This is a genomic window from Dyadobacter sandarakinus (assembly GCF_016894445.1).
GTDB classification, from domain to species: domain Bacteria; phylum Bacteroidota; class Bacteroidia; order Cytophagales; family Spirosomataceae; genus Dyadobacter; species Dyadobacter sandarakinus.
The window spans coordinates 1,618,819-1,676,489 of sequence record NZ_CP056775.1 but is presented as its reverse complement, the minus strand read 5'-3'; the positions used below and the strand labels follow the sequence as shown (position 1 = coordinate 1,676,489).

Annotated in this window: 44 protein-coding genes (2 of these 44 only partly in view); 25 read left to right on the top strand and 19 right to left on the bottom strand. The window is 53.4% G+C overall.

All coding sequences use genetic code 11. The features are described 5' to 3' along the window. The 4 genes from HWI92_RS06630 to HWI92_RS06615 form a co-directional block, all read left to right on the top strand. On the top strand, window positions 1-1,540 hold the 3' portion of the coding sequence (locus HWI92_RS06630; RefSeq protein ID WP_204661816.1) for a polymorphic toxin type 15 domain-containing protein. It extends 2,039 nt beyond the left edge of the window; only the last 1,540 of its 3,579 coding nucleotides appear in the window; its start codon lies off the left edge, out of view; its stop codon occupies window positions 1,538-1,540. A 4-nt stretch (window positions 1,541-1,544) separates the two neighbouring features. After that, window positions 1,545-2,135: a GAD-like domain-containing protein gene (locus HWI92_RS06625; RefSeq protein ID WP_204661815.1), complete on the top strand. Its 591-nt coding sequence runs from the start codon at window positions 1,545-1,547 to the stop codon at window positions 2,133-2,135. A gap of 103 nt (window positions 2,136-2,238) precedes the next feature. Next, window positions 2,239-2,907, top strand: coding sequence for a hypothetical protein (locus HWI92_RS06620; RefSeq protein WP_204661814.1), 669 nt, complete (start codon window positions 2,239-2,241; stop codon window positions 2,905-2,907). Window positions 2,908-2,931: 24 nt separating this feature from the next. Beyond that, window positions 2,932-4,419 (top strand): ATP-binding protein, encoded by a 1,488-nt coding sequence (locus HWI92_RS06615; protein WP_204661813.1) that lies wholly within the window; start codon window positions 2,932-2,934, stop codon window positions 4,417-4,419. A gap of 10 nt (window positions 4,420-4,429) precedes the next feature. Here the strand turns inward: HWI92_RS06615 and HWI92_RS06610 are convergent, their stop codons facing one another. The 5 genes from HWI92_RS06610 to HWI92_RS06590 form a co-directional block, all read right to left on the bottom strand. Continuing rightward, entirely contained in the window at window positions 4,430-6,226 is a 1,797-nt protein-coding gene (locus HWI92_RS06610; protein ID WP_204661812.1) for an outer membrane protein assembly factor BamD, read from the bottom strand. After that, entirely contained in the window at window positions 6,217-6,783 is a 567-nt protein-coding gene (locus HWI92_RS06605; RefSeq protein WP_204661811.1) for a hypothetical protein, read from the bottom strand. The genes HWI92_RS06610 and HWI92_RS06605 overlap by 10 nt, the downstream gene beginning before the upstream one ends. A 135-nt stretch (window positions 6,784-6,918) precedes the next feature. After that, the gene (locus HWI92_RS06600; RefSeq protein WP_204661810.1) at window positions 6,919-7,314 is read right to left on the bottom strand and encodes a DUF983 domain-containing protein; all 396 of its coding nucleotides are present in this window, start codon (window positions 7,312-7,314) and stop codon (window positions 6,919-6,921) included. A 134-nt stretch (window positions 7,315-7,448) separates the two neighbouring features. Beyond that, window positions 7,449-8,336 (bottom strand): AraC family transcriptional regulator, encoded by an 888-nt coding sequence (locus HWI92_RS06595; protein WP_229249020.1) that lies wholly within the window; start codon window positions 8,334-8,336, stop codon window positions 7,449-7,451. Window positions 8,337-8,404: 68 nt separating this feature from the next. Beyond that, complete coding sequence (locus tag HWI92_RS06590) at window positions 8,405-11,149, bottom strand: vWA domain-containing protein (protein WP_204661809.1); 2,745 nt, start codon at window positions 11,147-11,149, stop codon at window positions 8,405-8,407. Window positions 11,150-11,460: 311 nt separating this feature from the next. On the opposite strand from HWI92_RS06590, the gene HWI92_RS06585 reads away from it, so the two are divergent. Beyond that, on the top strand, window positions 11,461-12,129 hold the full coding sequence (locus HWI92_RS06585; protein ID WP_229249018.1) for an ImuA family protein: 669 nt from the start codon (window positions 11,461-11,463) through the stop codon (window positions 12,127-12,129). Between the two features lie 13 nt (window positions 12,130-12,142). Here the strand turns inward: HWI92_RS06585 and HWI92_RS06580 are convergent, their stop codons facing one another. The 3 genes from HWI92_RS06580 to HWI92_RS06570 form a co-directional block, all read right to left on the bottom strand. After that, window positions 12,143-14,395 carry a response regulator gene (locus HWI92_RS06580; RefSeq protein ID WP_204661806.1) on the bottom strand — a complete coding sequence of 751 codons (2,253 nt, stop codon included), beginning with the start codon at window positions 14,393-14,395 and terminating at the stop codon, window positions 12,143-12,145. An 18-nt stretch (window positions 14,396-14,413) separates the two neighbouring features. Beyond that, on the bottom strand, window positions 14,414-15,013 hold the full coding sequence (locus tag HWI92_RS06575; RefSeq protein ID WP_204661804.1) for a DUF6436 domain-containing protein: 600 nt from the start codon (window positions 15,011-15,013) through the stop codon (window positions 14,414-14,416). Window positions 15,014-15,324: 311 nt separating this feature from the next. Beyond that, a complete protein-coding gene (locus tag HWI92_RS06570) occupies window positions 15,325-16,197 on the bottom strand; it encodes a CE1 family esterase (protein WP_204661802.1) in 873 nt (290 codons plus the stop codon). 386 nt (window positions 16,198-16,583) lie between these two features. Between HWI92_RS06570 and HWI92_RS06565 the strand changes: the two genes are divergently transcribed. The 3 genes from HWI92_RS06565 to HWI92_RS06555 all read left to right on the top strand — a co-directional run bounded on the left by HWI92_RS06565 (window position 16,584) and on the right by HWI92_RS06555 (window position 22,135). Next, entirely contained in the window at window positions 16,584-18,086 is a 1,503-nt protein-coding gene (locus tag HWI92_RS06565; protein WP_204661800.1) for a Y-family DNA polymerase, read from the top strand. A 14-nt stretch (window positions 18,087-18,100) separates the two neighbouring features. Continuing rightward, window positions 18,101-21,328 (top strand): error-prone DNA polymerase, encoded by a 3,228-nt coding sequence (locus tag HWI92_RS06560; protein WP_204661798.1) that lies wholly within the window; start codon window positions 18,101-18,103, stop codon window positions 21,326-21,328. Window positions 21,329-21,463: 135 nt separating this feature from the next. After that, on the top strand, window positions 21,464-22,135 hold the full coding sequence (locus HWI92_RS06555; protein ID WP_204661796.1) for a response regulator transcription factor: 672 nt from the start codon (window positions 21,464-21,466) through the stop codon (window positions 22,133-22,135). A gap of 83 nt (window positions 22,136-22,218) precedes the next feature. Here HWI92_RS06555 and HWI92_RS06550 read toward each other — a convergent pair whose 3' ends face one another. From HWI92_RS06550 to nirB, 5 genes are all read right to left on the bottom strand, one after another. Next, complete coding sequence (locus HWI92_RS06550; RefSeq protein ID WP_510186002.1) at window positions 22,219-25,431, bottom strand: TonB-dependent receptor; 3,213 nt, start codon at window positions 25,429-25,431, stop codon at window positions 22,219-22,221. Window positions 25,432-25,541: 110 nt separating this feature from the next. Further along, window positions 25,542-26,198, bottom strand: coding sequence for a response regulator (locus HWI92_RS06545; RefSeq protein WP_204661794.1), 657 nt, complete (start codon window positions 26,196-26,198; stop codon window positions 25,542-25,544). A 12-nt stretch (window positions 26,199-26,210) separates the two neighbouring features. Continuing rightward, window positions 26,211-27,641, bottom strand: coding sequence for a histidine kinase (locus HWI92_RS06540; protein ID WP_204661792.1), 1,431 nt, complete (start codon window positions 27,639-27,641; stop codon window positions 26,211-26,213). Between the two features lie 5 nt (window positions 27,642-27,646). Then, a complete protein-coding gene (gene nirD / locus HWI92_RS06535) occupies window positions 27,647-27,988 on the bottom strand; it encodes a nitrite reductase small subunit NirD (RefSeq protein WP_229249015.1) in 342 nt (113 codons plus the stop codon). 49 nt (window positions 27,989-28,037) lie between these two features. Next, window positions 28,038-30,554 carry a nitrite reductase large subunit NirB gene (gene nirB / locus HWI92_RS06530; RefSeq protein ID WP_204661790.1) on the bottom strand — a complete coding sequence of 839 codons (2,517 nt, stop codon included), beginning with the start codon at window positions 30,552-30,554 and terminating at the stop codon, window positions 28,038-28,040. Between the two features lie 277 nt (window positions 30,555-30,831). Between nirB and cobA the strand changes: the two genes are divergently transcribed. The 9 genes from cobA to HWI92_RS06485 all read left to right on the top strand — a co-directional run bounded on the left by cobA (window position 30,832) and on the right by HWI92_RS06485 (window position 45,944). Further along, window positions 30,832-31,587, top strand: a complete 756-nt coding sequence (cobA, locus tag HWI92_RS06525; RefSeq protein WP_204661788.1) for a uroporphyrinogen-III C-methyltransferase — start codon at window positions 30,832-30,834, stop codon at window positions 31,585-31,587. A 21-nt stretch (window positions 31,588-31,608) separates the two neighbouring features. Continuing rightward, window positions 31,609-32,961, top strand: coding sequence for an alginate export family protein (locus tag HWI92_RS06520; RefSeq protein WP_204661786.1), 1,353 nt, complete (start codon window positions 31,609-31,611; stop codon window positions 32,959-32,961). Window positions 32,962-32,988: 27 nt separating this feature from the next. Next, window positions 32,989-34,302, top strand: a complete 1,314-nt coding sequence (locus HWI92_RS06515) for a NarK family nitrate/nitrite MFS transporter (protein WP_204661784.1) — start codon at window positions 32,989-32,991, stop codon at window positions 34,300-34,302. A gap of 80 nt (window positions 34,303-34,382) precedes the next feature. Beyond that, entirely contained in the window at window positions 34,383-37,907 is a 3,525-nt protein-coding gene (locus tag HWI92_RS06510; RefSeq protein WP_204664332.1) for a nitrate reductase, read from the top strand. A 7-nt stretch (window positions 37,908-37,914) separates the two neighbouring features. Beyond that, entirely contained in the window at window positions 37,915-39,381 is a 1,467-nt protein-coding gene (locus tag HWI92_RS06505; protein ID WP_204661782.1) for a rubredoxin, read from the top strand. Continuing rightward, on the top strand, window positions 39,378-39,866 hold the full coding sequence (locus tag HWI92_RS06500; RefSeq protein ID WP_204661780.1) for a nitrate reductase associated protein: 489 nt from the start codon (window positions 39,378-39,380) through the stop codon (window positions 39,864-39,866). Before HWI92_RS06505 ends, HWI92_RS06500 begins: the two co-directional genes overlap by 4 nt. Before the next feature lie 98 nt (window positions 39,867-39,964). Continuing rightward, window positions 39,965-40,318: a hypothetical protein gene (locus tag HWI92_RS06495; RefSeq protein WP_229249003.1), complete on the top strand. Its 354-nt coding sequence runs from the start codon at window positions 39,965-39,967 to the stop codon at window positions 40,316-40,318. A 103-nt stretch (window positions 40,319-40,421) separates the two neighbouring features. Further along, window positions 40,422-44,780, top strand: a complete 4,359-nt coding sequence (locus HWI92_RS06490; RefSeq protein ID WP_204661775.1) for a CusA/CzcA family heavy metal efflux RND transporter — start codon at window positions 40,422-40,424, stop codon at window positions 44,778-44,780. Between the two features lie 12 nt (window positions 44,781-44,792). Continuing rightward, window positions 44,793-45,944 carry an efflux RND transporter periplasmic adaptor subunit gene (locus HWI92_RS06485; RefSeq protein ID WP_204661773.1) on the top strand — a complete coding sequence of 384 codons (1,152 nt, stop codon included), beginning with the start codon at window positions 44,793-44,795 and terminating at the stop codon, window positions 45,942-45,944. A gap of 12 nt (window positions 45,945-45,956) precedes the next feature. Here the strand turns inward: HWI92_RS06485 and HWI92_RS06480 are convergent, their stop codons facing one another. From HWI92_RS06480 to HWI92_RS06470, 3 genes are all read right to left on the bottom strand, one after another. Beyond that, window positions 45,957-47,021, bottom strand: coding sequence for an endonuclease/exonuclease/phosphatase family protein (locus HWI92_RS06480; protein ID WP_204661771.1), 1,065 nt, complete (start codon window positions 47,019-47,021; stop codon window positions 45,957-45,959). A gap of 95 nt (window positions 47,022-47,116) precedes the next feature. Continuing rightward, window positions 47,117-47,788, bottom strand: coding sequence for a DUF6766 family protein (locus tag HWI92_RS06475; RefSeq protein ID WP_204661769.1), 672 nt, complete (start codon window positions 47,786-47,788; stop codon window positions 47,117-47,119). 95 nt (window positions 47,789-47,883) lie between these two features. Beyond that, a complete protein-coding gene (locus HWI92_RS06470; RefSeq protein ID WP_204661767.1) occupies window positions 47,884-48,426 on the bottom strand; it encodes a RidA family protein in 543 nt (180 codons plus the stop codon). Window positions 48,427-48,528: 102 nt separating this feature from the next. On the opposite strand from HWI92_RS06470, the gene rbsK reads away from it, so the two are divergent. From rbsK to HWI92_RS06455, 3 genes are all read left to right on the top strand, one after another. Further along, window positions 48,529-49,428 carry a ribokinase gene (rbsK, locus tag HWI92_RS06465; protein WP_310589519.1) on the top strand — a complete coding sequence of 300 codons (900 nt, stop codon included), beginning with the start codon at window positions 48,529-48,531 and terminating at the stop codon, window positions 49,426-49,428. A 46-nt stretch (window positions 49,429-49,474) separates the two neighbouring features. Further along, on the top strand, window positions 49,475-50,476 hold the full coding sequence (locus tag HWI92_RS06460; RefSeq protein ID WP_229249001.1) for a nucleoside hydrolase: 1,002 nt from the start codon (window positions 49,475-49,477) through the stop codon (window positions 50,474-50,476). A 96-nt stretch (window positions 50,477-50,572) separates the two neighbouring features. After that, window positions 50,573-50,980 (top strand): hypothetical protein, encoded by a 408-nt coding sequence (locus tag HWI92_RS06455; RefSeq protein ID WP_204661765.1) that lies wholly within the window; start codon window positions 50,573-50,575, stop codon window positions 50,978-50,980. Between the two features lie 51 nt (window positions 50,981-51,031). Here HWI92_RS06455 and HWI92_RS06450 read toward each other — a convergent pair whose 3' ends face one another. Both HWI92_RS06450 and HWI92_RS06445 read right to left on the bottom strand, forming a co-directional pair. Next, window positions 51,032-52,168 (bottom strand): aldo/keto reductase, encoded by a 1,137-nt coding sequence (locus HWI92_RS06450; RefSeq protein WP_204661763.1) that lies wholly within the window; start codon window positions 52,166-52,168, stop codon window positions 51,032-51,034. A 21-nt stretch (window positions 52,169-52,189) separates the two neighbouring features. After that, entirely contained in the window at window positions 52,190-53,137 is a 948-nt protein-coding gene (locus HWI92_RS06445) for an aldo/keto reductase (protein WP_204661761.1), read from the bottom strand. A 228-nt stretch (window positions 53,138-53,365) separates the two neighbouring features. Between HWI92_RS06445 and HWI92_RS06440 the strand changes: the two genes are divergently transcribed. The 5 genes from HWI92_RS06440 to HWI92_RS06420 all read left to right on the top strand — a co-directional run bounded on the left by HWI92_RS06440 (window position 53,366) and on the right by HWI92_RS06420 (window position 57,029). Next, window positions 53,366-53,752, top strand: a complete 387-nt coding sequence (locus HWI92_RS06440; RefSeq protein WP_204661759.1) for a DUF6841 family protein — start codon at window positions 53,366-53,368, stop codon at window positions 53,750-53,752. Between the two features lie 131 nt (window positions 53,753-53,883). Then, window positions 53,884-54,036, top strand: a complete 153-nt coding sequence (locus HWI92_RS06435) for a hypothetical protein (RefSeq protein ID WP_204661757.1) — start codon at window positions 53,884-53,886, stop codon at window positions 54,034-54,036. A 40-nt stretch (window positions 54,037-54,076) separates the two neighbouring features. Beyond that, on the top strand, window positions 54,077-54,613 hold the full coding sequence (locus HWI92_RS06430) for a pyridoxamine 5'-phosphate oxidase family protein (RefSeq protein ID WP_204661755.1): 537 nt from the start codon (window positions 54,077-54,079) through the stop codon (window positions 54,611-54,613). Between the two features lie 152 nt (window positions 54,614-54,765). Continuing rightward, window positions 54,766-56,181, top strand: coding sequence for an aldehyde dehydrogenase family protein (locus HWI92_RS06425; RefSeq protein WP_204661753.1), 1,416 nt, complete (start codon window positions 54,766-54,768; stop codon window positions 56,179-56,181). 41 nt (window positions 56,182-56,222) lie between these two features. Then, window positions 56,223-57,029, top strand: coding sequence for a helix-turn-helix domain-containing protein (locus tag HWI92_RS06420; RefSeq protein ID WP_204661751.1), 807 nt, complete (start codon window positions 56,223-56,225; stop codon window positions 57,027-57,029). Here HWI92_RS06420 and HWI92_RS06415 read toward each other — a convergent pair. Then, on the bottom strand, window positions 57,026-57,671 hold the 3' portion of the coding sequence (locus HWI92_RS06415; RefSeq protein ID WP_229248999.1) for a YhdH/YhfP family quinone oxidoreductase. 344 nt of this gene lie beyond the right edge of the window; the window shows 646 of its 990 coding nt (coding positions 345-990); its start codon lies beyond the right edge, outside the window — the gene reads right to left on this strand; the stop codon is at window positions 57,026-57,028. The two genes, HWI92_RS06420 and HWI92_RS06415, sit on opposite strands and share 4 nt — an antisense overlap.

Sequence of the window (57,671 nt, the reverse complement as noted above, 5' to 3'; positions counted from 1 at the left end):
GGACTGGGAACTGATCAGCATTTTCAAATTTGCAGCCTCCATCCTGGGCCTTACCTGGATCAACATCCGCTCCCGGGCAGTGAAAAAGATCGGTGAGCCGATGGTACGTGCGATGGAAACGACCTTCGACATTTTCATGGTCATCATCAAAGAAGGACTGGGCGGCCTGTGGCGGCTGATCAAAGAGAAGTTTAACAATCTCAAAGCGATGGTGATCGACGCGGTGCTCGATTTCCTTAAAGAAAGGGTGATCATGGCCGGCGTAGCATGGATTATTGGTCTTATGAATCCCGCAGGGGCATTTATCAAAGCGTGCAAGGCCATTTACGACATCATCAAATTCTTTATCGAGCGCGGCAAGCAGATCCTGGAGTTCGTCAACAGCGTACTCGACTCCATCGCCGAAATTGTGGCGGGCAAGATCGCGCCGGCAGCACAGCGGGTAGAGGATTCGCTGGCAAAGGCAATCCCGATTGCGATCGGGTTCCTGGCTTCGCTGCTGGGACTTGGCGGGTTGTCTGAAAAAGTGCTGGCGATTATCAAAAAGGTACAGGATCCCGTGAACCTTGCCATTGACTGGATTCTTGATAAAGCCATTGCATTTGGTAAAAAGCTCGGCGTAGACAAGCTGGAGGCAAAGGCCAAAGAGGGCGTGAACAAGGGTAAGGAATGGGCGAAAGACAAAGTAGCGCAGGGAAAGGAAAAGGTTGCGGCTGCGGCAGGCAAATTCCTCGGCTGGCTGAAAATCAGAAAAGGCTTTACGGATAAAACCGGCGAAAGCCACACCCTTTATTTTGAAGGACATGACGAGCAAGCCGACCTGATGGTCGCTTCGAAACCCAAGCCAGCCAAAAAGCTGCTGAAAGAAATAGGTGCCACCCCGGATGGTAAAAAGGTTTACAATGAAATCCTGACACTCATTAATAAAGTCGGGAGCCTGAAACTGAAAATCACCACCGTGAACGAAAAAGAGGAGAATGACAAGGTGATGAAACAGATCAGCGACCTGGTCGCCTGCATCGGAGCATTGTTTGCTACGGTTTCTATTGCCGGTAAAACCACAGAAATGACCGAAGTGGAAGTAAAGTTTGATGTGATTTATCCCACACTGACCCGCGAATATGCCCGGCAGTTAAAGGAGCAGCAGCTCGCGCTCAATGCCATGCTGATCTCCAAGTGGCTTGTCAACCGCTCGGTGTTTGAAAACAAGGGGCGTATACCCGACTCTACCTTACGACAGCAGGTGAACGATGATTTCAGGAAAAAAGCAGAATTCAGGGCTTCTATGCAAAAGCGCGGCCTGAAAGACGAAAAAGAAATTGACAAGCTCTGGAAATACAGCCAGGCCGCAACCCACAAAATTGACCAGGTAGCCGGTGGTGATCATAATGTGTTTACGGATGTCGGGGTGAGCTCTGTAAACAGCCACATCGGCTCGCAATGGAAATCCAGGGTAGCCCTGATGGTGAAAGCAGTAGGAGAGGTGAATCCGGAAGTATACGGTACCCAGAAAATGAAGGTAAAACTATCAACAAATTAATGCCATGATCACGGAGCTGAAAGCATTTTATGAATACAACCTGCCGGTCGAGCCTTACGCAAAAGTACCCGCGGAAACCATAGACAGGTACCGGTCTGTGCTGCCGGACTATTTTATCACATTGTGGGAAAAAGAAGGTTTACTGACTTTGAAAGACCGGTTTTTCTGGCTGGTCAATCCGGAGGAGTACACCGAGGTGCTCTCCTGGTTTATCCCGAAGGCAGAGCAATACACAGTGTTGCTGCGTACGGCTTTCGGGGGGATGGTTTTTTTTGATAAAACAGCAGAAGGCCATGATGAGCACAGCGGAAAAGAAGCCTATAATTTCATTTGCCCTGTTTACCAAACCATTACACCATTCACAAGCGCTCTGGATGCCGTACTGAACGGCTGGCTCACCACGCCCGAAATTTATGATCCGCTCATGTTCCAGTCGCTGTACACGCTGGCCCGGCAGGAACTGCCTGCACCGGAAGCGGATGAAATTTACGGCTTTGCACCGGCCATTGCGCTCGGAGGGGACCTTTTTCCAAGTCAGGTAAAGGTGTTTAAACTGAGGGAGCATCTTTCGTTTCTGTCTCAGCTGAAAGGGTAGGCAGCTACACCGATTTTTTGCGATGATCAACATGGAAAAGCGCTTTACAGATCCGAGAATTTTTCAGCCAGTACCTAAAAAACCATTTTTTCAGGCTATACCTATGGGACCAAATGCAACGCCGACAGGCAATCCATCTTTTCAGCTCACGCCTCCTGTATTCGGGAGCAGGCTGCCGTCCATAGCCGACCGGCTTACACTCGGTGTGGACCTCCGGCTGAAACTCGGTCCGGACTATGTCCGGGAAATGATTCCGATGTGGCTTGATCCGCATTACTTTTTCACGATGCTGGCGGCGTACCCGCTGCCAGGGCCCGGCCTGGGTTTGCTGCCCATAGCGGCACCCCGGCCGCCGGGCTCACCCGCATTGCCGCCTGCACCACCTGCGCCAAGGGTCAGCCCCGTGGTTTCGGCGCCTGACCAGCCGCGTGCAGGTACTGTGGGCGACCTTCTGAAAGCCGCAGGCGGACTCGAACCCGTCAAATTGCTGAAAGAACAAGCGGAGCGCCGGCTGACGGGCGACTGGAAGAGCCTTGGCACCGGCGGACAGATTTTCCTCGGCAGTTATGCCGGCGCAATGGTCGCGGGAGGCGGTGCAGCGGCTTACATTACGGACCCCGATGCCCGCAAGCTGATCCTGCAAAGCCTGCGTGACAAGCCGATCCCTATTCCTTCCACACCGCTTTCGCTGACGATACTGGCATCCGATGAAGCATTTACGGGCATGATCCTGCGCATTGATCTGGCGAGCGTGCTCGGAGGCAAAAAATAGCGTCTACCCTAACCAACGACAATCATGGCATCAGGTTTTTTCAACTGGCTGAGCGACGCATTCGGCGGGCAAAAAGAAGCAGAGGAAGAGCAGCTGCTGCTGCCCGGGCCGGAGCACCCCGGGCTTGTAGCCCGTCCGCAGGAAGGAACCGAAGGTCGCGAGCCGGTAGCTGCACCCCTGCCTGCTGACCCGGAAAGCAACTATCCCAACCTGCTGCTATCACTGGAATACCTGGGGCAGGTAACAGATTCCCGGCTGGAAGCGCATTTCAGCAATGGTATCTTCACCTTTCCTGATCTGAAATTGTATGCCGACGATTCTCCGCTTTATGCTTTTACCCAGCGTACACAGCTGACGAAGGAAGAGTATGTTATGCTGATGGCCGCCATGGCGCCGCACCTGCAGCCCGGATTTTTTGAAGGAAAAATCAGCCGCCACATTCCGAAAGACGGTGATTTTCTGGAAATGGGCGGGATCAGGGGAGAACATTCGCGCAGCATGATTCCCACGGGCGAAACCGTATTGTTTTTGCTGGCAGGCCCCGATACAGGCTTGCGGCTGCAACTGGCGAAGGTTTTATTTTCCAATGAAAACCCGCTTTTGAAAGAGCATGTGGTAACCCTGGAAGAATCCCGGGACGGCGAGCCGGGCCTGAGTGGCCGACTGACCGTTTCGCGCGATTACCTGGCACTGTTTACGTCCGGTGAAACATGGAGGCCCCGATTCGGGCCCAGCTTTCCGGCCAAGTTTATCACCACTACCATGACCTGGGAAGACCTGGTATTGCCCGAAGGAATCCGTGCCGAGCTCGACCAGATTTACAACTGGCTCCATTTCAATGAAAGATTGCTGGAAGATCCTGCTTTGAAAGCGCGGCTTAAACCGGGCTATCGTGCATTGTTTTACGGTCCGCCGGGTACCGGAAAAACACTGGCGGCTACTTTGCTGGGGCAGCGGCTTGGTAAGGATGTGTACCGCATTGACCTGTCGCTGATCGTTTCCAAATACATTGGTGAAACCGAAAAAAACCTGCAAACGCTCTTCGATGTGGCTGAAAACAGGAACTGGATACTGTTTTTTGACGAAGCCGACGCGCTCTTCGGAAAGCGGATCTCGGTCAGTTCGTCCAATGACCGGTATGCCAATCAGGAGGTGTCGTACCTGCTGCAGCGCATTGAGGATTATAACGGACTGGTGATACTGGCTTCCAATTTCCGCAACAACCTGGACCCTGCATTTACACGCCGGTTTCAATCCATGGTCAGCTTCACTATGCCGGGTGTATCCGAGCGGCGGCTGCTCTGGGAGCAGACGTTCCCCGCAAGCCTGCCTGCGTCAGACGATATTTCTTTTGATGAACTCGCGCGAAACTTTGAGCTCAGCGGCGCAGCCATACTGAACGTGGTTCAGCTGGCGGGCATTCAGGCTTGTGCCACCCGGCAGCCGCTCAGCAAAAGTATGCTTGTGCAGGAGATCAGGAAGGAGTATGCCAAAGAGAGCAAAACCATGTAGCGCACTTTTTTTACCAAAAACGTACACCTACTTTCAGCCCGCCACGCATAAAATTGGCATCCACTTTCCGGTTGACACCACCAAGGGTGGTAGACCCGTTGTCGTACATGCCGCCGATGCCATAGTTGAAGATCAGCTCTGCAAAAAAGCCAAAATGAGGTTTCTGAATCTCCACACCCGGCCCGCCATGAATGGATGATACTACGTTCCGGATCTGGTTCCGGCTGTTGACCTGAAAGGGCAGCGAAAAATTTTCGTATTGGTAGGTCAATGGAATAATGGCCTCCCTACCTACCTTGAAATAGGGGCGGAGCTTATTGGGGTTGGTATTGGTAGGATGTATTTTAATGGTCAATGCAATGCCTGCGCCCCCAAACTTGAAAGACTCCGTAGCGCGGCCGCTCTCATTGAGGGTATAGTAATAGGTATTCAGGTACTCAGCGCTCAGGATCAGGTCAATCGGGTTTTTGTGATCAATAAAAGCAAATTCTCCTCCTGCCTGTGCCACAAGTCCGTAGCTCATTTTTTGCCTTTGATTGTTAAGCCGGTATATCGGCCGGTTGCTTCCAATGCCTGCGGTGAGTGCCGCTTTGAACATCCGGAGCGGCTTGGGCGAGGGCTCGGCAGAGGCTGTTCTGGGAGCTTCGGATGCGGGTTTTTTCTGCTGGGATGCGGCAGTACCAGGTGCCGTATCACGGGTATATACCGCATTGCGGCTGTTTTCGCGATCATTTGCAATGTCTTCAAACTTGCGAGCGGAAGTCAGGTTGCCAGCGCGCCGTGCCTGCCCGGCATAGTCCGTAAACGTCTGTGTTTTCTCAGCTTTGATACAATTCAGCAAACCTGCTTTTACATCTACCGGCAACTCCCGTACAGAGCGCACCATGCTGTCGAGACTGAAATAGGCGCTGCCCACCGTTCCCGAATTGTCAATATTTCCTCTCAGCGTGGCTACCTTGTTCTGAATGCTTTTGTACTGGTTGAGCGTGGAAATGAGCGATTCCGAGTAGTTGAGACGCGCCTGGTTTTGGTTTACATAATTAAGCAGCAGGTCAGTATCGCAGTAGCGCGCGTACGACAGCATCGAGTTTTTTCCTTCAATCTGTGCCGTAATCTCCCGTACCCTGGTTTCCACGGAAGTGAGTACCGGCACCCCCTTGATATTGCGGTAACTTTCCAGGGCTTCCTTTTCGGCTTCGGCGGTAGCAGTTGCGGATTTGAGCTTGCGGTAGCGCCAGCCCCAGTCGCCCAGTGCGCGCGTTATCTGCAATCCTTCCTCATACTGCTCTTTCAGGGTAGCAGAGAAGTCCCCCCCGTATTTTTTCGCCTGATTATAATCGTTGCTGGCGCCCAGCGTGTCGAGTTCACGCAGCTTCTTTAATCCTTTGTACGAAAACTCGGCTGCGAGTATCCTGCGGTCCGGGGTTTTTACGCGGGCAGGATTTGTATTTTCCATCCGGGACAGACATTCTTCGATGCGGTTTTCAAATGCAGCCAGACTTCCTATGCCTTCATAAGTACGATGCTTTTTATATGTATTGACCGCTTCGTAATATTTACCGGCTTTTTGCAGGGCCTGTCCTTGGTTGTACAGGGTCTTCAGTGCCTGTACCTGTTTGAGCCGGGACGAAAAATTGTTGCCGTAGGCGCGGTAGAGGATAATCGCATCATCAAATTTGCCGGCTTCCAGCTTACGTTCCGCTTCTTCCCAAACGGCCCATAGTTCGCCCGAACGCACATTTTTTGTTTGTGCAAAAGCTGCGCAGCATCCCAGCCATGCTGCCATGATATATATTACTACTCGCATACGCTCGGGTCGGTGTGGGTGATAGCGGCTGCGCGCTGGTAATACTCATTGGCAATGTGGTAGAGGTGCGGTGCACTCGCTGATTTGAATGCCTTGCATTTCTCGTCTCCCTGCCGGTTGTAAAAAGCCGCCAGCTCTGGGCCGCTCAGGCCGTTTTCGGAAGCAGCTTCCTGCTTGGCGGTAGCTGCCGGAGCCGCTGAAATGCTGCTGTCTGCGCGCGCTGGCTGGGGGGAAGGTGCCTGAGTTGCGGGAGTTTTTTCAGGAATTACCGTACTTTCCTGCCAGGCCGGAAACCAGTGCTGCATGTCTGACCACTGCGTGGTCGTCAGGCTGGTTCCATGTAATTTGGAGGATACAAGGTCGATCCACTCGGGACTATCACCCAGGTCTTTCTGGTATTCAAGCCATACACCTTTTATTTCACCATAGGAGCCTGCCTCGCTGAGTTTACCCTCAGCAACCTGCAAACTAGTTCTACGGGTGATGGTCCAGATGAAAATTCCAAGGAGTACAAGAAGAGTGGAGAGAAGTGTAAGGTATCGGTACTTTCGGATCATTAAATGCCAATTTGCACGAATGGACTTCGATGGTGATCTACGACGTCAAGTTGCAAACGGATTTCCACAACTGCAATTATCATTTAAATTTATAGCAATTGCCGGAATGATCCTGTATTCCGGCAATAGGCTGTTTTAGTTACCTGCTGAGGCATTTTTGTGTACTTGCTGCGTGTCCGGCGCAATGAAGATGGCCAGCCATGAGCGGCGCGCAAGCCGGTAGAACAACGGGGTAAGCAGGATGAGCACAGGTATGATCGTGACCAGGAAATAATCGAGGTATGGGCGCAGGAATGCCACAAAAACAAAGAAATACAGGAGCATAAACACCACGTAAAATGCATAGCTCATGTACAATGCACCCTGGTAAAATCCGGGTTCGGGCACCAGGCTTTCGCCGCAGCTCGGGCAGTGGCGGTGCATTTTATCAAAGCGCAGGGAATATGCACTTTTGGTGATAAAAAAATCGCCTTCGCCGCAGCGGGGACATTTGTTATTGAGTACGCTGTAAATTCGGTTATGAGCAGACATGGCTGTGAAATTTTAGTGAAAGGCCGGTTTACATGATCAACCGGCACTTCACAAATTTCCATATTTATCGTCCGCCTGAATGATGCTGAAAACGCTTTGAATGGTAAAATTCAATGGTAGCAGTCACATGCCGTTTACTTTACGGCTGCATATTCCAGTCGGAACATTTCGGGTGAAAGCCCCGTATGTTTTTTAAAAAACTTAGAGAAGTAGGAGTTATCCTCAAAGTCGAGCTTATACGCAATCTCGGAAATGCTCAGGTCCAGGTTCACAAGCAGCCGCTTGGCTTCCAGTGCAATGCGGTCACGGATCAGTGCCCCGGCCTGCACCCCCAGATGCTCCTTGCATACTGCATTGAGATGGTTGGGCGTCACATGCAGCAACCCTGCATAGTCGCCGGGACGTTTGAGGCGGTGAAAATGGTCTTCGATCAGGCGGCGGTACTGCGCAATAAGCTGGTTGCCCGCATGCGCACCGGGCTGGCCGGCTTGTACATGGGTTTGCTCAATGGTGATCAGGAGTTGGAGAAGCTGTGCGCGCAGCAGATCGTCGCGGAGGATGGCCTGGGATGAAAAAGTTTGCAGCAATACCTCAAAGACCGGTATTATTTGAGCGGCGAGCCCCGCATCCAGGTTCAGGACACTTTTTTCTGCCCCGGAAAAAAAAGAAAAGCTGCGGATATAATCCGGCCTGAGCAGGAACGAGCTGAAAAAGCTTTCCGAGAAATTGACCACAAATCCGTCTACTTCCCCTTCAAAATTCCAGGAATGGACTTGGCCCGGCGACATAAAGTAAACCTGGTGCACATTCACCGGAAAATGCCTGAAATCAATGGTGTGAAAGCCTGCCCCGCGGGTAAAAAACAGCAGGTGGTAAAAGCTGTGACGATGCGGCAGGGCCAGGTTCTGGTGCTCGTGCAGGTAGGGTGCAAACCGGCTTACCACCACATCTTCCCGCCCTGCAGGTCCCACGTCAGGAATGTCGATCCTCGGTATTTCGGATGTTCTGTTGGGTCGGGCCAAAAGGAATGTATCTGTTGCTGGCCTGAAATATATCAAAATACGGGCTTGTTACCAGCAGCTGGGCCGGTTCATTTTGACAGCATTTTCTTGCTTTGCGCTTCCAGGATCAGTTGCAGGTCGGCACTCGCATCCGTGATGTGGGCGTAGTTACCATTGCCCGCCTTGCTCAGCTTTTTGAGTTTCTGGAAGTCACGCTGGTTTTTCCCGAATGCAAAAACAGAAAGTGAAATGTCCTGCTGTGCCTGGCTTTCAATCATTTGCATCACCTCATCACTCACCGGAAATTCACCGTCGGTAGCCAGGATAATGCGGTTGTTGCCACCGCGGATGTACTGCCTGCCGGCTGTTTTATACGCCAGCTTCAAACCTTCGTCGGCGTCCGTATCGCCGTCGGACTGAAGCCGGTCGATCATGCGGCTGATGTCGGACGCTTTGCTGCCGGAAGTAGGTTTGAGTACCAGCCGCGCCCTTCCGGAATAAATGACGATGGAAATATAATCCTCGGTCCGGAGCAAAGTAAGGAGTGATTTGATGGATCGTTTGAGCAGGGGCAGCTTGGCAGGCGAGTTCATGGACGATGAAACATCCAGCAGCAGTACCATATTGTTGGGTGCAAACCCGTCGAGCGTACGTACAGGTTCCTGGGCAGCAGGATGAAAAACGTAAACGGTGTCCGTACGTACCCGCTCGATGTAAATGGTGTCCCGCTTGTCCCGGCCGGTAGTTACGGCGGGTGCAATGGACTTGTAAGTCTGCGGCGTACTGGTGGGCGGAGTAGCGGAACTTGAAGTCTGGGATTGTTCAGTACCGGCAGGTTTGGCGGCCAAACGCTGGTTTTTGGGATTATTCAGCTGAAAAACAAAAAGGTCCGGCTGATGTACAGCTTTCAGCAGGCCAGTTTTGGAAAGGTCGACAAACTTATTGTATTCGTAAATGAGCTCATTGTTGTAGAAATAAAAAAACGATTCGTACGGATGCGCACCGTAGCTGCCGGCAGGAAGACGCGCGCTCCGTACTTTTTCAGCAAACCTGATGGAGTTTTCAGCCAGGTCCTCGTAAGGAGAATACGGGCACAAACCATTACTGCGGCCATAGCGCTGCAAGCCTTTCATATGAATGTATTCGTCAGCCAGCAGCTTTTTGCCGCCGGCTTCCAGGTCTGCGGTTGCAGGCGGGGTAGCCGTTTTACCCTGCATAAAATCCTTTACGCCGAACAATGCCGTACGGTCATCGTCCAGGACCTGCAGGAGTGCATTTCCGGCAATGGTCCAGGAGCTGCGGGGTGCCATGTTGTTGTACGACGCATGAATGCGGCGGAGGTCATTGTACAGTCTTTCTTTTCTTTCGTCAAAAATCTCGAAAAGCTGGATGTACCTGCCGAGTATGGCATCCGACTTATGGAGCTGGTCTTCCTGATAATGCTTTCCGGAAGTATAGGCGATCAGCTCGGCGGCAAGCCCCTCCATTTCCCGGAGTATATTCATCAGTACCTCAGCCTGGCTGGCAATGGCCGTCCGGTAAGGCTGCTGGATGGACGAGCTCGCACTGATCAGCAGCGTATAATCAGCAGACGGAATTGTAAAATCCTGTGGTGAAAAGCTGAGTGCAGCGCGCTGGCGGGCATAGGTAGCGCTCCGGTAAGGCTCGGCCGAACTCTGGTAATTACGGAGCGTGATTTGCATAATGTGCATTTGCCGCAGCGACTCATTGATAAATTCGACATACTGGTTCAGTACGGCTACAGTAGTGGGTCCGGCCGGGGAGGCCGATTTTTTTGCCGTAAAATTTTCATAGGGAATGTCCGTAAAAGTGGGCGTCTGGCCCGTAACCGGCACGATGGCAGGAGGCGGTGCCAGGTGCACCACCGGGCTGTAAGCAGGCTGGTACAGCAGGTGACGATGCGGACTGGCAAATTCCGCAAACAGCTGGTACGTAGCCGCCAGGTCCTGATTGTACAACTGTAAAAGTGAGAGGTACATTTCGTTTCCATGCCGGGACGACAGGGCTGCTGTACTATTGTAGCCATTTACGGCACGTTTTTTCGACGTTTGCATGTTGCGGAGTGCCGCCCGGAAGTTCAGCAATGCAGACGAAGCCGGGTACCCGAGTTTTTCGGCAGTCAGGTGAATGGTGGCGAGCAGCTGCTGGTCTCTGAGCAGACTTTCTTTGACAAGCTCTTTGGGCCACGACGAGCGGGTCGTTTCATCCAGATAGTAGGGGAGTGAGTCGAGGAGCTGCTGCTGGCTCTGCAGTACCTCCTCCATATTTTTCTCCGTCAGCAAAAACACGTTGGAAGTCGTCTCAGGCGAATATTTCCGGTAAATTTTCCTGATCAGCTCATAAAACGCGGCCTTTTCATGGCTGAACCTGTTGAAGGTCATCAGCATATCGGATACATAAACCTCCGACTGCCTGAGGCTGTCGCTCTGGTACGTTTGCAGCCGAACGTAGGTTTCAAGCGCTTTCGCCGTCTCGTCAAGGTGTGATAGCAGCTCCCAGAGGGCTTTGGCCCGCGCATTAAGCTGCTGCTTTTCCGATGGTTTCAGTCCCGCGGCAAGCAGGGCCCTTTTATAATAAAAGTCCTCCGGCGGTCCTGAGGAGGGCAGCCGCAGCAGCATGTCGGGGCGCTTTTTAAACTGCGCCAGATCGCTGTGGTAGGTCTGCAGCATTTCGAACCTGCCTATCAGTATATCCACCGAGCGGTTGAGGAAGGTAACGTAATGGTTCAGTGAAACTACGGGATGCTCGTTCTGAGCAGTGGCCACCGTAATGGTAGCCAGCAGGACAGGCAAAAGTGTAAACAGGATTTTCATAGTGTGATAAAAAGTAAGTAAGCAGCCGGAGGCCATGCGCCAAGATAGTTTTTAAGGGGGCATTTCTGTGTAATGAAAGAGGGAACGGCAGCTGTGTGTTATTTAACGGAGTAATAAAAAAGACAGCCCGAAAAAAAGCATCACAGAGGATTAGCACGATTTACCTTGCAGTAATTACAAGTGTTTGGTATTTTTGGAATCAAAATATTGTTATTTAAAGTAACAATTTACTCAACACTTCTATGAAACAGCCGGCAGATCGGAGGGACCTTGTGGAAAGGCTGCAAAAAGAAATCTTATCCCTGCAGGGTATGAGAACACCCCTGGACGGAAATCCGAAGCGATTTGGTCTGGGGCCTGTGGAAAGTGCTTTTCCGAACGGAATTTTTCCTACCGGTACGGTACACGAGTTTATCAGCCAGGAAGCTTCCGACGCAGCGGCCACAAGTGGTTTTATGGCTGGCCTGCTGGGTAAAATGATGCAACAGGGCGGGGCCTGCCTGTGGATCAGTATGCAGCGTACATTGTTTCCCCCGGCATTGAAAATGTTTGGTGTGGAGCCCGACAGGATCATATTTATTGACCTGACCAATGAACAGGACCTGCTCTGGTGCGTAGAAGAAGCACTGAAATGCGATGCGCTGACCGCGGTGGTGGGAGAGCTGAAAGAAGTTTCGCTGACGGCTTCCCGGCGTCTGCAGCTGGCTGTCGAACAAAGCCGTGTTACCGGGCTTTTGCATCGCTATAATCCCAGGCGCATCAACACGCTGGCTTGTGCTGCCAGGTGGCGGGTTACCTCCATTCCCAGCGAGCTTGAAGAGGGCATGCCCGGAGTCGGTTTTCCGAGATGGAATGTGGAGCTGCTCAAAGTCCGGAATGGCGAGCCCGGCAGCTGGCAGCTGGAATGGGCTGCCGGCAAATTCCAGATCCTCCGGATGTCTGCCGAACAATTCAAAAAGAACCTGCGGCAGGTCGGATAAAGCCGGGCTGAACCTAGGAAGGTGAAATGGTAACGTACCATTTCCGGATCTTGCTCATGAGCTCGTCAATTTTGACGGGTTTGCTGATGTAGTCGTTCATGCCGGCATCGAGGCATTCCTGCTCGTTGCCTTCCATGGCATTGGCGGTCAGCGCAACGATCACGGGCTGCTGTACCACCGTTTTACGGATCAGGCGGGTAGCTTCCAGACCATCCATGACGGGCATTTGCATATCCATGAGGATCAGACCGTAATTTTTCTGATTGGCTGCTTCCAAGGCTTCCTTGCCGTCACCGACGATGTCGGGCTGGTAACCCAGCTTCTGCAGGATCCGCATGATCACATGCTGGTTGATGCTGTTATCTTCTGCTACGAGCAAATTCAGCGGGTATCTCTGGGAGAAATCTTCCGAAAGCTTGTTGGAGCGGAACGCATCCAATGCGGGTTTGATCTGTCCGTGCAGGGCATTGATGATGTGATTGCTGAGTATATGCTGGCGGATAGGCTTGGTCAGTACGGACACAAAAAGCTGCCGGTGCTGGTCTTCCAGTTCTTCCCCGATCGAACTCAGCAGGATAATCGGGACGTCTGGTGCGTAGCGCCGGATGTTGTTCCCGAGCATGACACCGTCCATTTCGGGCATTTGCATGTCGGTAATCACCAGGTCTATGTGGTGGTCATTGAACAAAACACCCAGTCCCTCGGGACCCGAGGATGCGAGTACGGGTTCCAGCTTCCAGTTTTCCATCTGGCGTTTCAGGATAGCGCGGTTGGTTGCATTATCGTCCACGATCAGCACCCGCTTGCCCTGGTATTCATCCATGTTATAGTCGGTATAAGCGGGCAGTACCTTGGTGCCTTTTTTTGTTTTTACCGTAAATGAAAACGTCGAACCGCGCTCAGGCATGCTGGTAACGCTGATCTCGCCTCCCATCAGGTTGACCAGCTTTTCGGAAATCGCCAGTCCGAGACCGGTACCGCCATACTTTCGGGTAGTAGACGAGTCTACCTGCGAAAATGCCTTGAAAAGCCGGTTCAGTTTATCTTCGGAAATCCCGATACCTGTATCCCGCACATCAAAACGCAGCTTCATTTTGCCATCGGTATAGGTTTCTTCGGGATGTACAAACACGCATACTTCACCTTTTTCCGTAAACTTCATGGCATTCCCGATCAGGTTGATCAGGATTTGCCGAAGCCGGAGCTGATCGCCAACAATCTGCAAAGGCACGCCTTCGTCAATCTGGTACACCAGATCGAGCCCCTGCTTGGCCGCCTTGTTGCCAAAAATATCCAGCACATCCTCAATGCTCTGGCGAAGGTTGAAGTCTTCACATTCCAGTTCGAGGTTACCCGATTCTATTTTAGAAAAATCAAGAATATCATTGATCACGTTAATGAGCGTATCCCCGCAATTGGCAATCGTTTCGGTAAACATGCGCTGCTCTTCCGTCAGCTCGGTTTCCTGAAGCAGCGCCGCCATCCCGATCACCCCGTTCATGGGGGTACGGATTTCGTGGCTCATCGTAGCCAGGAATACGCCCTTGGCCTGGTTGGCCTGATCGGCCTCGTGCCGTGCTTTTTCAAGCTCGGAGTTGGTGATACGCAGCTGTTCATTGGCCTTGCGCTGAATTTCTTCCTTTTGTTTCCGGGCAGTTGAAAGTTCGGCTTCCTGCCGCAGCTCGGCCATCTGAAATGCCTGACTGATTTGTTGCTCCGTATAATGGTTGAGCATGTACGACCAGAGTCCGCAAATGAAGAAAATGGCCGCTGCCAGCGAGATATGGATAAAAAAAGTAAGCAGGTCGAAGTATTCCAGACGGGTGAAAAACACATCTGCTTCACCTGTATTCTGCAGGTATCCGAACATGGCATGATGCAGGAGTACCACCACCATCATCGGGATCTGCAGTTCCCACTTCTGATACGTGATCAGCACTGCACTGCCGATAAATGCAAAAAAATGCATTTCAAAAAGGCCGTGCATCTGGTAGATAAACTGTGCCATAAACACACCCAGAACCGTACTGAGCACATATTGGTACAGATCGGACTGCGGCAGCGCAAGCTTTACCGAATAGTAGGCGATCAGCAGCGTGCCGCCAACACCGATGGCAATAGTCCAGGTATCGTAAAACAGCGCAAGCAGCAAGCCTACCACGAAGTAGCCCAGCAGAAAGTAGTTCATCAGCCGGTCCGATCTTTCCTTGACGCTGGAAAGAAAAGTATCGGCAGGCGAGTTGGATAAGGCGTACTGTCGATCCATAGTTTGCTTCGATGAAGTTTAGTTTTTACAAACCGGCAGGCTGCACCCGTACGACCGCTGAGCCAGGTCGCCGAAAGCCACCCGCTGCTGACTGTTGAGCAGGCCGGCCAGGGCCAGTTTGGCATAAGCCGTTTTTTCGTCTGAACAGTACCGGCTTGCATTGAAGTTGCCCCGGTAGTACAATCTGGAATGCTGGTCCAGGAGGGCAGCCTGGGGCGTGGAGTATACACCGCAGCGGTCGGCTATAGACTTGTCAAATAATACAGGCAGGTCGACACCCATTTTGCGGCGGATTGCTTCTGGAGTAAAGGTTTTTTCGCTCATCACCACTACCACAAAGTGAACGTCGCGGCCGTATTGCTGCACCAGCGACTTGAAATGTTTTTTGTTAAAGCGCGAGCAGGGACAGTCAGGATTGTAAAAGTGGACAAAAACAGGCTTGCCGTCAGGACTTTGAATCTGGTCCCCAAGATCAACCGTGCTGCCGGTAACAACCGGCTGGTAGTTTTCGGGGATCGGGGTAGGAAGTTTATAAATCCAGTCGTAGTACCAAAACATGGTGGCTATGCCTGTAAACAGCAGTACCAGCCATCCCATTACCAGTCCTTTTCTAAACATTGTGTGTACGTGTAAAAGTAGTTGTATTTGAAAATCAAATTTACTCTAAAACACGGAATTTTACATAAGGTTCAAAGAAAAATGTGGTACTATTCCGGTAAACACCGCTATACGCACTACGGTCGTATATTTTCAGTTCATTCCCGCCCAAGCTATCCGAAACCAAAAACGCCGGCAATACAAATTGCCGGCGTTTTTGAGAGTAGGGGTCAGGGCCTCAGACCTTGGACTTAGGAAGTGTTTTTTTAAAGTAGCTTTATTTGTATGTGTCCTGATCCACAGACTGATTATTCCTAAAACTACTTTCAGGACTACCTGCTGATCTGTCTTTTAAAGAACATCCAGGTTTCTTCGAAAACATCAAAATCAGTCGGGAACTCGTGCTTTCCGTTGATTACTTTCAGCAGCGTCACCTCAGGTTTTCCTTTTTGCTGATACGTGTATTTTTCAACCGTCACATTGTTGCCGGGATCCGCATCGGGGAAGGATGATTTTACGGGCTGACCGGAGTAGCCGTCCAGCTGCGACCAGTAAGCCAGTGATTGTTCGGTAGAACGTACATTACCCAGCGTTACGCCGGCCGTTTTTACCTCGCCTCCGTTGTACGGGTTGGTTTCGTCTGCGGTACCATTGGTGATCATCACGGGCAGTGCCTTGTTCATGGGCGAGCAATCCATATTTTCTTCCGTAGGAAGGTTGGCAACAACTGCCGAAATAGCCGCAATTTTATCAGGCATGGTAAGCCCCAGCTTGTACGACATATGTCCCCCTCCTGAAAAGCCGGTTGCAAATACATGCTTTCTGTTAATCTTGTATTTTTTATCAAAAAGGTCGATCAGCGCGGTAAAAAAGGCTTCTTCATTCACATTTTCCTTGTTGGCGAGGGCAGTGGATGCTTTGCGGCATTCGTTCCAGTAACGTTTGTAGCCACCCGGATAAACCAGCACCAGGTTTTCCGCCGCAGCACGGGCCTGCAGCTTCCCGGCACGCTGGGCAAATCCCATCGGTTCGCCCCCCGAGCCATGCATCAGAAATATCAGGCTGGCACCCGGCTTTACCTTCACTGAGGGGTCGTATACAAAGGTCCGGTACTTGCCTTCAATGAGCAGGGAGTCGGTGGTAAACTGTGCCGCAGCACGCATGGAAATCAGGGAAAGCAGTGCGCAGATGGTCGTTTTAAGCATAATTTTCTGATCAGTGGATGATGCGCAATTTAAAAAGGATTGTGTAATAAAAAGATCTTTTTCCTGCTCCGTTATTTCTGACTAATCCCGGTACTTTGTGCCTGAAACCTGAATCCTTTTTCCCACCTGCCCGTTTCCCGGTCATGACCAGCGTCCCTGATTTCAGGTTGCTTTCTCTATAAAAAAAGCAGCACCTTCTGCGCTGATCCTCAGCCTTTCCCACCTGTCTGCTATAAAAAAAGTCTTTTCCGGCTCCGCCATTTCACCACAAAAATTTGCAAGCTGGCATCATCTTTGATATCATTGTGATCAAAATAATGGTACTATCAATATCATTATCCTCTCATGTAATGTAGGATCAAACATGTACAAGATGATATAACGTTATGCAGCAACGTTTCGCCACCATATGGTTCCGTCATTTGACCACCGACCGCATGATCCGCAAAAGGCCCGATCTGCGGGAAGTACCTTTTGTACTTGCAGCTCCCGAGCGCGGCCGTATGGTGGTGAGGGCGGCCAGTCCGCCTGCCAGGCAGCTGGGCATTATGCCGGGTATGGTTGTGGCGGATGCCCGTGCACTTTTTCCGTCGGTGGAGGTGCTGGACGATGTGCCCGGCGAAACAGCCCGGCTGCTGCTGGCCCTGGCTGAATGGTGTATCCGTTATACGCCCATTGTCGCCGCTGATCCGCCCGACGGACTTATCCTCGATATTACCGGCTGTGCACATTTATGGGGTGGCGAGCATGCCTATTTGATGAGCCTGGTTGTAAAGTTGCAGAGCGCGGGGTACGATGTAGGTGCAGCAGTTGCAGACACCATCGGTGCTGCCTGGGCTGTGTCAAGGTACGGTCAGGCTGAGCCTGTTGTCCGTTCCGGCGGGCAGAGGGAAGCATTGCTCACCTTGCCGCCCGAAGCATTGCGGTTACCACCCGAAACATTGGCCAGGATGTTCCGGCTGGGATTCTACCAGATACAGACCTTCATCGCTATGCCGCACTCCGTTTTGCGGAGACGCTTCGGGCAGCACCTGCCCGATCGCCTGAATCAGGCATTGGGCTACCAAATGGAATACATTGAATCCGTGCAGCCGCTGATGCCGTACCATGAGCGGCTGCCCTGCGTGGAACCGATCCTCACAGCTACCGGTATCGAGATTGCGCTTCGCCGGCTGCTCGAAATGCTCTGTGGCCGGCTGTCATCCGAGGGGAAAGGATTGCGTTCGGCTGTTTTTAAATGTTACAGGATCGACGGTCAGGTGCGGCAGATCGCCATCGGTACCAATCGGGGTACCGGCCATGTCGCCCATTTGTTCAGACTTTTTGCATTGAAAATCTCAACCATTGCTCCCGGACTGGGAATTGAGCTCTTTGTGCTCGAAGCACCGGTGGTGGAGGACCTGCCGGTAGTACAGGAAAAAATCTGGAACCAGGGCGGGCATACCGAAGACGTAAGCCTCACCGAGCTGCTCGACAGGCTGGCAGTCAGGGCTGGAATGGACATTGTGCGCCGCTACCTGCCCGACGAGCATCACTGGCCCGAACGTTCTGTAAAGCTTTCATCCTCCCTGACCGAAAAGGCGGCAACTTCCTGGCGGTCGGACCGGGTACGTCCGGTGCACCTGCTGGCCCGGCCGGAGATGATCAGGGTTACCTCCGTGCTGCCCGACTACCCGCCGGTTCTCTTTATTTACCAGGGCAAAGTTCACAAAATAAGCCGGGCCGAAGGACCTGAACGCATTGAGCGGGAATGGTGGCTGGAAACCGGCCAACACCGCGATTATTATTGTGTAGAGGACGAAGAAGGTGCCCGGTACTGGATTTTCAGGCTCGGGCATTATGATGACGTATCCGGGACTGCCTGGTTTTTACATGGTTTTTTTGCCTGAAAATAAATGCCGCTATGGGCTATACGGAATTACAGGTTACTACCAATTTCAGCTTTCTCCAAGGTGCTTCCCATCCCGAGGAGCTGGTGGAGCAGGCGCTTTATTTTGGGTATAAAAAAATTGCGATCACCGATCATAATACCCTCGCCGGCATCGTCAGGGCGCATGCGGCTGCCAAAGGAAAGGACATTACGATCATTCCCGCGGTTCGTCTCGATCTGCTCGACGGGCCCAGCTTGCTGGCATACCCGACTACCCAGCCCGCATACTCCCGGCTTTCGGCCTTGCTAACAGAGGGTAATCTGCGGACCGAGAAAGGAAAATGCGACATCTATAAAAAGGATGTGTACCAATATGCCGGGGACATCAGGTTCATAGCCGTACCACCATCCACGCTGAATGAAGCGTTTCATTTTGATCCTGATTTTGAAAAGAACCTGGCCGAATACCGGCAGGTGCTGGGCGGTGACCTGTACCTGGGTATGTACCGGTCGTATCAGGGGGATGATGTCAAAAAGCTTTTCCGGCTGTCACAGCTATCTGAAAAGCTGGACATTCCGCTCGTGGCTACCAATGATGTGCATTACCATGAGCCGGGCAGGAGGGAGTTGCAGGACATCCTGACCTGCATCCGGGAGAAATGTACGATTTACAATGCAGGGTTCCGGCTGTACGAAAACTCGGAACGGTACCTCAAACCCATGGATGAAATGGAAAGGCTTTTCAGGCATTATCCTGATGCCCTGGCCCGCACCATGGAAATTGCAGAGGCCTGCCAGTTTTCACTCAGTTCTTTAAAATACATTTATCCGGAAGAAATTACAACCCAGGACCGCTCACCCATGGAAATGCTGCAGGTGCTTACCTGGCAGGGCGCTATGGACCATTACGGGCCGTGCATTCCGGAAGTTATTATTGATAACATCGAGCACGAGATGACTTTTATCGAGGAAATGGATTATGCCCCTTATTTCCTCACCGTTTACGACATTGTACGGTTTGCCCGGGAGCAAAAAATACTTTGTCAGGGGCGGGGATCGGCAGCCAACTCCACGGTGTGCTACTGCCTGGGCATTACTGCAGTGGACCCCACCAAGTTCAGTCTGCTGTTTGAAAGGTTTATTTCGTCTGCCCGCAATGAACCGCCCGACATTGATGTAGACTTTGAGCACGAGCGAAGGGAGGAAGTGATCCAGTACATTTACCAGAAGTATGGCCGCGACCGGGCGGGCATTGTGGCTACGGTGACACAGCAGCACCAGCGCGGGGCAGTGCGTGATGTGGCCAAAGCCATGGGTATGTCGCTGGATGCCATCAACCGGCTTGCCGGCGCTATCTGGGAGTTTACAGACGAATGGTTTGACGGGACGCGCGTGACCGAGCAGGGTTTCAATCCCGGGGATCCGCATCTGCTGAAAATCCTGGACCTCACCCGGCAGTTTATGGGGTTTCCGCGCCAGCTCGGGCAGCATACGGGCGGGTTTGTGATTACCCAGGGCAAGCTCTCCGACCTGTGCCCGGTGCTGAATGCCCGCATGAAAGACCGTACCTGCATTGAGTGGAACAAGGATGATATTGATACCCTGGGTTTTCTGAAAATTGATGTGCTGGCGCTCGGCATGCTTACCTGCATCCGGAAAGCATTTGATCTGCTCGAAAAACATTACAACCAATCCTACACCCTCGCCACGGTGCCGCAGGATGACGCGGGCGTGTACGAAATGATCAGCAATGCGGATACCATTGGCGTATTCCAGATTGAAAGCCGGGCCCAGCAGGCTATGCTGCCGCACCTGCGCCCGAAGGAGTTTTATGATCTGGTGATTGAAGTGGCGATTGTGCGTCCGGGGCCTATTCAGGGCGATATGGTACACCCTTACCTACGCCGCCGGAACAATAAGGAGAAAGTAATATATCCTTCCAAAGAACTTGAAGAGATTTTATCCAAAACCCTGGGCGTGCCCCTTTTTCAGGAGCAGGCAATGAAAATCGCGATTGTAGCTGCCGGCTTTACACCGTCGGAGGCCGACGAGCTGCGTCGGAGCATGGCTACTTTCAAGGCCAAGGGTATGGTCACCCGGTTTCAGGAAAAGCTTACCAAAGGCATGATGGAGCGCGGGTATACCGAGGAGTTTTCCCAGCGGATCTTCAAGCAGCTGGAAGGATTCGGCAGCTACGGTTTTCCCGAAAGCCACGCCGCCAGTTTTGCATTGCTGGTGTATGTATCCGCTTTTATCAAATGCTACTTTCCCGACGTGTTTGCTGCGGCCCTGCTCAACAGCCAGCCCATGGGCTTTTACCAGCCCGCGCAGCTCGTCAGTGATGCCCGGAAGCATGATGTGGTCGTCAGGGAAATTGATATCAACTTTTCTCAATGGGACATCACACTGGAAGAGAAAGCGGGCAGGTACTGCGCCGTGCGGCTGGGTTTCAGGCAGATCAAGGGCTTACGGCAGGAGGATATACAGCTGCTGCTCGCCGGAAGAACCCGTGCCTACAAAAGCATTGCCGCCGTCAGAGAAGCGGGCGTACCCGAGGCGGCTCTCGAAAAGCTGGCCGATGCGGATGCATTCCGCTCCATCGGCCTCGACCGGCGCAGCGCATTGTGGGAAGTGTCCGCGCTGAGCGACAGGCCGGTGGGGTTGTTTGCAGGACAACCTTCCGAAAGCAGCCGGGAGCCGCAGGTCAGTTTGCCGGGCATGAGCCTTTCGGAGCATGTGGTACATGATTACGCCTCCATATCCATGTCGCTGAAAGCGCATCCGGTAGGTTTTGTCAGGGAAAAACTGAATGAAAAAAAGGTAATTACCGCAAAACAGCTGGACCTTATCGGAAACATGATGCCCGTGAAAGTAGCAGGCCTCGTACTGGTAAGACAAAGGCCCGGCACGGCAGGAGGGGTATGTTTTATTACTATTGAGGATGAAACCGGGTTTGCCAACCTGGTCATTTTCCAGGGCCTTTTTGAAAAATACCGCAAGGAAATCCTGCATGCGCGGCTGCTGATGGTACAAGGCAAATTGCAGCGTGATGGCGACGTTACCCATGTGATTGTAAAAAGCTGCCATGACCTTTCGCCTCTGCTGCGCGAGCTCAGCAGCGTGAAACGCGACCCGGCCGTACTCACCTTGTCACGCGCTGACGAAAAGGATGAATATGCCTCGCAGGCAGTCAACAGGAAAACGCAGGTGCGGGAGGTAATACAGGGAGAGATCTTCCATTCCGGCCGCAATTTCAGATAGCAGATTGAAAAGTTGACCTGCCTGCAGGCTGGCAAGGCAGGCTTTAAGAACTGGTTTAATGGCTTTTTAATTTTGCTTTAAGCCCGTTATAAGACGTCAAAAATAGATTGGCGTTCAAATGAGCTTATATAGGACATGCATGTATTATTGGTGGAAGATGATCCCAAACTGGCCGGCCTGATCCAGAAGACCTTTTTTAATGAACAGATCTACCTGGAAATTGCTTACGACGACCTGATTGGGAAACGCATTCTTGAACAACGCAACTTTGATTCCGTTATCCTCGACATCAGCTTGCCCGGCAATGGATTTGACCTCTGCGCGTACATTAAAACACACTGGGCGCAGACACCCGTGCTGGTACTGACCGCGCTGGGTACCTTGCAGGACAAAATTGCCGGTTTCCACGCAGGAGCCGATGATTACCTGACCAAGCCCTTCGACTTTCAGGAGCTGATTTTACGGATCAAAGCCCTCACCCGGCGGAATATGCCCGTGAACTCGCCCCGCTACATGCAGCTTCACGACCTGACCATTGACATGGACGCACAGGTGGTAAGAAGGGCCGGACAGCTGATCGAGCTTTCTAAAAGAGAGTATGACCTGCTTGAATACCTGATGATCAATAAGGGCAGGATCGTGGGCAGGAGCGATATTTTTGAAAATGTATGGGACCTGAGACTGGAAACAAATACGAACCTGATCGATGTGTACATCAATTACCTGAGGCGTAAGGTCGACCGTGACTTTGACCAGAAACTGATCCATACCGTAATCGGCCGGGGCTACACGCTGCGGGAAAGCTGAGGCAGCAGGTATATTGGCTTAGGGCTGAAAACAAAGAAAGCCGCCGGGAACCCCGGCGGCTTTTGCATATAATATCCACTCATTTAAAAGCTGTAACGCAAACCGATCTGTACCTGGTAAGGGTTGCCCGAAGGCGTCACCACACCAGCCGTGTTGACACGGTATACAAACTGGTTTTTGGTCCTGTCAAATGCAGGAATGGCAGGGGTGTCTTTTGTAGCGGGTACACCCAGTGCATAAAGGTTTTGAGTACCCAGTGACTTGTTCCGGCCCCATTCCTTGTTCAGGAAGTTGGCAAAGTTGAAGATATCCGCAGATACTTCGATCGCGTGCGTTCCCGCGATGCGGATGCGTTTTGAAGCGCGGATATCAAACACACCGTAAAAGCTGTTGATGCCCCCGTTTCTTTCCGCAATTTTACCCGAGTTCTTGATGATATAATCCTTAATGCTCTGACTGGCATTGGGGTTGTCCAGGATGGCCTGAAGACCCGTTCTCACGTTTTCAGGTACGCTGGCGTCGTTTCTGTCAAATACAAATGCAAGGTCATTGGTACCTACAAAGTCTCCGTTGGTATTACCGCCCGAAAGCAGGGTATAACGCGTACCACCGATTCCCGAGTAGCGTACTCCCACATTGACACCCCAGAAGCTTGGCAGTGAGCCATAAAATACGATCTTGTTACGAAACTGGTTGTCGGAGTACGACATGAGGCTCAGGTTACGCGGATCATCCCTTACCGGCAGGGAAAGTGTTGCGCTGTTTGCTACGTTACCATTGAATGAGGTATTGTCCTTCACATCATTGTAGGTATAGCTCAAAGTGATCTCCCCGTCGCGGAAGTACTGGTATTTAACATCTGCTACAAAGGAGAACGAATTTACTTTTCCCTGGCTGTTCAGTTCCAGTACACGGCCGAACTGCGTGCTTTTGCGTCCTTTCAGCCAGTCACCCGCGCCATTGGTTGGCATATCAATGCCTCCCGGAACGTACACGCCGCGGTTACCTTCATTGGCAAGACGGAAAAACGGCTCATCCACCATGTTCCTGTCCACATACATATAGTTATTGCGACCCAGGGTCATGTATCCCGCAACACCCACTTTCAGCTTGTCTGTCAGGTATTTGTTGTATGAAAAGTTGGCCTTGTACATCACCGGTACCCGGGCATCGGAACCGTTGGTATTGATCGTCGGCAACTGAAACTGGGACAGGGATGGAATACTGTTGTAGTTGGCACGGTAAGCTGCAAAATCCGGCGTAGGGATGTTCGGGCTGCGCACATCCACAGTAGCCAGGTGCTTTCCGTCAAAGGTAAGGTTGTTGATCACCACATAATTGTTGATATCCGAAGCAAACACGCCGCCGCCAAGACGGAAAATGTCGGTATGCTTGTCGTTAACATCCCAGGTAAACTGCACACGCGGCTGCACCACGAACGACTTGATCTTGTTATCCGTACGGATTTGCAAAGCGTCGTACAAAGTCTGGTTCAATGGGGAGCTCGGATAATGCGCGTAGTCGAGGCGCAAGCCTGCGGTTACGTCCAGGCCAGTTGCGAGGGTAGTCTTTAACTGGCCATAAACGCCTGCATTCCAGATGGTTCCTTTTACAGACCAGTCGTCCATCAAAGGCACTTCCCGGTAGTAGCGGTAAGGTTTCAGTTCATTGAACTGGTCAAGGGAAGTCTTCCCCGCAGCGGCATCCACATTGTAATGGAAACGACCATTTACCTCCGAACCATAGGTGGAATGCGAGCGGGTCATCATGATGTCCGCACCAAAAGTATACTCCACTTTATCTGTATTATAATACAGGTTGTCCACCAGTTGCAGCACATTGTTGGTAAAACGCTCCTGCGCAAAGCGGTGACCGCCCATCTGAATGTTGGTCGAACGTGAAGAACCGTCGCTCAGCACCGAGTTAATGTTTTCCACGATGGCCCGCGGAATGTTCGCGGAAGGAAGCTGGTCGCCGGGCGCACTTCTTTGTTTTACAAATAAATGCTGCACTTTCAGCTCGTTGGTCAGTTTTGAGCTGAGTGTCGAGCGAAGCGATGCCAGCAGGCTGTTGTCCTGGTTGTAGTCATTTCCGTAAGACTCGTAGGCATTGATCGTGGTATTATCTGCCAGCCCCAGCTTGTTGCGGTCGTTGGTGTAGTTGTTGCGGATCGTGAGCAGGTTCCGGTTGTTCAGCTGCCAGTCAATACGGGCAAATGCTGCATCCGAGCCGCGCTTTTTGTCAAATGTGCCAAACTGCTGCGTGTCGGCCATGCCGTACTTGCTGCGGGCAATGTTTACAAACTGGTCGAGCGTAGTTCTGGTAACATTAAAACGGTTTTCGTCAACAGGACTCAGAATGTCGGCAATGATCAGGGGACGGCTGTCTTGCTGGTGATCCCATGCCACAAAAAAGTGCAGCTTGTCTTTCAGAATGGGCCCGCCCAGGGAAAATCCAAACTGGTTGGTAGCAAACTTGTTGTTGATTTTGTTACCGCGGATATCATACGGGCTCGACAACCAGTCAGCGCGGGTGTAGTTAAATGCACTACCGCTCAGCTGGTTGGTACCCGATTTGGTCACCGCACTGATCGTACCGCCACCGCTGCGGCCGTAAGTCACATCGTATTGGTTGGTCACCACCTGAAATTCGCGCACTGCTTCGATCGAGATAGAGTAGGGCGCTCCGCTCCGGCTGGTCGTGGCACCGGCCGAGGTTGGATTTTTGGAACTCATACCGTCAATGGTATAACCCGTGGAAGAGCCCAGCTGCCCGGCAATATTACCGCCGCGGCTTAATGGGGAAAGGTCCATGAGGGATGTGAAATTGCGTCCGTTTACAGGCAGGCGAGTAATGTCCCGGGCCGAAATCGAGGTGGACGCACCCAGGTTCTCAATTTTGTTTTTGATACCGGAAGCCACTACGCTTACTACTTCCAGCGTCTGACCGGCTTCCACCATGCTCATCTTTACCTTCACGGCATCACCCTGGTGGAGGATGTAGCCCGTCTGTTTCTGCTCGCCAAAGCCCACGTAGGTGGCTGTAACGGTGTAGGGACCGCCCAGCGGCAGCTCCCTGAATGCATATTCACCTTTGGCATTGGTAACGGTCCCGGTAGTAAAGCCGGTGGATTCATTGCGGACCTGCACAGTTGCGCCGGCAAGTTCAACATTCTGATTGTCAGTAACAGTACCTGTTATAGAGGCCTGGATAGTCTGGGCCATTGCGCCGGTTCCAAACAGCAGGAACAGGAGCAAAACCAGGCAGGAGTGAAATGGTAAACGGTTTCCCATCATCTTGAAATTGAATTGACTTGAAAATTTGGGTGCAAAAAAAGGTCAATTCCAACTGCCCGATGTTACCGTACTGTTACCTTACTGTAAATTCTCTGTGCGCATGCCCGGGCTTACTTCAGAGTGAGACTGATCAGCCCTGCCGTGTTGCGGACATTTAATTTTTTCATGATACTGGCCCGCTGGTTGGCCACGGTATTGGCGCTGATATCAAACTTCTCGGCAATTTCCCTGCTGCTCATCCCTTCTACCAGGCATTGCAGGATCTGCTGCTCGCGGGGTGTAAGCATGTTCCATACGCCTTTGCCGGCACCGTCTTCCGGTTCGGGTTCCGGTTTAAGAAGTGCCTGTTTCAGCAGTTTCCGGATGATAATGGACGAGGCGTATGGCGGGTAGTACAGCTCACCCCGGGCAATGCTGCGGATCGCCGCAAGCATTTCGTCCCGGCTGGTATCTTTTTGCAGGTAACCTGCGGCCCCGTTTAGCGCTGCCGCCAGGATGTAGTCGGGATTGTTGTGCATGCTGAATACCAGGATGCTGACTTTCGGGAAAGCCGGTACGATCTCGCGGATCACGTCTATGCCCGACATGCGCGGCATAGTCAGATCGAGCAGGATGAGGTCGGGGCGGACCTTGTCCACCATACCAGGCACTTCGTCTCCGTCTGCGGCTTCTCCCGCGATCACCAGGTCATCTTCATCTTCCAGCAGGGTAATAATGCCCTGCCTCACGACAGAGTGGTCGTCTACAACCAAAATCCTTATCGGCATGTTCAGGTTTGTTTACAAATCAACCCGTATCACCAGCCTTGTTCCGCTGTCCACCTTCGAAATGATCTCCAGATGTCCGTTGAGCAGCTGGGTACGCGTACGGATATTCTCAATTCCTTGATGGATGCGGGGCGGTGCAGGTTCCGTGTTCAGGTTACTAATTAAGAAACCTTTTCCGTTATCCGCAATTTCCAGGGTCAGCAGGTGGTGATTTTGATGCAGTTTCATATCAATGTGGGTGGCACGTGCGTGCTTTACTGCATTGTTGAGCGCTTCCTGGGCAATGCGGTACAAGCCCGTTTCCACAGCACGTTCGAGCTTTACGCTGTCATCCGCTACCACGGCAAAGTCGATCCGTATGCCCGAGGCTTCCGCAGTTTGCCCGCACAAAAGCTTCAGAGCTGCCTGCAGCCCGAAGTCGCTCAGTACCGAGGGCATTAGATTGAACGATACCTGTCGGGTCGTCTGAATGATATCCTGCACCAGCGCGGTCAGTCTTCCAAACTGTTTCTGATGCTTTTCTTCATGAAACTGCACGCTTTTCAGCTTTTCGGCATGCAGTTTCAGCGCCGTGAGCATCTGGCCTATGCCGTCGTGCAGTTCCAGCGCAAAGCGTTTTCGTTCTTCTTCCTGCCCCTCAATAAGCGCCGCAGCCCGTACGCGGTCTTCGGCCAGCTGCAATGCATATTTTTCCTCTTCCACCCGCAGCAGCTCATTCTGGGCGACCACCAGTTGCCGGTTCGTTTCCTTCAGCTTTTCATTGGACTGCTGCAAAGCATTCTCCGACTCGGTGAGCATTCTCACCACCCGCCTTGTGGTGTTGACCACCGGTCTAAAGATCAGTAAACCTTCCGCAAACAGCACCAGGATCGTCATGATGTCCAGGATCCATTCGATCCTTTCCAGGTTTTCCAGCCGGCCCACATTTTCCCGGTCAAACTGATACACAATGCGGTCCATCCCGGCCAGGTATTCCTGCTCCTTATCCAGTACATGGCCCAGTGCCAGCTGCCGGTCGCGTACCGGCGTACTGTCGCCCGCTGCATTCGAAAGCTGCACGAAGAGGCTATCGAACACAGGGTTAAGTGCCGCAAACATGGAGTCCAGAGCCTGGCTTTTCCAAACCACCAGCCGCCCGCCCACCGGCAACTTCCGGCTGGCAAGCTGCTGGTGGCTGTTCTTCCATTGATCCAGCAGCGCTGCTGCATCCGCATGGTCACGGTGAGGGATGCCGGTTGTTTTCAGCACCGCAAGCTTGGTCAGCCGCTGGCTCAGCATACGCTGGCGCCCTGCCACATTCACAATCCGGCTGTCGTGATTGAGGCGGTTGATCGCTCTTCTGATCAGGAACAGCCCGCTGATCGTCAGCATCGCTACCACGCACAAAGCCACTACATAAAACCGGGTCAGGCTGCCTGCTACGCGCTTATCGAGTCGTTCCATTTAGGTCATAATCCGATGTATACGAGGTTTTCCTTTACCATCACCGGAAATGTATCAATTTTATAATCATCGCCGGTAAGGCACTGCCCGCTCCGCAATGAAAATGTTTTTTTATGAAAAGGACAAGCTACCTTGGGCTCATCACCCTGGCTGCCGATCATGCCCCTGGAAACGGCCATTTGCCTGCGGTGCGGACATTCATTATCGGTTGCATACCATTCGCCCCGGCGCGCAAAGTTGAAAATTGCGATCTGCCGTCCCTCGATCAGCGCACATGCGCCCCCGTCTTCGGGAATGTCGGATACCTGGCAGGCCACGTGCCAGGTTACTTCGGTTTCTGTGATCATGGTTAGTTTTTTGTTTTTGTAAAAACGGTACATCATTCTTTTCGGCAGCTCAGACCCACTCCCGGGCTTTTTTCTGCTCCCGCATGGTATCAAAGTTTACGGACGGGTCTTTGGCAGGGGTGTTTACAAAATGGCTGAAACGCCGGCGCAGCTCGGGATTTTCTACTACTTCTTTCCATTCGCACTGGTATACCTCAATCAGCTGCTCCATTTCTCTTTCGAGCTCTTCGCCAATGCCGAGTACATCATCCATCACTACCGCCCGCAGGTAGCTGATCCCGCCCTCCATTTTGTTGAGCCAGGTAGCGGTGCGGGTCAGCGGGTCGGCCGTTTTAATATAAAACATGAGAAAGCGGTCGATAAGCCGCACGCAGGTAGCCCGGTCCAGGTCTGTGGCAAGCAGCTGGGCATGCTGGGGCTTGGAGCCACCATTCCCGCATACGTACAGGTTCCATCCCTTTTCGGTCGCGATGATCCCGAAATCCTTGCTCTGGGCTTCGGCACATTCACGAATGCAGCCCGATACCGCCGATTTCAGCTTGTGCGGCGAGCGCAGACCTTTGTACCGGTTTTCAATTTCAATGGCGAATGTCACCGCGTCCTGCACCCCAAACCGGCACCAGGTGGAACCTACGCAGCTTTTCACAGTTCGCAATGACTTTCCGTAAGCGTGTCCGCTCTCAAAGCCGGCCGCAATCAGCTCTTCCCAGATCAACGGCAGGTCACCCACGTGTGCTCCGAACATATCGATCCGCTGTCCGCCGGTAATTTTGGTATAAAGACCGTATTTCTCCGCAACCTGCCCGATCACCACCAGCCGCGCGGGGGTGATCTCGCCTCCCGGAATGCGCGGCACCACCGAGTAGGTGCCCCCTTTCTGAATATTGGCCAGGTAGCGGTCGTTGGAGTCCTGGATGGTTGCCCGGTCGCTTTGCAGGATGCTCTCGTTCCAGAGGCTGGCCAGGAGTGAGCCTATCAGCGGCTTGCACACTTCGCACCCATCGCCGCGCCCGAAGGTATCGAGCACCGCACCATAGGTTTTCAGTCCGTTCATTTTGATCAGGTCCAGCAATTCCTGCCTGGAAAGGTCGAAATGTTCGCATACCACATTCCTGACGTACATGCCCTGCTGCTTCATGACGCCGGCGATCAGGTCTTTGACCATCGGTACACATCCGCCGCAGCCTGTGCCGGCCCCGCACGATTTTTTGACGGCATCGATCGTATGATGCCCTCCGGCACCGACTTCCTGGCACAGCATCCCTTTGGTTACCGCCTCGCACGAGCATATCAGTGCCTCATCGGGAAGGCTCATGACACCGGCGCCCGGCTCTTCCCCGCCCCGCGAGCCCAGGATCAGGTCTTCTGCATCGGGCGGCAACACCGTCTTGTTTTTACAGGTTTGCAGGAGCATGTTATACTGCGATGCATCCCCGACCAGTATTCCCCCGAGCAGCGTTTTGCCATCATTACTGATGTTGATGCGCTTGTAAATGCCTTTGGCCTTGTTCTCGTACCGTACCGTCGTGCAGGCGGGTTCTTCGGCAAAAGCCTCCCCGAAGCTCGCCACATCGGTACCGATCAGTTTCAGCTTGGTGGACATGTCGTAGGGTAAAAACTCCTTTTCGCCTCCTGTCAGCCGCGTCGCCACAGCGTCGGCCATTTCATAGCCGGGTGCAATAAGACCGTAGATCATGTGGTGGGCCAGTGCACATTCCCCGATCGCAAAAATGGACGGGTCGGAAGTTTCCAGCTGGTTATTCACCACAATACCGCCTCTCGGGTGCGTTTCAAGCCCTGCGATCCTGGCCAGCTCGTCCCGCGGCCTGATGCCCGCTGAAATGATCAGCAGGTCCACGTCCAGGCGGGAGCCATCTGCAAACAGCATGGCCTCTATGGTATCGCTTCCCTCAATGGACTGGGTGTTTTTTGATAAATGGATCTGCAATCCCAGGCCTTCGAGCTGGCTTTGGAGCATGCGCGAGCCGGCTTCGTCAATCTGCCGGGGCATCAGCCTGGGTGCAAACTCCACCACATGCGCCTCATCCAGGCCGAGGTCCAGGAGTGCCTTGGCGGCTTCCAGTCCGAGCAATCCGCCGCCCAGCACTGCTCCTTTGCGCGATTTCTGGGCATGGTTGCGGATCAGTTCCAGGTCCTCAATCGTGCGGTACACAAACACGCCTTCTTTCTCCACACCCGGCACGGCCGGTACAAAGGCGCCTGAGCCAGTAGCCAGGATCAGGTAGTCATATTCCACTACTATCCCATGATGGGAACGCACGGTTTTCTGCGCCCGGTCGATATCCGTAACAGGATCGGAGAGGTACAGTGTGATCCCGTTTTGCGCGTACCAGTGAGGGGTGGCAAGGGCAAGTTCGTCCGCCTGTTTTCCGGCAAAGAATTCACTTAAATGTACCCTGTCGTAAGCTGCACGCGGCTCTTCTCCGAAAACTGTAATTGAGAATTGCCCCTCAAACCTGGACTTTGCCAGTAGCTTCTCACAAAATTTGTAGCCTACCATACCATTGCCTGCAACGACAATCCGGGTAGTTGATAGCTCTTTCATAGTAAATAATAACTATAAGTTTGTGAAATATTAACTTTCAAATTTAACTTTTCCCATAAAAGTATAGAAAACCGCCTACTGGGAGTAGTCAAATGTAAATGGCAATAAGTCATTTTCCTAATTTTATATTTGTACAAGTAGTCATTTAATAATATAAATTTTGGCGAATGCCTTGTTTTGTAAAATGTCAGTCTTAATTTTGAGCAGTTAACAGGTATAGTGTTAATGTACTATACATAGTGTAATTCTAATATTCACTTCTATTAAAGGAAACAGGATGGAGCCGAAACTTACACTGATCGGGGCAGGCCCGGGGGATGCAGAGCTGATCACGCTCAAAGGTATCCGCGCCTTGCAGCAGGCTGATGTTGTACTGTACGATGAGCTCGCCAATGCCGGGCTCCTGGACTTTGCCCCGGCACAAGCCTTGAAGATTTACGTAGGCAAAAAAGCGGGACAGGCTTCTTTCTCACAGGACGAAATCAATGGGCTGATCGTGCGGCTTGCCCGGAAGCGCGGCCACGTGGTACGTCTCAAAGGCGGCGACCCTTTTGTATTTGGACGGGGATTCGAGGAGATCCGGCACGCACGCGACCAGGACATTTCCTGCGAAGTAGTACCCGGAGTGTCCAGCTGCATTGCGGTACCCGGCAGCCTGCAGATACCCGTGACAAGCCGGGGCGTGAGCGAAAGTTTCTGGGTGATCACGGCAACGACCCAAACCGGCGAGCTCTCAGAAGACATGCAGCTTGCAGCCCAGTCGCGGGCTACGGTGATCGTGCTGATGGGTTTGGGCAAGCTGGACGAAATCTGCGGATTATACCGGCAGTTTGGCCGTGCTCACCTGCCGATGGCCGTGATCCAGAATGGTACCCGGCCGGATGAACGCAGTGTGCTCGGCCAGGTTTGGGAGATGCCGCAGCTTGTGCGCGAAAAACAGATCGCCACGCCGGCAATCCTCATCATCGGCGAGGTAGTGGCCCTGCATCCCTCATACGCACTTGAATATCTGCAAAGCATGCAGCTCGTCTGAACCGTACTTCCATCCCCGGATATGAAAAGATACTTTTACCTGCTTTGGGCAGGCCTGGTGGCTGTGGCCTCCGGTGTGCCTGCCAGTGCCCAGTTCAGTCTTTCGGCCCAGCTCCGCACACGCACCGAACTGCTGTACGGTCAGGGCAGTCCCTTATCGCGGAACGAAAAAGTCGCTTTTTTTACCTCCCAGCGTACGCGTCTTCATGCAGGCTACAAGGCCGAGCGCCTGCAACTGTTTGCCACCCTGCAGGACGTGCGTGTATGGGGTCAGGATGCATCCACCAACAACCGGATCACCAGCCCGGCCCTCAATGGCCTGATGCTGCACGAAGCCTGGGCCGAGATCGGGCTGCTGGACACGGCTAAAATCAGGACGGGTCAAATGCTGACGCTGAAAATCGGCCGGCAGGAACTCCTCTACGACGACAGCCGGGTGCTCGGCAACCTCGACTGGCTGCAGCAGGCACGCCGCCATGACGCTGCTGTTCTGAAATATACCGGCAGGGACTTTACCATGCACCTGGGCGCAGCGTATAACCAGAACCGTGAGCTTCGTTCCGGCACATTGTATGATGGTGTGCCGGCAGGTTACCCGGCGGGCTCCAATGGTATCGGTACCATGTACAAGTCGCTGCAGTTCCTGTATCTCGCACGCAGGATAAGGCATGGAACCCTTTCCTTCCTGACGGTTAAAGATGATTTTCAAAGGTACGGGCGTGATAGTACGGGAAACAAATTCCTGCATGCCGGTACCTGGAAGCGCATCACACTCGGACCTTACCTGCAAACCAGCTTCGGACAGCACTGGAATCTGACCGCCAATGCATTTTACCAGACCGGCTGCGACAAGGATGGCCGACGGCTCGATGCCTGGCTGTACTCCGTGCGCGGCAGCTACAATCCAAGCCGGACATGGACCATCGGACCAGGTTTTGATTTTACCTCGGGTACCCAGCCGGGTGCTCCACAAAATCATTCTTTTGATCCCCTTTATGGAACTCCGCATAAGTTTTGGGGGCAGATGGACTACTTCTATGCGGGCTCCGGATTTGGTAGGGGCGGCCTGGCCGACTGGTATGTAAGCAGCACAATTAAGGTTGACAGCAAGCTTAGTATGCAGGCTGATATCCACCATTTTGCAAGTGCCAGTGAGGTGCGTAATGCTCAGGACCAAAAGCTCCGGGCTGTACTGGGCAACGAGCTGGACGTGATCCTTAACTATACTATGACCAAAACCATCACCTTCCAGGGCGGTTACTGCACCTTCCTGCCCACCGCCACACTGGCCCAGGTAAAAGGGGTGAGTGACTACCGGAAAGTGGCCGCCTGGACATACCTGATGATCAGCATCAAGCCTGATCTGCTGAAATAAATTTCATTCACCTGTCATTCCATTCTCATGAAAACAGTTGCAAAACCGCTTGAAAAGCTGACCATTCTTTCGTTCAAAGGCGTACAAATGCGCACCTTCCATCTTACCTGGATGGCCTTTTTCCTGTGTTTTTTCGGGTGGTTCGGGCTGGCGCCCCTCATGCCCGTTGTCAAGGCCGACCTGGGACTCACCAAAACGCAGATCGGCAATATCATGATCGCGTCTGTGGCAGCCACGGTAGTGGCCCGCATCCTGATCGGGAAGTTGTGCGATACCTGGGGCCCGCGCCGTACCTATGCCGCTTTGATGGGGATCTGTTCCATTCCGGTGATGACGGTAGGGCTGGTACAATCTTACGAGATGTTCCTGCTATTCAGGCTGGTGATCGGGGTGATCGGTGCCTCATTTGTTATTACGCAGTTCCACACCTCGGTGATGTTCGATCAGAAGATCGTGGGTACTGCCAATGCGGTGGCCGGCGGCTGGGGCAACCTGGGCGGCGGGGTTACCAACATGCTCATGCCGCTCGTATTCGGTGCGTTTGTAGGGCTTGGCTATATGCCGGGTGCAGCATGGCGTATGGCCATGGTTATCCCGGGTGTGCTGCTCCTGGTCTTTGCATTTGTGTATTATTTTTTTACAAAAGATACCCCGGCCGGCAACCTCGACGAAGTGGAAGCCATTCACCCCCAAGCTGTAAAAGCAAAAGGTACCCTTGCGGCAGCCGCCAGGGATCCGCGTACCTGGGCGTTGTTCCTGGCTTACGGGGCATGTTTCGGCATTGAGATTACCTTTGACAATGTAGCCGCGCTTTACTTTTCGGAGCATTACCATACGTCACTGGCTACGGCCGGGATACTGGCAGGGACATTCGGTTTTATGAACATTTTTGCACGGGCCGTCGGCGGCATCATGGCAGACAAGGTGGGCAGCCGCTACGGCATGGCGGGCAAAGGAAGGTTGCTGGCATTGCTGCTGGCCCTGGAGGGAATTGGTATGGCCCTTTTTGCACAAAGCAGCAGCGTGACCATGGCCGTACTGCTGATGCTCGGCTTTGCCATGTTCCTCAAAATGGCCAATGGCGCTACCTATGCGATCGTACCCTTTATCAACCGCAGGGCGATTGGGTCCGTGAGCGGGATCGTAGGAGCAGGAGGCAATGCAGGTGCAGTACTTGCAGGTTTTTTGTTCAAATCATCTTCCATATCGTACAGTGAGGCATTCATGTACATCGGAGCTGCAATCGCCTGCGTGGCCGCCATCGTTGCGCTGGTCAATTTCGAAACAACAGCCAGCATCCCCGAACCCGCAGAGCTAAACCCCATCCACCTAAAAGCCTGACAAAACACTCGCTAACTCGCTAACTCGCTAACTCGCTAACTCGCTAACTCGCTAACTCACTAACTCATCACTACCAAATCATCCCGCCCTTGAAAACCTCCCACAAATCCACCTGCTGCTACTGCGGCGTCGGCTGCGGCGTTGTGGTCAGCCGCGGAAATAATGGTGAACTGACCGTTGAAGGTGACAAAACGCACCCTTCCAGCAAGGGCATGCTTTGCTCCAAGGGAATGAACCTGCATTACACGGTCATGGACCAGTCCGACCGCCTGCTGCATCCGCAGATGCGCCTGAGCCGGGGTGCACCCATGCAGGAGGTAAGCTGGGATACGGCGCTGGAACGTGTTGCCCGGGTTTTCCAGACCTTTATACGTAAATACGGCCCCGACTCGGTAGCCTTTTATGTTTCCGGGCAGTGCCTGACGGAAGAGTACTACCTGATCAACAAGCTCATCAAGGGTTTCATCGGAACCAACAACATCGACACCAATTCCCGCCTGTGCATGAGCTCGGCGGTGGTGGGGTATAAAATGTCGCTCGGCGAAGACTGTGTGCCCGTTTGCTATGACGACATTGAGGCAGCCGATACCTTTCTGGTCACCGGTGCCAATCCTGCCTGGTGCCACCCGATCATCTGGCGGAGGGTGGAAGCCCACAAAGCCGCAAATCCCGGTGTGAAGATCATCTGTGTCGATCCGCGGCGTACGGACACGGCCCGCTCGGCCGATCTGCATCTGCCGCTCCGGCCGGGTACCGATATTGTGCTCCACCACGCAGTCGGGCGGCTGCTGATTGAAAATGGGCATGTGGACCCCTCTTTTATCCGGGAGCATACCGATGGGTTTGAAGCCTACCGGCAGAAAGTAATGGAAAGAAGCACCGAAGAGGCCGCTGCCATTTGCGGCGTGGAACTTGCCGCTCTTTTGCAGGCGGCAGAGTGGATCGGCCAGGCCAGGGGATTCCTGTCATTATGGACCATGGGACTCAATCAGTCTGTTATCGGGGTTGATAAAAACCTGTCGCTGATAAACCTGCACCTGATTACCGGCCAGATCGGGAAGCCCGGCAGCGGACCATTTTCACTGACCGGACAGCCCAATGCCATGGGCGGCCGTGAAACCGGTGGGCTGGCCAGTCTGCTCCCCGGCCACCGCGAAGTAAGCAATGCAGCGCACCGGCAGTATATGGAAACATTCTGGAATACGCCCGCCTCCATAGCCCCTGCACCCGGACTGACGGCTACGGAGATGTTTGCAGCGCTTGCCGAGGACCGGCTCAAAGCCATATGGATCATCAATACCAACCCCATGGTGAGCATGCCCGATATGCATGCCGTGGAGCAGGCCATGACCAAAGCGCGGTTTGTGGTTGTGCAGGACGTATCAGACCGGGCGGACACCGTGCGATTTGCAGATGTGGTACTTCCCGCCGCGGCCTGGCTTGAAAAAGAAGGTACGATGACCAATGCAGAGCGGCGGATCACGCATTTGCCCAAAGTACTGGATGCACCGGGCAATGCGCTGCCGGATGCCGAGATCATCTGCCGGTTTGCGGCCAAAATGGGCTTTGAAAATGCATTCAGCTATCCACACATTTCAGCGGTATATGAGGAGTATGTGCAATGTACGGCAGGTACCCACATAGACGTGAGCGGGGTAAGTTACTCAGAGCTGGACAAGCAGCGAAGCATACAGTGGCCTTTTCCGGCAGGGATGAAAGGGGAGGAGCGGAGCGGTACCAGCCGGCTTTTTGAAGACCATCTTTTTTATACAAAAAACCAGAAAGCGCAGCTGCACGCCGTAGCTGACGAAAATGCCTCCGAACCAGCCGACGCAGACTTTCCGCTCGTACTCACTACCGGCCGCATCCGCGACCAGTGGCATACCATGACCAAAACAGGCCGGGTTGCCAGGCTGAACAAGCACATCCCGAAACCGGTGCTGCAGATCAATCCGCAGGATGCCCGGGAGCGAGGCATTACAGACGGCCGGCTTGTGGCGGTGACAGGCAGGCGCGGACAAGTGACCGTGCACGCTCAGCTCACCGCCGATGTACGGCCGGGCCTGGTGTTTTTGCCTATGCATTGGGGTAAAATGCTGGAAAGTGATGCGCTGCGGACCAACAATCTGACCAGCAGCCTGGTAGATCCTAAGTCGAAAGAGCCGGATTTTAAATTTACTGCGGTGGAAGTGGCGGTTTTTGAAAAGCCATCTGAAAAGATTATTGTGATCGGGGCGGGATCGGCCGGGCTGGGATTTATCAATGCATACCGCGAGCGCAACAGCCGGGATGAGATACATGTTTTTTCAAAAGAGATCTATCCTTTTTACAACCGCGTGCTCCTGCCTGACTATATCAGCGGTGCACAGCCCTGGGAGCAGCTCGTCAAACTCAGGGAAGATCAGTTTGCCGGTCATGGCATTATAGTGCATAAAGGTATCTCCATCCGGCATATTGACCGTAAAAACAAGGTGGTGGTGGACAGCGACGGGCACGAGCATACCTATGACAAGCTCATCCTGGGCATGGGAAGCACTGCCATGATGCCCAAAGGGGTACCGCCGCTGCCGGGCATTTTCAACATGCGCTCGCGCCTGGACGCCGATGCCCTTGCTCCCTTTCTGAAGCAAGCCGATCCGCATGCCGTGATCGTGGGAGGAGGCATACTCGGCCTCGAACTGGCGGCTGCTTTCCGGCAAATGCAGGTGCGCGTGTCGGTAGTGCAGCGGAGCGGTCGCCTGATGGAGCGGCAGCTGGACCCGTTTGCCAGCGAGCTGCTGTACCGTGAGCTGCTCGACCGCGGTATTGAGGTTTACTTTCATGACGAAGTATCTACGTACACCGGAAGCACTGCGCTGGAAGGCATTATCCTGAAATCGCGCCGACAGATCCGCTGCCAGGTGGTTGTCCTGGCAGTTGGCACGGTACCGGCGATCGGGCTTGCACAGGAGGCCGGGCTGGCGTGCAAGCGGGGGGTGGTTGTGGACGATTACCTCCGAACCTCCGACCCTGACATTTACGCCGCAGGAGAAATTGCCGAATGGAAAGGTTCGATGTGGGGCATTACCCTGGCAGCAGAGCAGCAGGCGGGCGTGATTGCCACGCACCTGGCCGGCGAAGTGGCGGAACCTTTCCGTGGCAGTATTTCCATGAACATCCTGAAAATGGAAGGCCTGCACCTGTGCAGCATGGGGCTGACCGAAGCACCTGCCGGCGATCCGTCGTACGAGCAGATCGTGTTTATGGATGAAGCCAAACGCTATTATAAAAAATGCATTGTACACCGCGACAAGCTTGTGGGCGCCATTCTGATCGGGGACAAAAATGAGTTTGCCGAGTTCAGGGAGCTGATCGGGTCCGGTACCGAGCTGTCGGAAAAAAGACTTCAGCTGCTGCGATCCAGTGCGCAGGCCGACCCCATGGAAGGCAGGCTCATCTGCTCCTGCAACCATGTTGGGGAGGGGAACCTTGAAAAAGCCATAGCCGGCGGGTGCCGCGATTTTCAGGCCTTGTGCGGAAAGACGGGAGCAGGTACGGGCTGCGGCTCGTGCCGGCCCGAAGTCAGGGCGGTTCTGGAAAAAGCATTGGAGACAACATGCGTCTGACAAAAACATGAGAGACTACTATCAGCTCAAAATAAACCTGCCCGGCGGCAGGGTGTCGCCCGGTACGCTGCGCGACCTGCTCATCGCGGCCCGCGGGTGCGACGTACGCCAGGTCCGCTTCGGTGCCCGGCAGCAACTGCTCATGACGGTACATTATGAAGACACGCGCCGGCTCGAACAGGAGCTGCGGAAGCTGGGCGCTTTCTTTGAGACCCAGACTGACCGTTTTCCCAACATCATCAGCTCGTACTGCGGCGAAGGCGTGTTCCGGTCGGGGTCGTGGCTGGATGCGCAGGCTTACCATACCGTACTCGACAGCTTTGATTTTCAGCCCGGCGTGAAAATCAATCTTTCGGATGCCGCCCAAAGCTTTACCCCTTTTTTTACGGGAAATCTAAATTTTATTTCTTCCCCCGAACCTCATTTCTGGTACCTGTATGTCCGCCCGAAGCAGCAAAATCAGGTGTACAGGTGGCGTGAGCTCGTGTATAGTCCCGAGATCGGCAAGCTTTCGGCTGCATTGGAAGCGACAGTGCTGGCAGGTGGGGAGTGGAATGACGATCTTGTTTTTGAACAAATAAAAAAGAACACGCCCTATGTTGCCCAGCCTGTGGTCCAGGAGCTGGAACTTCCCTCATTTTCACTCCCTTACTACGAAGGATTTAACCGGTACGATGCGCGCACCTGGCTCGGGTTGTACCGCAGAAATGAAGATTTCCCCATCGATTTCCTGATCGACGTATGTTCACTTTGTATGAAAACCCGGGTCGGGGAGCTCTGTACTACCCCATGGAAATCGCTCGTCGTCAAGGGGATCGAAGACCAGCACCGGGAACAATGGAGCAATATCCTCGGCAAGCACAACATCAACGTACGGCATGCGGCCAGTGAGCTCGCCTGGCAAACCGAGGACCATCACCAGGAGGGCCTTACCCTGAAAACGCACCTGATCCGGTATTTCGAAAAACAGGACATGCGTACCTTCGGGCTTTGTTTCGGCATTCAGACGCGCCCGAAATCGGAGGTTTTTGGCTCGGTCCTGATTAAAAAGCGCCCGCTGCTGCGGCTGGGAACAATCAATTTTTTCTGTGTGTACGATATTTTTTATACCGAAAACTTCAATCCCAACAGCCGCACGCTGGTACCTTTTGAAATCGGTTTGTTCCGTATGCATCTGGCCGGCCAGCTTGAACGCCTCTGCCGCAGGTTCAGTAACCAGCGGTCGCGAGAAGTGCTGGAAGCAGCGGTGGCTGAGAACGAGCAGCAGAAAAATGAAGCCGGCAAAACCCCCAGCCTGTATGAATGCACCGACTGCCTGACGGTATATGATTCTGCACTGGGAGATGTGCTGGGCGGCATCGCACCCGGTGTTGCATTCGGGTCACTTCCGCCGGCCTGGTGCTGCCCCACCTGCGATGCGCCGAAGTCCGCATTTAAACTTGTCATTCAACCCATTCAAACCATCCTGTCATGATCGCTGCCGACCTTGCACCCCGCTATTTTGAATTTGAACAGGAATTTGCGGCCAGCCTGCGCTGTATTCCGATGATCGTGCGCTACAAGCTCGATGCGTGCCGCGTGAAAATGCAGCTTGCGGACTGGGTGAAATGCAGTTTTGCACAAAAAGAACAGCTGGCCTGCATGCCCTGCAGTGATCCTGACGACGTGCTGGTGTACAAAAACTATTTAACAAACCTGATCGAGAAACAGTCGGGTTACGCTCCCAAAATGCTTGCGCACATTGCTGACAGCTGGAACGACCTCTCCCAGGTACCCGCGGAAGTGGCGGAAAAAGCCGCCGACTGGGCTTGTCCGGTTCCGCACCTGCACCAGTGGCAGTACCTGGATGTGCTCGAACGGTTTGCATTGGTCAAGCTGAGCCGGTCCGGGCACGAGGGCAAAAACTTTCCTGCCGCCTGCCGTGAATTTGGGTTGTTGCCGGTTGGTGCGGCACATTAATCGCGGCACAAGCATCTGCCGGACATTCCGGTTTCTTGTTCAGGAAAGGAATTTTGGGTAATTTGGCAGCTGTGAAGCGGTTTGCACGAAATATCCTTTTGTTTATAGTCATACTCGACGCCACGTCGCTGTGTGAGCTGCTCAAAGTGCCTGCTTTGATAAAACATTTCGTAGAACATAAATCAATTAACCGGGAAATCGGCTTCATCGACTTCCTTTCCATGCATTACTGGGGCAAGGATATTGATGACAATGATGACGAAAAGGATGGCCGGCTTCCATTCAAAAAGGTGGAAGTGCACCACCACACCAACCAGCTTTTCATTCCTTCGCTGGAACATTTTACCTTCAAAAACAGCTGCGTTCCGCTGCACCGGCATTATGGTCCGGACAAGCCGCAGGTAGCTTACTACATTACACTCGGCTCACTTTTCCGCCCGCCGAGAGCCTGAAAAACATGCTGCATACAGCCGGGCCACTGCGGCCCGGATTACCATGTACATTTTCTGATGTGCATGCACTTTCTGTTGCTATGTATTTTTTTCAAAAATCATCATGCTGAACAAAATCATCCGGTTCTCCGTAGAGAACAAGCTGGTGATCGGAATGTTTATGGTGCTGTGGATATCCTACGGTATTTTTGAACTGACCCGGTTGCCCATTGACGCCGTACCTGATATTACCAATAATCAGGTGCAGGTGATCACTACCGCGCCTGCCCTGGGCGCCGAAGACGTGGAGCGTCTCATTACTTTTCCGATTGAGCAGGCGATGAGCAACATCCCCGGCCTGAAAGAAAGCCGCAGCCTGTCGCGTTTCGGACTGTCGGTCATCACCATCGTGTTTGAAGACGAAGCCGACGTATACTGGGCCCGCCAGCAGGTGAGCGAGCGGCTGGCACAGGTCGATATCAATGAAAATGCCAATAAGCCCGAGCTGGCCCCAGTATCCACCGGACTGGGCGAAATTTACCAGTACGTGCTCAAACCGGCGAAAGGGTACGAGAAAAAGTACAGCCTGGCCGACCTGCGTACTACCCAGGACTGGCTTGTAAGGCGCCAGTTGCTGGGTACTCCGGGTGTGGCGGACGTATCTACCTTCGGGGGCGAACTCAAGCAGTACGAAGTGGCCGTAAATCCTGGACGGCTCAAAGCCATGAACCTGACCATCAGCGATGTATTTACGGCCCTGCACCGCAATAACCAGAACACCGGCGGCGCCTACCTTGAAAAAGGTCCCTCGGTTTTGTATATCCGCAGTCTGGGTCTGGCCGGGTCCATCGAGGATATTGGTCAGATCGTTGTCAAAACCAGCGCAGGCGGCACACCGGTGCTGATCAGCCACGTGGCCGACGTTCGCCTGGGCTCCGCGATCCGTTACGGAGCACTTACGCTGGCCGGAGAGGGCGAGGTGGCAGGCGGGATTGTTATGATGCTCAAAGGCGGCAACTCCTCGGAAGTGATCAAAAACGTGAAAGCCCGGATCACTGAGATCCGTAAAACGCTCCCGCGAGGCATGGTGATCGAGCCATTTCTGGATCGCACCAAAATGGTGAGCCACGCTATAGGAACCGTGGAGCGGAACCTGCTGGAGGGGGCGCTCATTGTGGTGGCGGTACTGGTTATTTTCCTGGGCAACCTGCGCGCAGGGCTCATTGTGGCTTCGGTTATTCCATTGTCGATGCTCTTTGCGGTGACCATGATGAATACCTTCGGCGTGAGCGGCAACCTGATGAGCCTGGGTGCACTGGATTTCGGGCTGATCGTGGATGGTGCCGTGATCATCGTAGAGGCCATTCTGCACCACCTCTATTTTTCCAGTAAATACACCGGCCTTGAAAAGATTTCACAGGGGAAAATGAACAAGGAAGTGATCCACTCGGCTTCGCGCATGATGAATGCGGCGGTTTTCGGGCAGATCATCATCCTGATCGTGTACCTGCCGATCCTATCGCTTTCCGGTATTGAGGGTAAAATGTTCAAGCCCATGGCGCAGACCGTGGCTTTCGCAATCCTTGGCGCCTTTATACTTTCACTTACCTACGTGCCCATGATCAGTTCACTGGTGATCAGCCGCAAAGTGGTGCATAAGCCCAATATTTCGGACCGGATCATGGCCAGGCTGGAAAGCATTTACAGCCGCTTGCTTATGCGGGCCATGCATATCAAAAAATGGGTGGCGGGCGCTGCGTTTGCAATGTTCGGAATTGCCGTATGGATGTTCCTGCAAATGGGCGGAGAGTTTATCCCCCAGCTGGAAGAAGGTGACTTTGCCGTGGAAACCCGCCTGCTGGTCGGTACCAACCTCAGCACCACCGTAGAGGCGATCAAACGCGTTTCGGAAACCATTGAGCGCAAGTACCCCGAGGTAACGCAGGTAGTGTCCCGGATCGGCAGTGCCGAAATCCCCACCGATCCCATGCCCATCGAAGCGGGTGACATGATCATTGTGCTGAAAGACAAATCGGAATGGACCAGCGCAAAAACCTTTCCCGAGCTGGCCGAAAAAATGGCAGCTACTGCCCAGGAAGTGGTTCCGGGAATTACTACCGGGTTTCAGTATCCGGTACAAATGCGCTTCAACGAGCTGATGACGGGTGCCAAGCAGGATGTAGTCTGTAAAATTTTCGGGGAAGACCTCGACAAGCTTGCGGCCTACGCTGCCCAGCTAGGCGAAATTGCGAAGACCGTGGAGGGTACTGCCGACTGGTACGTTGAAAAAGTAACCGGAATGCCCCAGATCGTGATCGAATACAACCGGGGTGAAATTGCCAAGTACGGCCTCAATGTGGATGACATCAATACCACCGTCAATGCTGCCTTTGCAGGCGCAGCGGCAGGGCGGATTTATGAAGGCGAAAAGAGCTTTGACCTGGTGGTCAGGATCGGAGAAGAGGGCCGAAAAAGCATTCAGGATGTCGAGAACCTTCCCATTTCCACTCCCACGGGTATTCAGATCCCCCTGTACCAGGTAGCCCGCATCGCCGAAATCGAGGGCCCCAACCAGGTGCAGCGCGAAAATGCCCGTCGGCGGATCGTGGTAGGATTTAACGTGCGCGGGCGGGATGTACAATCCATTGTGGAAGAACTACAGCAGAAAGTGTCCGCCCGGATGCGGTTTGAGCCGGGGTACTCGGTTACATACGGGGGAGCGTTTGAAAACCTGCAGCAGGCAAAAGCGAGGCTGGGCATAGCGGTACCCGTGGCATTGCTGCTGATTTTCGTGATGCTCTACTTTGCCTTCTCGTCGGTGCGGGAGGGAGCGCTGATCTACACGGCCATTCCGCTTTCGGCCATCGGCGGCATTTTTGCACTCGCAGCCCGCGGGATGCCTTTCAGCATTTCGGCAGGCGTGGGCTTTATCGCATTGTTCGGCGTAGCAGTACTTAACGGGATTGTGCTCATCTCTGAATTTAACCGTATCAAAAAAGAAGGCGAATTTGCCAGTCCGCTGGACCTTGTACTCACCGGGACACGCAACCGCCTACGCCCGGTACTGATGACTGCCTCCGTAGCCTCGCTGGGATTCCTGCCGATGGCGATGAGCAACGGAGCGGGTGCAGAGGTACAAAGACCGCTTGCCACGGTCGTGATCGGAGGACTTGTGACGGCTACCCTGCTGACACTTTTTGTACTTCCGGCTCTGTATTTGTTGTTTGAACAAAAAGGCAGCAAGTCAGGCCCGGCGGGAAAGGTGGCGGTCATGCTGCTGTTTTTACTCGGTGCCCCGGCGGTTCACGCGCAAACCCGTATTGTCAGCATCGAAGAGGCGGTGGAAAAAGCAGTGCAGCAAAACCAGCAGGTGCAGGGTTCCAGGCTGGCCCAAAGGGCTGCCGAGCAACTGCGGTCGTCGTCCTTCGATATGCCCAAAACGCTTGTGAGTGCCGACTATGGCAAGTTCAACAGCAACTACCAGGATTCGCGTATCGGCATCAGCCAGACTTTTAGCTGGCCCGCAGTGTACAGCAGCCAGCGGAAGGTATTACAGTCCGACTACCTGGCGGCCCAGGCGCAGGTGCGCCTTACCGAGCAGGACGTACGTGCCAGAACCCGGGAGCTATTCTACGAGTATGCGGTTTTAAAAGAAAAAGAAAGGCTGCTGATGTATTCTGACAGTATTTTCGGACTTCTGCAGCGGCGGTCGGAGCTGCGTTTTCAGAAAGGTGAAACCAATGTGCTGGAAAGGACCACAGCCGCAACCCAGCAGCAGCAGATTGCCAATCAGCTTGAACTGCTTCAAAAAGACCTCGCGATCGTGTTGCGTGAGTTTAACCTGGTATTGGGCGGAGGCGAAGAGCGGATACCCGGCATTGTATCTCCCAAAATCAACCTTCCTGTAACAACGGCAGACACCACGGCCGCCCACCTGCCGGCTGTTGAGCTTGCCGGTTTGCAGACCCAGGCTTTATTTTTCAGGTATAAAACGGAAAAAGCACGCCAGCTGCCGGACATCACGCTCGGCTACAACAATCAGAGCCTGAGGGGTTATCAGACGATAGGCGGGCAGGATGTGTATTTTGGTCCGGGTAAGAGGTTCAGCTACGTGAATGCGGGTATCAGCATTCCCCTGTTTTTCAAGGCACAGTCGGCAAGGGCCGCTGCTGCCAAAACCGACTATGAGCGGGGCCGGAAGCAGGCGGAGTGGGTAGAGCGGCAAACGCAGGCCGGGCTGAGGATTGCCGCTGGTCAGGTAGAAAAGTTTACCCTCAACCTGCAGTACTACGAAACCCGGGCACTCGAGAATGCCACCGTGATCCTCACCACGGCCGACCGCCAGTTCCAGGCAGGCGAGATTGATTACCTGCAATGGGTGATCCTGGCCGGGCAGGCGATCAGTATCCGGAATGAATATGTGAATGCACTTGGTGCCTATAACCAGGCTGTCATACAGCTTCTCAGACTGAACAACTTATAACGATATTTTAAGATGAAAACATACCTATTGACCGCGCTCACCTGCCTGCTGCTGGCATGCTCAGGCAAACCGGAAAATGAAGCGAAGGAGGCAGAAAAAGAGGCACCGGAAACGGCTGCTGAGACTACAACGGTCACATTTACATCCAGCCAGCTTACCAATGCAGGCGTGCAAGTAGGCACGCCGCAGGTAGAGCAGGTGAGCGGCATGCTCAGTCTGCAGGGTAAAATCGATGTTCCGCCCCAGAGTACCATCAGCCTCAGCTTTCCCCTGGGCGGCTACCTGAAATCGACCCGCATGCTGCCGGGAATGCATGTCTCCAAAGGACAGGTACTGGCCGAGCTGGAAGATATGCAGTTTATACAGTTGCAGCAGGATTACCTGACCGCCAAGGAAAAGTTTGAACTGGCGGAAAGTGAATTTAAGCGTCAGCAGGATCTGAATGCCAGCAAGGCCAGCAGTGACAAGGTTTTTCAGCAGGCCAGGTCGGAGATGGAAATGCAGCGCATTCTCATGAGTGCGCTCGCCCGCAAGCTCGAAGTGATCGGCATCCGGCCGGAGCGCCTGCAGCCCGAAAGCATTTCAAAAACGGTGGCCATACTTTCGCCCATCAACGGATTTGTTTCCAAGGTAAATGTGAATGTAGGCAAGTACACGGCGCCCACCGACATGCTGTTCGAGCTGGTCGATCCGAGCGACATCCACCTTTCGCTGAGCGTCTTTGAAAAAGACCTGAATGCATTGTCTATCGGGCAGCATGTGACTGCCTATACCAACGACGAACCCGGCCGCAAGTACGATGCCGAGATCATCCTGATCAGTAAAAGCCTCGACCAGGACCGCATGGCGGAGGTACACTGCCATTTTGAAAAATACAGCTCCCGCCTCGTACCGGGTATGTTTATGAACGGACAGGTATCCGTCAAAAGCAAGCGTGCACTCACCGTTCCCGAGGAGGCGGTTGTGCGATGGGAAAACAAGTACTATGTTTTCCTAGACCAGGGCGCCGGCAAGTTCGAAATGTTAGAAGTGAAACCGGGTTCTGCCGACCGGGGCATTCAGCAGATAGAAGCACCGGAACTGACGGCCGCTACCCGCCTGGTGGTACGGAATGCCTATGCATTGCTGCTGAAGATCAGGAATACGGACGAAGAGGAAGGGTAGTGCCGGGTGGCATTACTCCGGACTTTCCTTGTGCACCTTTTCTTCTGCCAGCTCCACTTCTTCAGCCGTAGGCTCAGGCTCCTCCTGCTGGTACTGGGCAGCAGCTTCAAACTGCAGCCGGATCAGGATCGGGAAATGGTCGGAGCCGAAGCTCGCTAGTCTTTTCAGGCTCACCAGCTTGAAGTCCGTGGAGCAGAAAACATGGTCGAGTGGAAAGCGCAGAAAAGGGTACCAGGCGTGGAATGTATTGTAAAATCCCCGCCCGATCCGGGGATCGAGCAGGCCGCTCATTTTGGTAAAAAGGGCTGTGGTGTACGACCAGGCCACATCGTTGAGGTCACCCACGACGATGGTGGGCTTCGGGTCTTTTTTTACTTCTTTGGCGATGAGCAGCAGCTCCTTGTCGCGGTCGGTCGAGTAGCGGTTTTCGCCGGGTACAGGCGGAGTAGGATGCACACAGTACAGGGTCACTGCCTTGCCTGAATCCAGCTGCACCTGCGTAGTGATGGAAGGGATCTCCTCATCTACCAGGTGCCGCACCTCCGGGTTGACCAGCGGAAGACGTGAGTACAGGAGCATACCGTAGGTGTTACTGAGCGGTACCAGCACCTGGTGCGGGTATTTGCCGGCAAGTCCCTCCGTACCTTTTCGCCAGTACTCGTCTGTTTCAAGCAGCAGAATGACGTCAGGGTTAATTTTTGAAATCAGATCCATGCAGCCCGCGGTATTCTTGTTGTCCTGTAAAACATTGGATGAAAAAATACATATCTGATCCTGCTCAATGATCTTGTCAGCTTTCTTAAGGCGCTTGCCGGCAAGGTAGGTAAATGGGAAGATCTGGTAGCCAAGATAGCAGGCATTGAGGATGGTGCAGCCCACAAAGAGATAGTCGGCGCGCGACTCGGGCATGCCCAGCATCAAAAATGCCGATGTAATGATGATGTTCAGGATCAGCTTCTGAAGCCGGGGATACTCAAATACGCGGAAGGTCCAGTAATCACTTCGGATCAGCGGGATAAGGCTGATTATGACGATGAGATATCCGGCAATTTCAAGTCCGGTTTTAACAGCTTGCATTGTTTAGATGTGGGTCGTGCCGGCAGGTTGCCGGCTCTTTTTAAAGGTAAAAACTAGACTGTCACAGGGTAACGAGCGTGTGTGTATGCAGGAACTTACTTTCCTGTTTCAGTATCGGGTGCATCCACCGGCTTGGATTCGGGTGATCCTTTTTGCCGCAGGAAAATAGTAAAAACTACAATGCAGGCAATGGACAGGAATTCACTTTGCCAGTTCTGGAACGTCTCAAACCAGAACGTAGGTTTCAGCAGGTACTGTGCAATGCTGTCTTCGGGCAGGCTGTTGAGCCTGTTTTCCTGATTATGATCCAGCCAGCTGCCCCGCAGGTGCAGTGACCAACTTACGAGAAAAAGGAGTAAGAACACCAGGGAAAGTGAGTTTTCATATAATTTGAGCACCCAGCCACCTTTGTTGACGGGCCAGGGCGCATCCTTGCCCGGGGTAGGCTCCCGGTCTACTTCTTCGGGCTCGTCCAGCGACTTCGACTCTGCCGAGCCTTGCTGACGAAGGTTGATCGTCAGGAGTACGTATACACTCATCTGCAGGAACTCACTTTCAAAATTCTCAAAAGTTGCGGAGATAAAGTGACCGCTCCGGAGGTAATCTGTAAAGGTAAGCGGGCCTGCATTCAGCAGCTGAAGTTCCTCATTGTGTTCGGCCCAGCCGGTAACTGCCTGGGCTCCCATGGTAAGTATAAAAAGCGTAATAAATAGCAGGCTTAATCCATTTCGGTAAAAAAAACTGTGGCGGGGTTGTGTACTGGTCATGGTGCTGGTTGATTGTGCTGAACCTAAAATCGTCCCGCTGAGCTACAAACGGGACGATTAAACGTTGCATCAGAAAATGTGTGCCAGCAACAAAGCTACTCGGCCACTTCCACAATCATTTCGATTTCCACGGCTATGCCTGAGGGCAAGGAAGCTACCCCGAAAGCCGACCGTGCGTGCTTGCCGGCATCGCCGAATACCTCTACCATAAAGTCTGTAAAGCCATTGATCACCTGCGGCTGCTGGGTGAGGGTAGGCGTCGCATTCACCAGGCCGAGCACCTTTACAATGCGTTTCACCTTATTCAGGTCGCCAATTTCTTCTTTCAGGGATGCCAGCAAAGCAATCCCGCAGAGCCGGGCAGCTTCCTTGCCCTGCTCAACTGTCAGATTATCACCTACCTTCCCGAGGATCTGTCCGCCGCCTGGCTTGTCGGGACCGTGACCGGAGAGATAAACGAGGTTGCCTACCCGTACCGCGCGCAGCAGATTACCTTTGGAAGGATTCAGCTTCGGCAATGTCACGCCCAGTTCGGTCAGGCGTTTTTCAACATCCGCTTTCTGGGTCTGGGCTGATGCTGTAAAAGCATGGAATGCTGCCAACAGGATGAGGGCAACTTTGAGTGAGTTTTTGAGCATAGGGACATTTACTTTGGTGAAAAACTGGTCAAAAGTAATAAAATGAGGCAAACCGCCGATTTTGGATCATATTGCAGCGGGTAAATGCTAATACTGACGATCATGATTTATGTTGTAGGAAGTTCCAACACGGATATGGTAGTACGCTCGGAAAAGTTGCCGGCCCCGGGCGAAACGGTCATCGGCGAAAGTTTTCTGATGAATCCCGGCGGCAAAGGAGCCAACCAGGCCGTGGGTGCATCCCGGCTGGGTGGCCAGGTCACGTTCATCGGCAAAATTGGTGATGATTTGTTCGGGCGCGGAACGCTGGATCATTTCAGGCAGGAAGGCTTGGTTACCGACTTTGTTGTGACAGACCCTGAACTACCATCCGGCATTGCGCTGATCAATGTAAATGCCGCCGGCGAAAACTGCATTGCCGTAGCGCCGGGCGCCAACAATGCACTGATGGGACAGGAAGTGCTGGCCGGCCTCGAAAAGCTTACAGCCGGCGATATCGTACTGGTGCAGCTCGAAATTCAGCCGGAGGCAGTAGAGGCAGCTGTGAACAGGGCGCGGGAAAAGGGTGCGAAGGTAATCCTGAACCCTGCACCCGCCCGGCACCTGCCGGACAACCTCCTGCATGACCTTTTTCTGATCACGCCTAATGAAACGGAGGCTGCTTTGCTCACAGGCATGCCGGTGAGCGGCGAAGAGGACGTGCGCAGGGCAGCGCAGATGCTGCTGCAAAAAGGCGTCCGCAATGTGGTGATAACCCTCGGAAGCAGGGGAGCGCTGATCAGGACGAATGCGTATGAACGTATGATCGCTGCGCCGGAGGTTACTGCTGTCGATACAACTGCCGCAGGGGATTGCTTTAACGGAGCACTGGCTGTGGGCCTTTCCGAAAGGATGAACCTGGAAGATGCGGTCAGGTTTGCGTGCGCGGCTGCTGCCGTGAGTGTGACGCGGCCCGGAGCGCAAAGCGCAATGCCTTACAGAAAGGAAGTAGTCCGGGAATAAGACGCGCTTATATCCCCGTTGTACCGTATTTACCTAAACCTGCCCCATGAAATATGCCTCCCTTGCTCTGCCACTGCTGAGCATGATCCTGAGTTGTACCGGACACAAAGGTGAAGAAGTTGCCCGGCCCGGAAAGCCCGCCATCATCCTGGATACTGATATCGGTCCCGACTACGACGACGTAGGGGCCGTGGCAATGATGCACGCACTGGCCGACAGCGGCGAGGTAGAGCCGCTCGCCATCATTGCCAGCAATGCACAGGAGCTGGTTGTGCCGACCATTGATGTACTCAATACTTATTTCGGCCGCCCTGACCTGCCGACCGCTGCGCCAAAACGTCCCAATGCACCTCAGGCCGGGGCGAGCCAGGGATGGCCTGAGCTGCTCACCGGCAGGTACCCGCACCGGATCAGGTCGTCCACCGAGGCGCCGGATGCACTTACTGCTTACCGCCGGCTGCTCGCCGCTCAGCCCGATTCCAGCGTAACCATTGTTACCATCGGATTTCTGACCAACATGGCCAGCCTGCTGGACTCCCGGCCCGACTCGATTTCTGACCTGAATGGAAAAGAACTTATCGGGCGGAAAGTAAAACGCCTGGTCTCCATGGCAGGTGCGTTTCCGGAAGGAAGGGAATACAACGTGCTGGTAGACTCAGTCGCATCCGGAAAGGTGTTTACGCAGTGGCCTACCGAAATTATTTTCAGTGGTTTTGAAATCGGTAAAGCGGTGGTGACCGGTTTGCGGCTGACGCAGGATACGCTCAGGAACTCACCTGTGAAAGATGCATTTGCGAAAGCAATGTCCTTCTCGAAAGGCGACAGCCTGGGGCGCATGAGCTGGGACCAGACGGCCGTACTGGCCGCCGCCAGGGGAGCAGAAAGGTACTTCGGGCTGCAGCGCGGGTATTTCATTCCGAAGGGCGGCAACAATGCATGGAAAGACGACCCGAAAGGTCCGCACGCCTACCTGAAATTCAAAACACCGGTGCCGGAACTCACCCGCACGATTGAAGACCTGATGATGCATCACCCGGTGACCAAGTAACCGCAGGAGGCTAAAATGCGTACAGCGGATTGAATAAATCCTGTGTAGTGGATACATTTGTCACAATAACATTTTTCAACAAACAACCCACTACATATGAATGCGCTGGACTACCTGCGTTCTGAGATTAAATCCTACTATCCGCAGTCTGCCGAACTGACGCTCTCGCAGCGGTTTGCCAGTCACCGGCGATTCAATTTTTATTTCAGCATTGAACCGGATTGCAGATTTTTGCTCTACCTCAACTGGGATGGGGATGGAGAGGGTTTTACACTCAAATGCCTGGAATTCAATAATCATGAACTACTGAGCCGGCTCATGACCTCCTACCACGATAATGGTTTTAAAGCCTTTAACGCGGGCAAGCCTAAAACGGCCGTGTCGTTTCTCTACCGCGGCAATGACCAGCTGTATGTGCATGAGCTCAAAGGTACCCCGCACACCGACCTGCATGCCCGCGATATTTCGGCCAGCCGGCTGATGGAATGCGTTAACCCGCTGTAAAAAAGTAAAGCCTGGCCGATTGAGCCAGGCTTTACTCTTTATTAAAAAAAATTAAACTGCTTTCGGAATCGGTGCACCGGCTGCAATCAGACCGGCCGATTTGAGGTCACTCCAGAAAGCTTCCGGTAAAACCTTCGACATGGATACTGCATTGGCTACTGCCTGGGCAGCTGTACTCGCGCCGGGAATCACTGCCGCAACCACCGGGTGGGCTGTACAAAACTGCAGAGCCGCCGTGCGCAGGTCTACCTGGTGACGATCGGCAATCGCCTGGATCTTCTGGCGTCGTTCCTGCATGGGCGCGGGTACGGTCGGGCCGTAATTAAAGCGGTCGTATCCTGCGAGGAAGCCGCCATTGAGGGGCCCGCCGATTACTGCCTTTACGCCTTTTTGCTGCATAGCCGGAAAAAGTTTTTCCAGTGCATCCTGATGGTCCAGCAGGGAGTATTGAATGGCGACGAGCATGACATCAGGGTCGGAGACTTCCATTGCTTTCAGGATAGGCTGAGGCGTATTTACACCCAGGCCCCAGGCCTTGATGATGCCTTCTTCGCGCATCCGGGTCAGTGCCGGAAATGCGCCTTTGGCAGCAATATCAAACTGCTGCGTCCACTTCTCGCCCAGTTCACCGGTATCGGGCGAAAGGTCGTGCACATACACGATATCAATGGATGAAAGTCCCAGTCGCAGCAGGCTGTCTTCCACCGAGCGTCGTACCCCGTCGGCCGTGTAGTCAAACCTGTATTTGAAATTCAGGTTACCCTTAAAGAGGTTTTTCGGATTTGCCTTGAAGTTGGGATCGGCAGCAAACAGCCGCCCTACCTTCGTGGAAAGTACGTAGTCGGATCTTTTTTTATCAAACAAAAAATGCCCGAACCTGCGCTCACTCAGACCAAACCCGTAAAAAGGAGAGGTGTCGTAATGACGGATGCCCGCCGACCATGCGGCTTCAAGCGCCTCATTGATCTGTTCGTCCGTATTTTCATGCCACCCGTTCCCGGCAGCTACGCCGCCGATGCCGGCCTTCAGAGGGATTTCGGGCAGGGTCGTTTTTTTATGTTCTTCCATGCTGAATGTTGTTTGAAAATCCTGCGGCTGCTTGCTGGCAAATGCAGGAATGAATGGCGCAGCAGCAAGGGCCGTACCCGCCAGTGATGCTTTTGCCAGAAAATTTCTTCTTGTTGTCATGGGTATATGCTTAAAAAGCGGTCAGGCACTTGCCTGGTTGAGCAGCTCCAGATCCTCCGCAGTCAGTTTCAGCCCGGGTGCCTCAATGAGCGTCTGAAGCTGGGTGTCACTGGTAGCGCTTACGATGGGCGCTGCAATGAGCGGCTGGTGCAGCAGCCAGGCCAGGGCAACGGTTGCCGGCGAGCTGCCATGGCCGGATGCCACCTGGTCGAGCGCGCCTAGTACGGCCAGACCTCTGTCATTGAGGTATTGCTTAACGCCCTGCCCGCGCGGACTCTTACCGAGGTCGCTTTCGGAGCGGTACTTGCCAGTCAGAAAGCCCGATGCGAGTGACCAGTAGGGCAATACTGCCAGACCGTATTTTTCAGCAACAGGCGCATAGTCCCTCTCGTAACCCTCGCGCTCCACCAGGTTGTAATGCGGCTGCAGGGCTTTGTAAATGGGCAGGCCTTCTTTTTCGGCCAGTTCCAGGGAGCCGGTCAGGCGGGCGGGGGAGACGTTGGACGCTGCAATGTAGCGGACCTTACCCTGCTCAATCAGCTGCTGGTAGGCCCCGAGTGTTTCCTCAAGCGGCGTAACCTCGTCATCGAAGTGGGTGTAATAAAGATCGATATAATCTGTTTTCAGCCTTTTGAGCGATTCTTCGGCTGTTTTCAGGATATGTTCTTTGCTGACATTCTTCGGGAGGTTGCTGGTAGCTGAGCCGACCTTGGTAGCCACCACGATCCGGTCGCGGTTACCGCGTGCCTGCATCCAGTTCCCGATGATTGTTTCGGACTCTCCGCCCTTGTTGCCCTCCGCCCAGTGCGAGTAAGTGTCGGCGGTATCAATAAAGTTGAAACCCGCTCCGGCAAATCCGTCGAGTATGCCAAACGATTGTTGTTCATTCAGAGTCCAGCCAAAAACATTGCCGCCCAGGTTGATCGGGGCAATTCTCAGGTCTGTCTTTCCCAGTGCTGTTTTTTCCATTATGTTAAACTTGTTTGCCAATGAAATACCAGCGCCCAGCATAGCGAGTCTTTTTGGTAGAAGCTGCCTGCAGAGGCTGGTTTGAGATTCCTGCAATAAGCCTGCCATAACAACCTGTACCTTGTACACCAAACACAGCTGCCGCTATGAAGCAGCGGGTGTGCTCACGTGCAGCGTTCGCTGGCCTGATAATTTTGGTCAGGCGCGAAACACCAAATCAACCCGAAAATGAGCATCAGTAATTTGACCGTCGAAAAGTTTGTGGCTGCATACGGCGAAGCATTGAGCCGGGCCGATGTCCGGCAGATTTCCGGGTTCTGGGCAATTCCGTCCCTGGTCGTGGACGAGGCCGCTACCATCGCTGTGACCGGAAGTGAGCAGGTGGAGGACTTTTTTCAGGAAGCTGTGGCCTACTATACCCACCAGGGGATGGTCATCGCGGATGGGACGCTGGAACATTTTGAAAACCTCTCGGACTTTATAGTCAGCGCAGCCATTACCTGGAATATCAAGGATGGACAGGGTGGTGTGCTGGTGCAGGAAAAAGCACATTACCTGCTGCAGGCCGATGAAAAAGGGGAGTTGCTGATCCGGTTGTTTACCCCGCGGGTCTGACCGTATATTGTACCAAAAAGCAGGTCAGCCCCGGTCACCGTACCTCCCCCCCAGGCGGTACCGGACGCAGGGCTTCTTGCTTAATTCATGATTGATGCTGCTTTCATGGCTATGTGCGGCAGCAGCCTGCCGTGACAACAATATTACGGTACGAGATCCCGGCTGCAAAACGTGCCGGGCTGGTTGCAGATGAACAACCGGATTTGTCGACAAGCAGCATCAATAATCCGTTGAGCGGCCGTTTCAGAATTCCGGCAAATCAGGAAAATGGTTTGCTGGAATGATTCTTTCGGTGGTTTAAACAAAAAACAAAAACCACTACCCATGGACAGCATCAACAAGCAGCAGCCCGAAAAGAACTATCAGGATCTTTGGGGAAGCGAAGCAGGTGAAAAAATCAAAGCATTGACAGAAAAAGCCGATTCCTGTTTTTTCTGTACCAAAATTGAAACAAACCGACCTTTGCAGGTAAGACCTATGTCGGTACAGAAAGTAGATGAAAATGGTAACTTCTGGTTCCTGAGCTCCTCGGACAGCCATAAAAATGAGGAGATCGAAACCGACAATCATGTGCAGCTACTTTTTCAGGGATCGGCACATTCTGATTTTCTGAGCATATACGGTAAAGCGACCATCTCCCGCGATCAGGCGCTCATTGATGAGTTGTGGAACCCGATTCTGAAAACCTGGTTTACCGAGGGTAAGGACGATCCCCGGATCACGGTTATCAAGGTAGAAGTTGCAGACGGATACTATTGGGACAACAAGCACGGCAATGCTGTGGCATTTGTAAAAACCCTCGTAGGCGCTACCATCGGTCAGACCCTGGACGATTCTATCGAAGGAAAATTGAAAGTATAGCGGATTATCATCCATTCAGTTGAAGGCAGGAACACACGTTCCTGCCTTTTTTTGTTGGTACATGAACTTTTAAACAAAGTAAACTTGAACTTCTCAACAAAGTCAGTCGGGTGTGTACCTGTGATCTTTGCAGGGTCACTAACACTTGCAGAATGAGAACAATTAATCAGATTTATGTAAACGGCTCCTTTGTTACACCGCACGGTACCGAAACTTTCGACCTTGTAAATCCGTCCACAAACACGCTCATCGGGCGGGTGACACTGGGCGACGTGGAGGACACCCGGCGGGCGATTGCGGCCGCAAAAGCTGCTTTCCCCGCTTTTTCCAAAACAACCTCAGCGGAGCGGATCGCGATCCTGCAACGCCTCCACGATGCAGTAGCTGGCAGAAAGGACGAGCTCGTAGCAGCGATGGTGGAGGAATATGGAGGTACGCTGCAATTTTCCCGGATGAGCATTGACAATGCGCTGAACAGCTTTACCAGCAACATGGAGCTCCTGGAATCTTTTACGTTTGAAAAAACACTTGGCACCTCGCTCATCAGGCTTGAACCTGTGGGGGTGGTGGGGATTATCACACCCTGGAATGCCAGCACCAGCTTTATCTGCGGCAAGCTCGCCACTGCACTGGCGGCAGGATGTACCGCGGTGATCAAGCCGAGCGAAATGAGTGGCATGCAGACCCAGCTGCTGCTCGAATGCTTTCATGAGGCATCGGTACCTGCCGGGATTTTCAACGTCGTCAATGGACTGGGTACCGTGGTAGGCGCAGAAATTACCCGGCACCCCGACATAGCCAAGATCTCATTTACAGGCTCGACTGCCGTAGGCAAAACGATTGCGCGAGATGCAGTGGCAACCATGAAAAGAGTTACGCTGGAACTCGGCGGAAAGTCTCCTAACATATTGCTGGACGATGCCGACCTTGCTACCGCAGTACCCATGGCTGTGATGGCCGCATTCATGAACAGCGGGCAGGCCTGCATTGCCGGCACACGCCTGCTCGTACCCGAAAGCCGTGCCGACGAGGTAAATGCTTTGCTCAAACAGGTGGTAGGTGCTACCCAAGTCGGGCGGCCGGAAGACCCGGATACACAGGTAGGGCCGATGGTGAGCAAAAAGCAGTATGAACGCGTACAGGGGTACATTCAGCTCGGGCTGGATGAGGGTGCCCAGCTGATGGCGGGAGGAACCGGCCAGCCTGAGGGGTTAGAGGATGGTAACTTCGTAAAACCAACCGTTTTTACCGGCGTCACCAATGATATGCGCATTGCCCGGGAGGAAATCTTCGGGCCGGTACTGTCCGTTATCACCTACCGGACGGATGAAGAGGCGATCACAATTGCCAATGATACGGATTATGGCCTGCACGCTTACGTGAGCTCGTCGGATCCGGAACGTGCGCGCCGGGTGGCCTCGAAAATCCAGGCAGGCCGGGTGGCGATCAATGGACTGAGGCATGATCCGATGGCGCCCTTTGGCGGGTTCAAGCAATCGGGTATCGGGCGGGAGTACGGGGTATATGGTCTGGAAGCCTACCTGGAACCGAAAGCGCTGATCGGATAGTTATGCTGGAAACGTCCGGTTTTTGGTTGAAGAAAATGGCAATGAATACACCCGAAAGGCTGCATCCCCTTCAATATGCCTGCTACCATGCCAGGAGCAGGGCAGGGGAACAGTTTATTCCCGACCATGCGATCGGGCTGGTGATCTCGGGAAGTTTTGTGGTAAATGATGGTTTGGAAACGCAGGTTTTTCGGGAAGGCGAGCTGTACTTCTGCCGCCGCAACCATCTCTCCAAGTACGACAAGCGCCCGCCCGAAAATGGTGAATTCCGCTCGGTAGCAGTGTTTTTTACCGAAGAAATGCTGCGCAGGTACAGCCTGGAACTCGGGTACCAGCCTGCTGGTCACAGCAATGCCGGAACTTTCACGCGGCTGCCGTCGCCGTCGGTCCTGGGCAACTACATGGCCTCGCTCCGGGCGTATGAAGGTCTGCTGAGCCAGCCGGGTACTTCGGAGCTGCTGGCATTGAAGCAGAAGGAAGCACTGCTGCTCCTTCTGCAGGCTGCGCCGGAACTCAAAAATGTACTCTTTGACTTCTCGGATCCTGGAAAGATAGACCTTGAAGCATTTATGAACAAGCATTACCAGTTCAATGTGGAGCTGAAACGGTTTGCCTATCTCACGGGCCGCAGCCTGTCAACCTTCAAGCGCGATTTTGAAAAAATATTCCACCAGACCCCCGGCCGCTGGCTACTGCACAAGCGCCTGGAAGAAGCCCACTATATGATCAGGGAACAGCACAGGTCCGCGTCCGATGTTTACCTGGATGTTGGTTTTGAAGATTTGTCCCACTTTTCATTTGCATTCAAAAAGCAGTTCGGAGTCGCCCCGTCGGTAGCAGCTGACTAGTCGGGAAGCCTGATGATCACCCTCCCGGTCATTTTCCCATGCAGGATCTTTTCGATGGCAGCGGGCAGCTCAGCGAGGGTGATTTCCTCAGCCATAGTGCCCAGCATCTCAGGCTTCCAGGGACCAGCCAATGCTTCCCAGACGCTCAGGCGCTTAGGCATGGGAGCTTCCACAGAGTCAATACCGGCCAGGTGCACGCCCTTTAATATGAATGGAAAAACGGTAACCGGCAGTGTGCCTCCTCCCACCATTCCGCAGGCGGTGGCAATACCGCCATATTGGAGCGATTTCAGGATGGTAGCCAGCACGTTGCCGCCCACTGTATCGACGGCAGCTGCAAAGCGCGGTTTGAGCAATGCCTTTCCGGAAGTATCCTCCATTTCGGTTCTCGTGATCGTCTCCGAAGCACCGAGCCTGGTGAGCAGGTCTCCGTCTTTTCCTGTAATGGCGCTTACCTGGTACCTGAGTTTGGCCAGGATCGCCACCGACATACTTCCGACTCCGCCGGTAGCGCCGCTTACGGCAATGCGGCCCTGGCCGGGTGTCACCCCGTGGCGCAGGATGGCATCTACCGACAACCCTGCCGTGAAGCCGGCCGTGCCGAAGATCATACTTTCGCGCAGGGAAAGTCCGGCAGGAAGC

Bases quoted from the DNA above. Each gene is read 5' to 3' on its own strand.
- HWI92_RS06490 (WP_204661775.1), top strand. From the start codon at position 40,422: ATGCTGAACAAAATCATCCGGTTCTCCGTAGAGAACAAGCTGGTGATC.
- HWI92_RS06570 (WP_204661802.1), bottom strand. From the start codon at position 16,197: ATGCTTAAAACGACCATCTGCGCACTGCTTTCCCTGATTTCCATGCGT.
- HWI92_RS06560 (WP_204661798.1), top strand. From the start codon at position 18,101: ATGGGCTATACGGAATTACAGGTTACTACCAATTTCAGCTTTCTCCAA.
- HWI92_RS06580 (WP_204661806.1), bottom strand. From the start codon at position 14,395: ATGGATCGACAGTACGCCTTATCCAACTCGCCTGCCGATACTTTTCTT.
- HWI92_RS06585 (WP_229249018.1), top strand. From the start codon at position 11,461: ATGAGAACACCCCTGGACGGAAATCCGAAGCGATTTGGTCTGGGGCCT.
- HWI92_RS06460 (WP_229249001.1), top strand. From the start codon at position 49,475: ATGAAATATGCCTCCCTTGCTCTGCCACTGCTGAGCATGATCCTGAGT.
- HWI92_RS06590 (WP_204661809.1), bottom strand. From the start codon at position 11,149: ATGAAAATCCTGTTTACACTTTTGCCTGTCCTGCTGGCTACCATTACG.
- HWI92_RS06445 (WP_204661761.1), bottom strand. From the start codon at position 53,137: ATGGAAAAAACAGCACTGGGAAAGACAGACCTGAGAATTGCCCCGATC.
- HWI92_RS06440 (WP_204661759.1), top strand. From the start codon at position 53,366: ATGAGCATCAGTAATTTGACCGTCGAAAAGTTTGTGGCTGCATACGGC.
- HWI92_RS06625 (WP_204661815.1), top strand. From the start codon at position 1,545: ATGATCACGGAGCTGAAAGCATTTTATGAATACAACCTGCCGGTCGAG.
- HWI92_RS06450 (WP_204661763.1), bottom strand. From the start codon at position 52,168: ATGACAACAAGAAGAAATTTTCTGGCAAAAGCATCACTGGCGGGTACG.
- HWI92_RS06430 (WP_204661755.1), top strand. From the start codon at position 54,077: ATGGACAGCATCAACAAGCAGCAGCCCGAAAAGAACTATCAGGATCTT.
- HWI92_RS06420 (WP_204661751.1), top strand. From the start codon at position 56,223: ATGAATACACCCGAAAGGCTGCATCCCCTTCAATATGCCTGCTACCAT.
- HWI92_RS06610 (WP_204661812.1), bottom strand. From the start codon at position 6,226: ATGCGAGTAGTAATATATATCATGGCAGCATGGCTGGGATGCTGCGCA.
- HWI92_RS06425 (WP_204661753.1), top strand. From the start codon at position 54,766: ATGAGAACAATTAATCAGATTTATGTAAACGGCTCCTTTGTTACACCG.
- HWI92_RS06540 (WP_204661792.1), bottom strand. From the start codon at position 27,641: ATGGAACGACTCGATAAGCGCGTAGCAGGCAGCCTGACCCGGTTTTAT.
- HWI92_RS06620 (WP_204661814.1), top strand. From the start codon at position 2,239: ATGGGACCAAATGCAACGCCGACAGGCAATCCATCTTTTCAGCTCACG.
- HWI92_RS06565 (WP_204661800.1), top strand. From the start codon at position 16,584: ATGCAGCAACGTTTCGCCACCATATGGTTCCGTCATTTGACCACCGAC.
- HWI92_RS06485 (WP_204661773.1), top strand. From the start codon at position 44,793: ATGAAAACATACCTATTGACCGCGCTCACCTGCCTGCTGCTGGCATGC.
- HWI92_RS06605 (WP_204661811.1), bottom strand. From the start codon at position 6,783: ATGATCCGAAAGTACCGATACCTTACACTTCTCTCCACTCTTCTTGTA.
- HWI92_RS06550 (WP_510186002.1), bottom strand. From the start codon at position 25,431: ATGATGGGAAACCGTTTACCATTTCACTCCTGCCTGGTTTTGCTCCTG.
- HWI92_RS06615 (WP_204661813.1), top strand. From the start codon at position 2,932: ATGGCATCAGGTTTTTTCAACTGGCTGAGCGACGCATTCGGCGGGCAA.
- nirD (WP_229249015.1), bottom strand. From the start codon at position 27,988: ATGATCACAGAAACCGAAGTAACCTGGCACGTGGCCTGCCAGGTATCC.
- HWI92_RS06505 (WP_204661782.1), top strand. From the start codon at position 37,915: ATGAGAGACTACTATCAGCTCAAAATAAACCTGCCCGGCGGCAGGGTG.
- HWI92_RS06555 (WP_204661796.1), top strand. From the start codon at position 21,464: ATGCATGTATTATTGGTGGAAGATGATCCCAAACTGGCCGGCCTGATC.
- HWI92_RS06515 (WP_204661784.1), top strand. From the start codon at position 32,989: ATGAAAACAGTTGCAAAACCGCTTGAAAAGCTGACCATTCTTTCGTTC.
- HWI92_RS06455 (WP_204661765.1), top strand. From the start codon at position 50,573: ATGAATGCGCTGGACTACCTGCGTTCTGAGATTAAATCCTACTATCCG.
- rbsK (WP_310589519.1), top strand. From the start codon at position 48,529: ATGATTTATGTTGTAGGAAGTTCCAACACGGATATGGTAGTACGCTCG.
- HWI92_RS06480 (WP_204661771.1), bottom strand. From the start codon at position 47,021: ATGCAAGCTGTTAAAACCGGACTTGAAATTGCCGGATATCTCATCGTC.
- cobA (WP_204661788.1), top strand. From the start codon at position 30,832: ATGGAGCCGAAACTTACACTGATCGGGGCAGGCCCGGGGGATGCAGAG.
- HWI92_RS06545 (WP_204661794.1), bottom strand. From the start codon at position 26,198: ATGCCGATAAGGATTTTGGTTGTAGACGACCACTCTGTCGTGAGGCAG.
- HWI92_RS06600 (WP_204661810.1), bottom strand. From the start codon at position 7,314: ATGTCTGCTCATAACCGAATTTACAGCGTACTCAATAACAAATGTCCC.
- HWI92_RS06475 (WP_204661769.1), bottom strand. From the start codon at position 47,788: ATGACCAGTACACAACCCCGCCACAGTTTTTTTTACCGAAATGGATTA.
- HWI92_RS06520 (WP_204661786.1), top strand. From the start codon at position 31,609: ATGAAAAGATACTTTTACCTGCTTTGGGCAGGCCTGGTGGCTGTGGCC.
- HWI92_RS06470 (WP_204661767.1), bottom strand. From the start codon at position 48,426: ATGCTCAAAAACTCACTCAAAGTTGCCCTCATCCTGTTGGCAGCATTC.
- HWI92_RS06500 (WP_204661780.1), top strand. From the start codon at position 39,378: ATGATCGCTGCCGACCTTGCACCCCGCTATTTTGAATTTGAACAGGAA.
- HWI92_RS06575 (WP_204661804.1), bottom strand. From the start codon at position 15,013: ATGTTTAGAAAAGGACTGGTAATGGGATGGCTGGTACTGCTGTTTACA.
- nirB (WP_204661790.1), bottom strand. From the start codon at position 30,554: ATGAAAGAGCTATCAACTACCCGGATTGTCGTTGCAGGCAATGGTATG.